The organism is Saccharopolyspora sp. NPDC003752, from assembly GCF_053605825.1.
This window is the reverse complement of the sequence record NZ_JBSGJZ010000031.1, coordinates 1-56,300: the sequence shown is the minus strand read 5'-3', so window position 1 is coordinate 56,300 and position 56,300 is coordinate 1. Positions and strand designations below refer to the sequence as shown.

At 69.6% G+C, this 56,300-nt stretch carries 55 protein-coding genes and 1 pseudogene (1 of these 56 running past the window's edge); 26 read left to right on the top strand and 30 right to left on the bottom strand.

What is annotated here, in order from left to right; all coding sequences use genetic code 11:
* The 6 genes from ACWEV3_RS31625 to ACWEV3_RS31600 all read right to left on the bottom strand — a co-directional run.
* On the bottom strand, positions 1-372 hold the start of the coding sequence (locus ACWEV3_RS31625) for an enoyl-CoA hydratase (RefSeq protein ID WP_452617377.1). 411 nt of this gene lie to the left of the window's left edge; 372 of the gene's 783 nt are visible here — the first part of the coding sequence; it begins with the start codon at positions 370-372; its stop codon lies off the left edge, out of view.
* Between the two features lie 94 nt (positions 373-466).
* The gene (locus ACWEV3_RS31620; RefSeq protein ID WP_452617376.1) at positions 467-1,693 is read right to left on the bottom strand and encodes a CaiB/BaiF CoA transferase family protein; all 1,227 of its coding nucleotides are present in this window, start codon (positions 1,691-1,693) and stop codon (positions 467-469) included.
* Positions 1,694-1,773: 80 nt separating this feature from the next.
* Positions 1,774-1,938 carry a hypothetical protein gene (locus ACWEV3_RS31615; protein WP_452617419.1) on the bottom strand — a complete coding sequence of 55 codons (165 nt, stop codon included), beginning with the start codon at positions 1,936-1,938 and terminating at the stop codon, positions 1,774-1,776.
* Positions 1,862-2,086, bottom strand: a complete 225-nt coding sequence (locus ACWEV3_RS31610) for a hypothetical protein (protein ID WP_452617416.1) — start codon at positions 2,084-2,086, stop codon at positions 1,862-1,864. Before ACWEV3_RS31610 ends, ACWEV3_RS31615 begins: the two co-directional genes overlap by 77 nt.
* Before the next feature lie 304 nt (positions 2,087-2,390).
* Complete coding sequence (locus ACWEV3_RS31605) at positions 2,391-2,711, bottom strand: GYD domain-containing protein (RefSeq protein WP_452617375.1); 321 nt, start codon at positions 2,709-2,711, stop codon at positions 2,391-2,393.
* A gap of 163 nt (positions 2,712-2,874) precedes the next feature.
* Positions 2,875-2,985, bottom strand: a complete 111-nt coding sequence (locus tag ACWEV3_RS31600; RefSeq protein WP_452617374.1) for a transposase — start codon at positions 2,983-2,985, stop codon at positions 2,875-2,877.
* Between the two features lie 303 nt (positions 2,986-3,288).
* Here ACWEV3_RS31600 and ACWEV3_RS31595 point away from each other — a divergent pair, with 303 nt between their 5' ends.
* The 4 genes from ACWEV3_RS31595 to ACWEV3_RS31580 are packed head-to-tail and all read left to right on the top strand — an operon-like array spanning position 3,289 to position 7,552.
* Positions 3,289-3,582, top strand: coding sequence for a hypothetical protein (locus tag ACWEV3_RS31595; RefSeq protein ID WP_452617373.1), 294 nt, complete (start codon positions 3,289-3,291; stop codon positions 3,580-3,582).
* Positions 3,563-4,180, top strand: a complete 618-nt coding sequence (locus ACWEV3_RS31590; RefSeq protein ID WP_452617372.1) for a DUF6879 family protein — start codon at positions 3,563-3,565, stop codon at positions 4,178-4,180. Before ACWEV3_RS31595 ends, ACWEV3_RS31590 begins: the two co-directional genes overlap by 20 nt.
* A 46-nt stretch (positions 4,181-4,226) precedes the next feature.
* Complete coding sequence (locus ACWEV3_RS31585) at positions 4,227-6,644, top strand: ATP-binding protein (protein ID WP_452617371.1); 2,418 nt, start codon at positions 4,227-4,229, stop codon at positions 6,642-6,644.
* Positions 6,641-7,552 carry a methionyl-tRNA formyltransferase gene (locus tag ACWEV3_RS31580; RefSeq protein WP_452617370.1) on the top strand — a complete coding sequence of 304 codons (912 nt, stop codon included), beginning with the start codon at positions 6,641-6,643 and terminating at the stop codon, positions 7,550-7,552. The genes ACWEV3_RS31585 and ACWEV3_RS31580 overlap by 4 nt, the downstream gene beginning before the upstream one ends.
* A 209-nt stretch (positions 7,553-7,761) precedes the next feature.
* Here the strand turns inward: ACWEV3_RS31580 and ACWEV3_RS31575 are convergent, their stop codons facing one another.
* From ACWEV3_RS31575 to ACWEV3_RS31565, 3 genes are read right to left on the bottom strand one after another with little or no spacing between them, the layout of a single operon-like run.
* Positions 7,762-8,820: a 2Fe-2S iron-sulfur cluster-binding protein gene (locus ACWEV3_RS31575; RefSeq protein ID WP_452617369.1), complete on the bottom strand. Its 1,059-nt coding sequence runs from the start codon at positions 8,818-8,820 to the stop codon at positions 7,762-7,764.
* Positions 8,817-10,064: an aromatic ring-hydroxylating oxygenase subunit alpha gene (locus ACWEV3_RS31570; protein WP_452617368.1), complete on the bottom strand. Its 1,248-nt coding sequence runs from the start codon at positions 10,062-10,064 to the stop codon at positions 8,817-8,819. Before ACWEV3_RS31570 ends, ACWEV3_RS31575 begins: the two co-directional genes overlap by 4 nt.
* Positions 10,065-10,081: 17 nt before the next feature.
* On the bottom strand, positions 10,082-12,115 hold the full coding sequence (locus tag ACWEV3_RS31565; RefSeq protein WP_452617367.1) for an oxidoreductase: 2,034 nt from the start codon (positions 12,113-12,115) through the stop codon (positions 10,082-10,084).
* A 112-nt stretch (positions 12,116-12,227) separates the two neighbouring features.
* Here ACWEV3_RS31565 and ACWEV3_RS31560 point away from each other — a divergent pair, with 112 nt between their 5' ends.
* On the top strand, positions 12,228-13,148 hold the full coding sequence (locus ACWEV3_RS31560; protein WP_452617366.1) for a LysR family transcriptional regulator: 921 nt from the start codon (positions 12,228-12,230) through the stop codon (positions 13,146-13,148).
* Positions 13,149-13,536: 388 nt separating this feature from the next.
* Here ACWEV3_RS31560 and ACWEV3_RS31555 read toward each other — a convergent pair whose 3' ends face one another.
* Complete coding sequence (locus ACWEV3_RS31555) at positions 13,537-14,454, bottom strand: LysR family transcriptional regulator (protein ID WP_452617365.1); 918 nt, start codon at positions 14,452-14,454, stop codon at positions 13,537-13,539.
* Between the two features lie 70 nt (positions 14,455-14,524).
* Here ACWEV3_RS31555 and ACWEV3_RS31550 point away from each other — a divergent pair, with 70 nt between their 5' ends.
* Positions 14,525-15,124, top strand: a complete 600-nt coding sequence (locus ACWEV3_RS31550) for a short chain dehydrogenase (protein ID WP_452617364.1) — start codon at positions 14,525-14,527, stop codon at positions 15,122-15,124.
* A 251-nt stretch (positions 15,125-15,375) separates the two neighbouring features.
* The gene (locus ACWEV3_RS31545; RefSeq protein ID WP_452617363.1) at positions 15,376-17,067 is read left to right on the top strand and encodes a BCCT family transporter; all 1,692 of its coding nucleotides are present in this window, start codon (positions 15,376-15,378) and stop codon (positions 17,065-17,067) included.
* Positions 17,068-17,108: 41 nt separating this feature from the next.
* Here ACWEV3_RS31545 and ACWEV3_RS31540 read toward each other — a convergent pair whose 3' ends face one another.
* The 9 genes from ACWEV3_RS31540 to ACWEV3_RS31500 form a co-directional block, all read right to left on the bottom strand.
* Positions 17,109-17,690: a hypothetical protein gene (locus tag ACWEV3_RS31540; protein WP_452617362.1), complete on the bottom strand. Its 582-nt coding sequence runs from the start codon at positions 17,688-17,690 to the stop codon at positions 17,109-17,111.
* Positions 17,691-17,776: 86 nt separating this feature from the next.
* Positions 17,777-18,268 (bottom strand): hypothetical protein, encoded by a 492-nt coding sequence (locus ACWEV3_RS31535; protein ID WP_452617361.1) that lies wholly within the window; start codon positions 18,266-18,268, stop codon positions 17,777-17,779.
* Positions 18,269-18,520: 252 nt separating this feature from the next.
* Positions 18,521-19,495, bottom strand: coding sequence for an NADPH:quinone oxidoreductase family protein (locus tag ACWEV3_RS31530; RefSeq protein WP_452617360.1), 975 nt, complete (start codon positions 19,493-19,495; stop codon positions 18,521-18,523).
* 73 nt (positions 19,496-19,568) lie between these two features.
* On the bottom strand, positions 19,569-20,477 hold the full coding sequence (locus tag ACWEV3_RS31525) for a LysR family transcriptional regulator (protein WP_452617359.1): 909 nt from the start codon (positions 20,475-20,477) through the stop codon (positions 19,569-19,571).
* Positions 20,478-20,569: 92 nt separating this feature from the next.
* Positions 20,570-21,382, bottom strand: a complete 813-nt coding sequence (locus ACWEV3_RS31520; RefSeq protein WP_452617358.1) for an SDR family NAD(P)-dependent oxidoreductase — start codon at positions 21,380-21,382, stop codon at positions 20,570-20,572.
* Between the two features lie 4 nt (positions 21,383-21,386).
* Positions 21,387-22,214, bottom strand: coding sequence for an alpha/beta fold hydrolase (locus ACWEV3_RS31515; protein ID WP_452617357.1), 828 nt, complete (start codon positions 22,212-22,214; stop codon positions 21,387-21,389).
* Positions 22,215-22,244: 30 nt separating this feature from the next.
* Complete coding sequence (locus tag ACWEV3_RS31510) at positions 22,245-24,143, bottom strand: flavin-containing monooxygenase (RefSeq protein ID WP_452617356.1); 1,899 nt, start codon at positions 24,141-24,143, stop codon at positions 22,245-22,247.
* Positions 24,136-24,966, bottom strand: a complete 831-nt coding sequence (locus ACWEV3_RS31505; RefSeq protein WP_452617355.1) for an alpha/beta fold hydrolase — start codon at positions 24,964-24,966, stop codon at positions 24,136-24,138. Before ACWEV3_RS31505 ends, ACWEV3_RS31510 begins: the two co-directional genes overlap by 8 nt.
* Positions 24,963-25,853: an ABC transporter ATP-binding protein gene (locus ACWEV3_RS31500; RefSeq protein ID WP_452617354.1), complete on the bottom strand. Its 891-nt coding sequence runs from the start codon at positions 25,851-25,853 to the stop codon at positions 24,963-24,965. Before ACWEV3_RS31500 ends, ACWEV3_RS31505 begins: the two co-directional genes overlap by 4 nt.
* A 283-nt stretch (positions 25,854-26,136) precedes the next feature.
* On the opposite strand from ACWEV3_RS31500, the gene ACWEV3_RS31495 reads away from it, so the two are divergent.
* Genes ACWEV3_RS31495 through ACWEV3_RS31485 form a run of 3 tightly spaced genes read left to right on the top strand, consistent with a single transcriptional unit; the run spans position 26,137 to position 28,572 of the window.
* Entirely contained in the window at positions 26,137-26,970 is an 834-nt protein-coding gene (locus ACWEV3_RS31495) for an SDR family NAD(P)-dependent oxidoreductase (protein ID WP_452617353.1), read from the top strand.
* 37 nt (positions 26,971-27,007) lie between these two features.
* Complete coding sequence (locus ACWEV3_RS31490) at positions 27,008-27,883, top strand: ABC transporter permease (protein ID WP_452617352.1); 876 nt, start codon at positions 27,008-27,010, stop codon at positions 27,881-27,883.
* Entirely contained in the window at positions 27,880-28,572 is a 693-nt protein-coding gene (locus tag ACWEV3_RS31485; RefSeq protein WP_452617351.1) for an SDR family NAD(P)-dependent oxidoreductase, read from the top strand. Before ACWEV3_RS31490 ends, ACWEV3_RS31485 begins: the two co-directional genes overlap by 4 nt.
* A gap of 58 nt (positions 28,573-28,630) precedes the next feature.
* Here ACWEV3_RS31485 and ACWEV3_RS31480 read toward each other — a convergent pair whose 3' ends face one another.
* Positions 28,631-29,887 (bottom strand): cytochrome P450, encoded by a 1,257-nt coding sequence (locus ACWEV3_RS31480; protein WP_452617350.1) that lies wholly within the window; start codon positions 29,885-29,887, stop codon positions 28,631-28,633.
* Between the two features lie 310 nt (positions 29,888-30,197).
* Between ACWEV3_RS31480 and ACWEV3_RS31475 the strand changes: the two genes are divergently transcribed.
* From ACWEV3_RS31475 to otsB, 8 genes are all read left to right on the top strand, one after another.
* Positions 30,198-32,405 carry an acetate--CoA ligase family protein gene (locus ACWEV3_RS31475; protein ID WP_452617349.1) on the top strand — a complete coding sequence of 736 codons (2,208 nt, stop codon included), beginning with the start codon at positions 30,198-30,200 and terminating at the stop codon, positions 32,403-32,405.
* Positions 32,406-32,431: 26 nt separating this feature from the next.
* Positions 32,432-33,961 carry an acyl-CoA carboxylase subunit beta gene (locus ACWEV3_RS31470; protein WP_452617348.1) on the top strand — a complete coding sequence of 510 codons (1,530 nt, stop codon included), beginning with the start codon at positions 32,432-32,434 and terminating at the stop codon, positions 33,959-33,961.
* Between the two features lie 94 nt (positions 33,962-34,055).
* Positions 34,056-35,429 carry an acetyl-CoA carboxylase biotin carboxylase subunit gene (locus ACWEV3_RS31465; RefSeq protein ID WP_452617347.1) on the top strand — a complete coding sequence of 458 codons (1,374 nt, stop codon included), beginning with the start codon at positions 34,056-34,058 and terminating at the stop codon, positions 35,427-35,429.
* 4 nt (positions 35,430-35,433) lie between these two features.
* A complete protein-coding gene (locus tag ACWEV3_RS31460; protein WP_452617346.1) occupies positions 35,434-35,655 on the top strand; it encodes a biotin/lipoyl-binding carrier protein in 222 nt (73 codons plus the stop codon).
* A gap of 45 nt (positions 35,656-35,700) precedes the next feature.
* Positions 35,701-35,895, top strand: a complete 195-nt coding sequence (locus ACWEV3_RS31455; RefSeq protein ID WP_358573799.1) for a ferredoxin — start codon at positions 35,701-35,703, stop codon at positions 35,893-35,895.
* 32 nt (positions 35,896-35,927) lie between these two features.
* Positions 35,928-37,097: an NAD(P)/FAD-dependent oxidoreductase gene (locus ACWEV3_RS31450; protein WP_452617345.1), complete on the top strand. Its 1,170-nt coding sequence runs from the start codon at positions 35,928-35,930 to the stop codon at positions 37,095-37,097.
* A gap of 118 nt (positions 37,098-37,215) precedes the next feature.
* Entirely contained in the window at positions 37,216-38,313 is a 1,098-nt protein-coding gene (locus tag ACWEV3_RS31445) for an ABC transporter substrate-binding protein (protein ID WP_452617344.1), read from the top strand.
* 104 nt (positions 38,314-38,417) lie between these two features.
* Positions 38,418-40,001 carry a trehalose-phosphatase gene (gene otsB, locus ACWEV3_RS31440; protein ID WP_452617343.1) on the top strand — a complete coding sequence of 528 codons (1,584 nt, stop codon included), beginning with the start codon at positions 38,418-38,420 and terminating at the stop codon, positions 39,999-40,001.
* Between the two features lie 85 nt (positions 40,002-40,086).
* Here the strand turns inward: otsB and ppk2 are convergent, their stop codons facing one another.
* On the bottom strand, positions 40,087-40,908 hold the full coding sequence (gene ppk2, locus ACWEV3_RS31435) for a polyphosphate kinase 2 (RefSeq protein WP_452617342.1): 822 nt from the start codon (positions 40,906-40,908) through the stop codon (positions 40,087-40,089).
* 463 nt (positions 40,909-41,371) lie between these two features.
* On the opposite strand from ppk2, the gene ACWEV3_RS31430 reads away from it, so the two are divergent.
* From ACWEV3_RS31430 to ACWEV3_RS31420, 3 genes are all read left to right on the top strand, one after another.
* Positions 41,372-43,807, top strand: a complete 2,436-nt coding sequence (locus ACWEV3_RS31430) for a glycoside hydrolase family 65 protein (protein ID WP_452617341.1) — start codon at positions 41,372-41,374, stop codon at positions 43,805-43,807.
* A 185-nt stretch (positions 43,808-43,992) separates the two neighbouring features.
* Positions 43,993-44,181, top strand: a complete 189-nt coding sequence (locus tag ACWEV3_RS31425; protein ID WP_452617340.1) for a ubiquitin-like protein Pup — start codon at positions 43,993-43,995, stop codon at positions 44,179-44,181.
* A 119-nt stretch (positions 44,182-44,300) separates the two neighbouring features.
* Positions 44,301-45,131 carry a universal stress protein gene (locus tag ACWEV3_RS31420; protein ID WP_452617339.1) on the top strand — a complete coding sequence of 277 codons (831 nt, stop codon included), beginning with the start codon at positions 44,301-44,303 and terminating at the stop codon, positions 45,129-45,131.
* Between the two features lie 6 nt (positions 45,132-45,137).
* On the opposite strand, the gene ACWEV3_RS31415 is transcribed toward ACWEV3_RS31420, so the two are convergent.
* The 6 genes from ACWEV3_RS31415 to ACWEV3_RS31390 form a co-directional block, all read right to left on the bottom strand.
* The gene (locus ACWEV3_RS31415; RefSeq protein ID WP_452617338.1) at positions 45,138-46,025 is read right to left on the bottom strand and encodes a universal stress protein; all 888 of its coding nucleotides are present in this window, start codon (positions 46,023-46,025) and stop codon (positions 45,138-45,140) included.
* An 18-nt stretch (positions 46,026-46,043) separates the two neighbouring features.
* The gene (locus ACWEV3_RS31410; protein WP_452617337.1) at positions 46,044-46,550 is read right to left on the bottom strand and encodes a universal stress protein; all 507 of its coding nucleotides are present in this window, start codon (positions 46,548-46,550) and stop codon (positions 46,044-46,046) included.
* A 101-nt stretch (positions 46,551-46,651) separates the two neighbouring features.
* Complete coding sequence (locus ACWEV3_RS31405; RefSeq protein ID WP_452617336.1) at positions 46,652-47,290, bottom strand: hypothetical protein; 639 nt, start codon at positions 47,288-47,290, stop codon at positions 46,652-46,654.
* A gap of 59 nt (positions 47,291-47,349) precedes the next feature.
* Positions 47,350-47,598, bottom strand: coding sequence for an SHOCT domain-containing protein (locus ACWEV3_RS31400; RefSeq protein ID WP_397529563.1), 249 nt, complete (start codon positions 47,596-47,598; stop codon positions 47,350-47,352).
* Positions 47,599-47,620: 22 nt separating this feature from the next.
* Entirely contained in the window at positions 47,621-48,505 is an 885-nt protein-coding gene (locus ACWEV3_RS31395; protein ID WP_452617335.1) for a universal stress protein, read from the bottom strand.
* Positions 48,502-48,660 (bottom strand): hypothetical protein, encoded by a 159-nt coding sequence (locus ACWEV3_RS31390; RefSeq protein WP_452617334.1) that lies wholly within the window; start codon positions 48,658-48,660, stop codon positions 48,502-48,504. Before ACWEV3_RS31390 ends, ACWEV3_RS31395 begins: the two co-directional genes overlap by 4 nt.
* Before the next feature lie 149 nt (positions 48,661-48,809).
* On the opposite strand from ACWEV3_RS31390, the gene ACWEV3_RS31385 reads away from it, so the two are divergent.
* From ACWEV3_RS31385 to ACWEV3_RS31370, 4 genes are all read left to right on the top strand, one after another.
* Positions 48,810-49,139, top strand: coding sequence for a universal stress protein (locus tag ACWEV3_RS31385; RefSeq protein ID WP_452617415.1), 330 nt, complete (start codon positions 48,810-48,812; stop codon positions 49,137-49,139).
* A 25-nt stretch (positions 49,140-49,164) separates the two neighbouring features.
* On the top strand, positions 49,165-50,841 hold the full coding sequence (locus ACWEV3_RS31380; protein WP_452617333.1) for an NADH-ubiquinone oxidoreductase-F iron-sulfur binding region domain-containing protein: 1,677 nt from the start codon (positions 49,165-49,167) through the stop codon (positions 50,839-50,841).
* Complete coding sequence (gene fdhF, locus ACWEV3_RS31375) at positions 50,841-53,543, top strand: formate dehydrogenase subunit alpha (protein WP_452617332.1); 2,703 nt, start codon at positions 50,841-50,843, stop codon at positions 53,541-53,543. The genes ACWEV3_RS31380 and fdhF overlap by 1 nt, the downstream gene beginning before the upstream one ends.
* Positions 53,544-53,711: 168 nt before the next feature.
* Complete coding sequence (locus ACWEV3_RS31370) at positions 53,712-54,158, top strand: universal stress protein (RefSeq protein ID WP_452617331.1); 447 nt, start codon at positions 53,712-53,714, stop codon at positions 54,156-54,158.
* An 18-nt stretch (positions 54,159-54,176) separates the two neighbouring features.
* Here the strand turns inward: ACWEV3_RS31370 and ACWEV3_RS31365 are convergent, their stop codons facing one another.
* Positions 54,177-55,130, bottom strand: coding sequence for an alcohol dehydrogenase catalytic domain-containing protein (locus ACWEV3_RS31365; protein WP_452617330.1), 954 nt, complete (start codon positions 55,128-55,130; stop codon positions 54,177-54,179).
* A 246-nt stretch (positions 55,131-55,376) separates the two neighbouring features.
* Here ACWEV3_RS31365 and ACWEV3_RS31360 point away from each other — a divergent pair, with 246 nt between their 5' ends.
* Complete coding sequence (locus ACWEV3_RS31360) at positions 55,377-55,523, top strand: hypothetical protein (RefSeq protein WP_452617329.1); 147 nt, start codon at positions 55,377-55,379, stop codon at positions 55,521-55,523.
* Here the strand turns inward: ACWEV3_RS31360 and ACWEV3_RS31355 are convergent.
* Positions 55,507-55,800, bottom strand: coding sequence for a hypothetical protein (locus ACWEV3_RS31355; RefSeq protein ID WP_452617328.1), 294 nt, complete (start codon positions 55,798-55,800; stop codon positions 55,507-55,509). The genes ACWEV3_RS31360 and ACWEV3_RS31355 overlap by 17 nt on opposite strands.
* Positions 55,801-55,872: 72 nt before the next feature.
* Positions 55,873-56,009 (bottom strand): annotated as a pseudogene (locus ACWEV3_RS31350) (IS5/IS1182 family transposase); the annotation flags it as partial.
* Between the last annotated feature and the right edge of the window lie 291 nt (positions 56,010-56,300).

The window sequence follows — 56,300 nt, the reverse complement described above, 5'->3', positions numbered from 1 at the left end:
GCAGGCGGCCGCCACTTCGAGGCCGCCACCCAGGGCGTAGCCGGCGAGCCGGGCGATCACCGGCGTCGGGAAGTCGCGCACCGCATCGCACATGCCCTTGAGACCCGTGATGAACTCGGCGGCGCTGCTCCGGTTCAGCGTGACCATCTCGCCGATGTCGGCACCGCCGATGAACGCCCGGTCACCGGTGCCGCGCAGCACCAGCGCCCGGACGTCGTCGCGGGCTGCGAGCGCCTCGATCGCCGCCGTGACGTCCTTGATGACCGCGCTGTTCAGGATGTTCAGCACCTTCGCATCGGTGATCGTGACCGTTGCGATGCCGTCGCCGTCCAGCGTGGTCGTGGTGTGTTCGGAAATCTTGCTGTCCGCCAAAGCTGCTCCCAAGTCCGGGGTTCGTTTCTGCCTGTGACCGGCACGCCACAGCGGGTCGTGCGGGATTGGTGGTGTCGCGACGAAGAACCCGCCATCAACCGGAGTGGACGACGCCCTTGCGCACCAGAGCCGCGATCTCGTCGCCTCCGAGGCCGAGTCCGCTGAGGACCTCCACCGAATGCTCACCCTTCGCCGGCGGCGGTCGGTGTTCGGCTTCCTGGTCCCCGGCCAGCAATGGGTTGCGCACCATCGGCACGACGCCCAGCGTGGGGTGCTCGGCCTCGATCCGCATGCCCCGGTGCACCACCTGGGCATCGCGGAAGACGTCGTCCAGCGTGTTGATCGCGCCCCAGGGGACCCCGGCCTCGTCGAGCACGCGGCACCACTCCTGGCGGCTGCGGGACGCCATCGCGGCGGCCACGACCGGACGCAGCTCGGCCAGGTTGTCGATGCGGGCGGCATTCGTCGCGTACCGCTCATCGGCCGCGAGCTCAGCCAGCCCGGCCGCGGCGCAGAACCGCCGGAACTGCGCATCGTTGCCGATCGCGAGGATCAGGTGACCATCGGCGCAGGCGAACACGTCATACGGCGCGCAGTTCGGGTGGGCGTTGCCGATGCGCTGCGGGATCTTGTCCGACACCAGGTAGTTCGACGCCTGGTTCGCGTTCATCGCCACCGCGACGTCGAGCAGCGCGATGTCGATCGACTGCCCCGCACCGGTCGTCGTGCGCTGCAGGAGAGCGGCCAGGATCGCGCTGGTCGCATACATCCCGGACATCAGGTCGACCACCGCCACCCCGGTCCTGCACGGCCCGGCTCCGGGTGTGCCGTCGGCCGGCCCGGTGTAGCTCATCAGCCCGCCCATGCCCTGGAAGACGTAGTCGTAACCGGGCTTTCCAGCCATCGGCCCGCCGGCGCCGAAGCCGGTGATGGCCAGGTGGATCAGCTCCGGGTTGATCTCCCGCAGCGCGGCATACCCCAGGCCGTACCGGTCGAGGGTTCCGGGCTTGTAGTTCTCGACGACGACATCGGCCTCGGCGGCCAACTCGCGAACGAGCGCCGCACCAGCCGGGTCGGCGAAGTTGATCGCGATCGACCGCTTGCCCCGGTTGCAGCAGATGTAGTAGCCGGAGAACCCGTCCGCAGTCGTGGTGTCCGGCAAGTACGGCGGCCCCCAGCCCCGGGTGTCGTCGCCTCCGTCCGGGTTTTCGATCTTGATCACCTCGGCGCCGAGATCGGCCAGGTTCTGGGTGCACCACGGGCCGGCCAGGATTCGGGACAGGTCCAAGACCTTGATTCCCGCGAGAGCTCCGCTCAGCATGCCCATTCCATCGTTTGTCGCACGACGTCACCCTAGATCGCCCATTCCGCGAGAACCATTGGAAAATATCGAACCCGGTCTCAGCATTTTTCGAAGACGCCCGGACCAATCGCGAACATGAAGGGTCCGGCCACGGCCCGGATCGCGCGCGAGTTCGACGGCCGGGAATTAATCGAAGAGGCGTTCGAATAGTTCGGCGCCATCGAGCATCGCCTGGCGCCTTCGGCGAAGACGAACCCCAGCATCTGATCGACCTGTTCCCCCGCACCGAACAGCCGGACGGGACAGTCGAACGCGCCGTCCGGCTTTGGGAGGACAGGTCGCCGAAGTCGACAACACCCGCCAGCGCCCGCCCGCGACGACGACGTTCGCGGGATGCAGGTCACCGTGCACCCACACCGGCGGACCCTCCCAAGCCGGGGCCGCGACGGCGTCACCCCGGACGGCCCGGACGCCGGCGGCGTCGTTGGAGGCTGGGATTCCAGCTGCTCCCGATCACCCCATGAGACCGTGGCGAGCGTTCTTCGGATCGCTCACCACGGCCGTTCGTCAAGAGAATCGCATGTCCTTCACGAGCTCGGCGCCTGCAGCGATGTCCTCGAACACCGGAATTTTGCCCGGCAGGTGTCCAAAGACGGCCCACGTGCCACACCGGACCGACAGCGGGTCACGGGACCGCCGCCGGCATCAGCCGCGCTCAGGCGCCGGGGGCGCGGTAGTCGACAGTCTTCCGCGCAGCCTCGTCGACGTCCTCGGGGCGAAGGAGCGGCACCACCTTGGACGTCACGGCCCCAGCGGCCCGCACCGCCATAGCCATGGCAGCCATGGAGACGTCGTCGGGCATTTCGACAACGATGAAGACATCGTCGGCTCCGAACGCGAAGTAAATCGATTCAAGCGTTCCGCCGCACGACCCGACAACCCTTTCAACAGCCTCTCGCCGCCCGGTTCCGCCCTCGACGAGCACCCCCTTCGTCCCCTCGGCGGTGTAGCTGCCCTGCACCAAGTACTTCGGCATGTCGCTCCCCCCACTTCACCCTGCAGACGCCCGCAGCCGCGGGTTCCGCTCCCACCATCGGGCACCAGAGCAAGCCCTGCCAACCGAAGCGCGGCTCGACGACCGACACCATCCCGTCCCTGGAGACTGGCCCGAAAACGCCCCAGGACCCACGCGCACGTGGTCACATCCCACCAGGGCAACAGGATTGCGCACGCACCCAGTTCCACAACGTCTCATGACTCAAGCCCAGCTCGCGGGCGAACTGGTTGATCGGGCGACCGGCGGAGAGCACTTCCCAGCTCTTCTTCTTGCTCCGATGAATGGATGACCCCCTATTGTCGTAACTCTGTTTACGATGGTCGGCACATCGCGACTGCGCCGCCAGGCCCCAACGCAAACCTATGAGTCCGAGAACCTTCCGCGAGCAGGAGACCGCGCGCAGGCGGTGCGTGACATGTGCCGCTCGTGTTCCATATCGGCAGGAACAAAGCTCGAATGTAGGGAGTTCCCCCGATAGCACCTCGTACTTCCGCAGTCACTTGACGTAACATGACATTGCTGGTAATCGTTATGCGTTTTAGGCTCGATTGATTGGATGCGGTTCCTGATGCAAAGAAAATGGGAAGCCGACGCTACGGCGCCTTTTTCGCGACGTTTGGGCAAATCAGCGCTGGAGCTGTCGATGACAGACGAAAATCCGAGCTGTCCGGATATCTGGGAACTGGAAAACGGAGATGTGGCGGTCATCGGACGAGATCTCACCGAGAGCTACCTACGGCGATTGCCTTCGGGTGTGAGCATCGGCCACGACGAGCGGCTTGTCGTCATTCCCGGGAAGATGTTGAGGTCAGCAAAGGGGGATATCGCCGATGAAGAATCCTCCGCGTGAACTGCTGGGCGAGCGCCTGTCCCCCGAGGAATACCTCCGTGACTTCGATCCTCGTTTCTGGCGGATCACAGAAAACGATTTCTGGAAGTTCGAACGACGACAGTCGTTTCAGGAGCAGGGCAACCCGAGCTGGGATGCATTCGCGCGTGGTGACTGGCACGAGTCGCTGAAGCTGCTCGAGGACAGAACGGAAAACCTGAAGTCCTACTTTCGACGAGTTACTGAGCAGGGATTCACGACCTACCGAGTACGTGTGGTCGAAGAGCCTCTCACTCCGTACGTGCAGTGGCTCATACATTCCCAGCGTCAACGCAGCGAATACGGCGGGCATGTGCGGATCGTCGGAGTCGACGAGGTCGCCCCGTTTGAGTCTGATGGGCCCCTTCCCGAGATCGTGACGGTCGGCGGTGAGGCCATCTATCAGGTCCTGTACGACGCCGACGGCGTCCTAGCGGGGGCGATTCGATCGGATGCTCCGGAGGATCTCGCCAGCTGGCGAGATTTCATGATGCGGCTGTACGCGACAGGCGAGGACATCGCCGACTACTTCGAGCGCGTCGTGGAGACATTGCCCCCACCCGATCCCGGCGAGGAATGACCCAGACATCGACAAGTTCCTCGTTCAGGACAGAAAAGGCCGATCCGTGCACACAACGCCAGAGCCGGATGAGCACGACCCGCACAAGCATGCCGCGACGCACTCGGAACTGTCCGGTCGCGCCGCTGACGTCGTCCAGGCCCGCGACGTCAGCGGAGGCGTCCACTTCCATCACCCGGCAGCAGCCGAGCACCGGGCGGATGTGCCCGTGCCGCGTCAACTGCCGCCCGACGTCTGGGATTTCGTCAACCGGGACGCCGAGTTGCAGCGCCTCGACCTCAAACTCCTGAGGCACGAGAGTTCCGCCCGTGTCTCGGCACTGTGCGTGATCGTCGGTACCGCTGGGGTCGGCAAGACCGCCTTCGCCCTGCACTGGGCTCACAAGGTCCAGCACGAATTTCCCGATGGGCAGCTGTACGTCAACCTGCGCGGCTACGACCCCGGCTCTCCCGTCACCCCCCATCAGGCCCTCGAACGCTTCCTGCGTGCCCTAGACGTGCCGGCCTCGGCAATTCCGCGTGAGCTGGAGGATCGGGCGACGTTGTTCCGCTCCCGGCTGGCCGGGCGCCGGATGCTCGTGGTGCTCGACAACGCCTCCGGCCCCGGCCAGGTCCGCCCCTTGCTGCCGGGCACATCGGACTGCCTGGTGCTGGTTACCAGCCGCAGCCGTTTGTCCGGGCTGGTCGCCCGAGACGGCGCCTACCGCCTCACGCTGAACCTCCTCGACGAGGCCGAGGCCACCACACTTCTCCGCAAAGCCTCCGCCGACTACCGGAGCACCGACAGCGTGACCGATCTCGCCGAGCTATCCCGACTGTGCGCACGCCTTCCCTTGGCCTTGCGGATTGCAGCCGAACGGGCCGCGAGCCAGCCGACGATACCGCTGCGCGAACTGATCGCCAGACTCCGGGACGAGTCCGAACTTTGGGACGCGCTCACGGCCAGCCACGATGACGAATCCGATGCGGTCCGCTCGGTGTTCGCCTGGTCGTATCGTGGCCTGACCGCCGGCGCTCACCGTCTGTTCCGGCTCCTTGGCCTGCATCCCGGCCCCGAATTCAGCACGCATGCGGCCGCAGCGCTGGTCGAAGCCACCGTGGGTGAGGCCCGACGCCTGCTCGACGAGCTCGTCGGTACGCATCTGCTCGAACAGATCGCACGGGATCGCTACCAGTTCCACGATCTGCTGCGCGCCTACGCTCTCGACGAGGCACGGCATGAGGAGCCAGATACTGCCGGTGCGGCACTGCGGCGGCTCTTGCTGTGGTACCTGCGCACCGCAGATGCGTGCATGGCCATCGCGGTGCCGGGAGCGTTCCGCACCTCACTGGCCGAGCAAGCCGAAGGCCCCCCGCCAATGAGCTTCGACGACCAGACCGAGGCGATCACATGGTTCGACCAGGAGCGGTCGAACCTCCTCGCCGCCGCTCAGGCCGCTCACAGCGCGGGCATGCCGGATCTCGCTTGGCAGATTCCCGCCGCGATCCAACGGATGTACGCCCGGCACAACCACTTCGACGACTGGCGCACCGCCTGTGCGATCGCACTGCCCGCCGTGCGCGAGGTCGGCGACCGCAGTGGCGAAGCCGTGATCATCGAGAGCCTGGCGAAACTGCACACGCAGAGCTTCGAACTCGATCAAGGGATCGAGTTCCACAAAGCAGCCCTCGCCCTTCGGCAGGAGGTCGGTGACAGGATCGGGCAGGTTTCCTCGCTGAATGGAATCGCACTGGCCGCACTGCGGGGCCACCGACTCGACCAAGCACACGACTACTTCGAGCGGGCTCATTCCATGGCGATGGAACTCGACGATCATGCGTGGCAGGCCATCACCGCCAACGGGCTCGCGCACGTACACCTCGAAGCCGAGGACTACAGGCAGGCGCACGAGCTCAACAGGATCGCGCTCACGCTGTACCGCGAGGTCGGCAACGAGGCCGGGGAGGGAGACGCGCTGCGCTGTGCCAGCGAAATCCAACGCAGAACAGGACACCTCGAGCAGGCCCACGAGAGCATTGACCGGGCCCTCGGCATCGCCGAGGAAGCCCGCAACCCCGTTTGGGAAGGATGGTGGCTGCTCGATCTCGGCCGGCTGCAGGTCGCACTCGGCCAGGCCGAGGACGCGCTGGAGACCTACCACCGAGCGGCGGCCCTGCAGCGCCGCATCGGCGACCGATCCAGAGAGGGGATCGTGTGGGGCGCTATCGGCCAGGCCTATGCGGCACTCGACCGCTATCGCGAGGCTACTGAGTTCCACCGCACTGCCGCGGAGCGGCACCGCCAGCTCGGCGACCGCTGGAACCTGGCCCTGACACTGACCCACCTCGCCCATGCCCTGACCGCAATCGGTGCGCGGGCCGAGGCCTCCACTCACGCGAACGAGGCGCAACAGACCCTCGCCGAGTTCACCGACCCGGCCGCCAGACGACTCCACACCCAGGTGAACGCTCTGTCAGCCGAGTGAGCTGTTCACCGGACGAGCACCGCACACATGACTGTGAAAGTGAGACCACTATGCCCCGGGTCGCTCTGGTGTCCTTCCGATCCGACCTCTTCGCCGCGCTTCACGCGGGCAGCAGACTCGGAGGGCACGATCCGGTCCTGTACATCTCCGGACGTTCCGCCCGCCCCAAGGGAGACAGCTATCCGAACATGGGCGAGAAAGTGGACAACATTCTCGAAGGGATCCCGCCCGAAGTCGACCTCCTGCTGCCCGGTGACGTTGACGGACTGGCCAACGCACTCCGCGGCTACCGCATCGATGTCGCCGTCGTCTTCGGCCTGTCGTGGAAACTGCCCCCTGCTGTCCTCAACGTCCCCAGGCTCGGCATCGTCAACGTGCACCCCTCAGCACTGCCCAAGTACCGAGGCCCCGCATCGGTGCAGTGGGCGATCCGCAACGGCGACACCCACCTCGGCTTGACCGTCCACCGGATGGACAACAAGATTGACACCGGAAACGTCATCGCCCAACACGACGGCATCCACCTTCCTGAATTCATCACCTACGACCAACTCTGGGACCAGATCGCCCCGAGCGTCGAGATCACCCTCGGCAAAGCCCTGGACCTCGTCGCCGACGGATTCCCAGGTATGCCCCAGGACGAGAACGCAGCGACGAGGGCCCCCTTGATGGAACCGGACTTCAGCTACATCGACTGGTCCCAGCCTGCACACGTCATCCACAACCAAGTACGAACCTTCTACTACGGAGCCGGCATCCCCGGACCATTCGCCGAAATCGACGGGAGCTGGATGCGCATCATCCGCACCCGGCTCGAACCCGGTGACGGCACTCGCGTGGAATGTTCCGACAGGCCGATCTGGATCGTCGAAGCGGAAGCCGCGCAACCACCGACGGATTGTTCGTAGCCGAGCGCACCGTTGGTTCCTCGCTGCGCTCTTCAGCCACATAGCAGGCGTTGCACCGGATTCATCTTGCTCTGGGGTAACTCCGGCTGAACCACCCCGCCCCGCCTGAACACAACCGGTTCGCTCTCGCCTAGCCACCCCCGGACGGCGGGACAACAAGACGCCGGATGCCCTCGGAAGCCCCGGAAGCGCACTCGGCCGGAAGGGGCTCAGGCGTCGATCACCAGGTCTTCCAGTGGCTTCGCGCAGCACAGGAGGATCTTGTTCTCCGCTCGGTCCCGGGGGCGGATGCCGCCGTTGTGCCGCATGTCCACCGAGCCCTTCAGCAGCGTTGCTTTGCACGTGCCGCACATTCCTTGGCCGCAGGACGACGGCAGGGTGATGCCGGAGCTTGCCGCGGCGTCGAGGACCGACGTGTCCGCGTCGCACTCGACGGTCCGGCCGCTGCGGGCGAGCCGCACCTCGAATCTCCTTTCGCCACCGGATGTTCCGGAGACCGGGGCGTCGGTGGTGAAGCTCTCCTCGTGGTAGTGGTCCATGGCGAAACCGGCTTCCGCGAGCATCAATCGCACTGCGGCCATGTACCCGGCCGGGCCGCAGGTGAACACCTCGCGGTCCAGGAAGTCCGGGGCGATGCTCCGCAGCGTGTCGATGTCCAGCCGACCGCGCCGGCCTGCCCAGCGCTCGTGCATCCCGTCGTCCTCGCAGACGTGCGTCACCCGGATGCGCTCCGACGTGGCTTCGATGAAGTCCAGCTCTCGCCGGAAGATTATGTCGTCCGGGGTTCGGGCGCTGTGCACGAAGACCACGTCCGCCGGGCTGGCCAGGTCGTGGAGCGTCCTGGCCATCGACATCAGCGGCGTCACGCCACTCCCCGCGGAGAGGAACAGGTACTTCGACGCCGGGCGCCGGTGCATCGAGAACTCGCCGAACGGGCCTCGTGCGTGGAGGACCGCACCGGGCACCAGGTGGTCGTGCAGCCAGTTGGAGACCTGCCCGCCCGGCACGCGCTTCACGGTGATCGCCGCGAGGTGCGGGCGGGAGGGCGGTGAGGACAGCGTGTAGCACCTGTCGACCTCCAGCCCGTCGACCGGCACCGTGATGGTGAGGTACTGGCCCGGGTCGTGGTGGAACAGCCCTGGCTCGACGGGCTCGAAGACGAACGTCTTCACGTCGGCGGTCAGCTGCTGGACCTGCTTGCAGACCAGCCGCTGGTCCGCCGCGTCCGCCCAGTCGCGCCTGGCCCGGAGGGTTCGCACGCCCGTCATCGCAGGTGCTCGCGGAGGCGGTTGATGTACCAGTTGCAGAAGGCCTCGACCTGGTATTCGGTCGGGGCGTACGGGCCGGGCTCGTAGGCCGGGCTGCTGATCCCCTGCTGGGCGCGGGCGACCAGCTGCGCATCCTGCTCGTTGGTGGCCGTCCAGACCTTGAGCAGCGTCTCCAGGTCGTAGTCCACGCCCTCCACAGCATCCGGGGCCACCAGCCAGGTGGTGCGCACCAGCGTCCGGTCCGGGGCGATCGGCAGCGCCGAGAAGGTGACGGCGTGGTCGCTGACGACGTGGAACCAGGAGTTGGGTTGCAGGTGCAGCGACAGGTGCCCGAGCCGGGGTGTCGGCACGTCGCCGAGCAGGCGCCGGCACGCGGCTTTGCCGTCGGTGGTGAAGGATTCCCCGGCGAGGTCGAGCGCATCGCGCTGGATCCGGAACCCGGTCGCGCGGGTGTCCAGCTCCTCGATGAGCTGGTAGGGCAGGCCGAGGTCCTGGTAGGTCTGCCGCAGTTCGGCATCGACTCGCAGGTAGCGCTCGTGCGCCGGGAGCAGCCGCGCCGGCAGATCCTCTTCGGCGTAGCCGTAGGTGGGGAAGAACGTGCGCAGCAGCTCGGGGTGGCCGTCGCAGTGGTAGCACTCCCGGTTGTTCTCCATCACCAGCTTCCAGTTGCCCCGCTCCACCAGGTCGACCTGCGCCGCGACCTTGGCTTCGTGCAGGCGATGCGGCGCCAGGTACGGTTCGATGCGCGAGGCCACGTCGGCGAAGTCGCTCGGCGGCTCGTCGGCGAGGCAGACGAAGACGAGACCGGCGACGCTGCGGGCGTGGATGGGCTTGAGCCCGAAGCAGGTGGGGTCGAAGCCGGACGGTTGGGACGGCGCGTGCCGCAGCGCGCCGTCGGTGCCGTAGGTCCACTTGTGGTAGCCGCAGACGATGTTCCCGACTGACCCGCTCGGCCGGTCCAGGATGCGGGCGCCGCGGTGGCGGCAGACGTTGTGGAACGACTGGATGTTCTCGTCATCATCGCGCAACACGATGATCGAGTAGGCGCCGAGCGTCGTGGTGAGGTAGTCGCCCGGCTCGGGCAGCTCGGCCTCGGTGGCCACGAAGATCCAGTGCTTCGCGAAGATCGCCGCGATGTCGAGGTCGAAGAATTCCCGGCCGGCGTAGAACGCTGCTTCCAGGCTGTGGCCGACCGCTCGCCGGGCGACGAGTCCGGACGCTTCGATGGTTCCCAGTGCAGTCACTTCCGCGCTCCTCGTGTTCACATGGGCAGGCATAGCCGCAGCGCGTCGAAGACGGCCGCGTGGATGTTGCGGCTGGTCACGGCATCGCCGATCCTGAACAGCCGGTAGTGCCCCGCCTGGTTCCGGATGGCCTGCTGCGGCGCGAGCGCCAGCAGCGCACGGTGGTCCACCTCGCCGAGGTTGGTCGAATCGGCGAGCAGCTCTTGGTAGAGCTCGTCGTTGGGCAACGTCCCGTTCTCGACCACCAGGTGGTCGACGGTCCGCTCGGCCTCCACCTCGGCGTACTCGCTGCGCAGCGTCGCGGTGAGGCGCCCGTCCGGTGTGCGGCGCACCGATCGCAGCCGGTGAGCCAGCGTGACGCGCACCGCGTGCTCGGCGAAGACTTGCAGATATGCCGGCGAATTCATGCTGCCGACGTCCGGCGCGAGCATGCGTTCCGGGGTCACGTACTCGACCGAAGCCCCTCGGCGGGCCAGCACCTCGACGGCGTCCATGCCCGGGTACGCGCCGTTGTCGTCGTAGACCAGCACCCGGCCTTCGGGACGCAGAGCACCGGTGAGAACGTCCCAGGTATCGGCCGCCTCGTCGCCTTCCAGCAACGTCGCGTTCGGCGTGCCGCCGGTGGCGATGACCACGACATCGGGGTGTTCCGCGCGAACTTCCGCTGCCTCGGCCAGCACTCCGAACCGGAAGTCGACGCCGTGCAGCTTGCATTCCTCGACGCGCCAGTCGACCACGCCGATCAGGTCCCGCCGGCGGGGGTTCGCGGCCGCGATGCGGACCTGCCCGCCCGGCACGTCGTTCGCTTCGAACAGCACCACCTCGTGCCCTCGTTCACCCAGCACCCGAGCCGCCTCCAGCCCCGCAGGACCACCGCCCACGACCACCGCCTTCTTCCGCTCCGCCGCGGGCGTGATGGTGTGCGGGATCTGTTGCTCCCGGCCGGTGGCGGGGTTGTGGATGCACTTGGTGTCGCCGGAGTCGTAGATCGCGTCGAGGCAGTAGCTGGCCCCGACGCACGGCCGGATGCGATGCTCCGCTCCCGCCGCGACCTTGGCGACCAGGTGCGGATCGGCGATCTGGGCCCGGGTCATGCCGACCAGGTCGAGCAGGCCGTCCCGCACGGCGTGGCGTGCGGTCGCGACATCGGCGATGCGGGCGGCGTGCATCACCGGGACCTGGAGCCGCCGCTTGATCTCGGCGCTGAATTCCAGGAACGGCGCCGACGGCGTGCCCATGGACGGAATGGTCCGGGCCAGCGCGGCATCGCTTTCGATCGAGCCGCGGATGGTGCTGATGAGGTCGATGCCGTCGTCGAGGAAGCAGCGCGCCGCCGCCAGGGCGTCGTCGACGGTCAGCCCGCCCGGCCGGACCTCGTCCATCATCATCCGGATGCCGACGATGAAACCGGGTCCGACCGCCGCCCGCACCGCCCGGATCACCCGGCGCGGGAACGACATCCGGTTGGCCAGGCTCCCGCCGTAGGAGTCCGTGCGGTGGTTCGTCGTCGGCGACAGGAAGCTGTCCAGGAAGTGCCCGTACGCCTGGATCTCGACGCCGTCGAGGCCGCCGGCTTCGCAGCGAGCCGCCGCGTCGGCGTAGTCCCGCACGATCCGGTCCAGGTCCCACGGCTCGGCGGTTTTGGGGAACGCGCGGTGCGCGGGTTCGCGCACCGGGGACGCGGACAGCACCGGCAGCCAGTCCCCCGCGTAATTGCTCGTGCGCCGCCCCAGGTGGGTGATCTGGCACATGACCGCCGCGCCGGCGGCGTGCACGTCGTCGCCGAGCCTGCGCAGCCACGGCACCACCTCATCGCGGTAGAGCAGCAGGTTGCCGAAGGCCGGTGGGCTGTCGGGGGCGACGACCGCGGAGCCGCCGATCATGGTCAGCCCGACCCCGCCGCGCGCCTTCTCCACGTGGTACAGCCGGTAGCGGTCCTTGGGCAGGCCGTCATCGGCGAAGGCGGGTTCGTGCGAGGTGCTGACCACGCGGTTGCGCAAGGTGAGCTGCTTGATGGTGAACGGCTGGAGCAGGGGATCCGTCGGATGCATGGCGCTCCTCGCGAATTCCGGCCGAGGTGGACGTCTGTGCCCACCAGCGTGGAGCGCCGCAGCCGGTCCGGACAATCAAATGTTCATGCAGCAGATCGTGCAAACTCTTTGCATGATTGACAGTCGACTTCGGGTGCTGCAGCTCGTCGCCAAGCACGGCACCGTCACCGCCGCGGCCCAGGCGCTGCACTACACGCCGTCGGCGGTGTCCTACCAACTGCGCCAGCTGTCCGCGGAACTCGGCGTGGAACTGGTGGTTCCGCAAGGCCGCCGGATACGGCTGACCTCCGCCGCGCATGCGCTGCTGCACCACGCGGAACTGCTGCACGCCCAGTGGGAGCGCGCCAAGGCGGAAATGGCCGCGCTCGCCGACGAACCCGGTGGCCCGTTCACCCTGTGCGGCTTCTCCACCGCGGCAACGCATCTGCTGCCGCCGGCCGCCGCCGGACTGCGCGACGCCTTCCCGAACCTGAAGGTGCGGCTGATCGAGGCCGAGCCCACCCGGTGCTTCGACCTGCTGCTAGCCGGAGACGCGGACCTGGCGCTGGTGATCGTCACAGCCGACACCCCGCCGCTGTCGGACGCGCGGTTCGACCAGCAGCCGCTGCTCGACGATCCGCTCGACCTGGTCACGCCACTCGGTCACCCGCTGACCGACCGCCCGGCGGTGACACTCGCCGACGCGGCGAACGAGCCGTGGATCTTGGGCCGGCCGGACAGCACCTACCACCAGCTGGTGACAACCGCATGCATGGCAGCGGGTTTCAGCCCGAACATCGCGCACTACGCGGACGAATGGAACACCGGAACCGCACTCGTGGCCCACGGGTTCGGCGTCATCCTGGTGCCCCGGCTGGCACGCCTGCACAGCCATTGGCCGGTCGCGCGCATCCCGCTCCACGGCGAACCGGCACCCGCGCGCCGAATCCTGGCAGTCACCAGGATGGGCGCCCGGGACAACCCAACGATCGCCCACGCCCTCCAAGCGATCACCAAGACCGCGGCCGGAATCCTCCCGGCCCAACCCGACTGACCACGACGCCTTCGAGCCGAAGCCGACGGAAGGGCGACTATTCGCTCGGGCTTTTTCCAGAGCAAGGACTCACGACCCCAGCCGACTTTCGCTGAATCGACCGCAACATTCTGATTGTCGAGATCGCTGATGAAGACGTTCTCCGCAGCCAGCAGCATGCACGCCCATTCCACCGGAGCCAGCGGCACATCGTCGCTGAACGCACACCGGAGGCTGCGGCACTGTCAAACAGATCCTGCGCGTCCGCGAATCCCACACCGAGGGCGAGCGGATCGCTGCACCGGGCCGGCCCACCCCGTTCCAGAAGTGCTCGGCGCAGGAGTTCGACCGCTTCCCCGGTAAGCAGCCGGCCAGCGAGTTTCAACGGGCGGCCGGCGTGCCACTCCAGTCAGGCTCGGTCGGATGCGACGATCGAGCCTGATGGCCCTCGCTGCGACGAAGTCGCCTTCACCAGCGCGGAGACTGAGCTCTGCACGTGCGTGCAGAAGGGCAGGGTCTCCGGGTGCGTGGGGGTGCGTGGCCGGACGAGGTGGACGGTGATCGGTTCCGCATCGGAGATCGGGACGTAGCGGATCCCCGGGTACGGGTAGTTGTGCACCGTGCCTTCGGTGGTGACACCCACGGCGTCACCGGTGGCGATCACGGTGAGCCATTCGTCGGCGTTGGCGACTTCGAACGTTCGGGGACGTCGGCCTCGCGGCCACAGCTCGGCGCTGGTGGTCGCGGCGGTGGCGCAGATGGCGACCGGCCGGTCGGCGAGGTCGGCCAGCCGCACGGATTCCGCAGCGGCCAGCGCGTCGTCGCCCGCCACGGCCGCCAAGCGGCGCTCCTGGAAGAGCGGAACCGCCTGGAACTCCGAACCCGTCGGCGGCCCGGTTCGCAGAAAGGCGATGTCGAGCTCCGCTCGACGCAGCGCGGCTTCGGGGTCGTCCCTGCGATAGACCCGTACAGGCGTGCCCGGGAACTTGTCGCGCCACTCCTGCAGGAGCGGGATCGTGAGCTCGCCGAGCGTCGCCCAAGCGAAGCCGACCCGCAGCGGACGGAGTCCGGCTTTGGCCTCGGCCAGCGCATCATCCAGTTGGTTGAGCACGTGGTGGGATCGCTCCCACAGCCGACGGCCGGCTTCCGTGAGCTCGAGGCGGCGAGTCGTACGCTCGACGAGGCGAGTGCCGAGCCTGCTCTCCAACTGGTCGAGGGTGCGCGACAGCGCGGGCTGGGACACGTGGAGGACTCCGGCGGCCCCGGTGATGGTGCCCTCATCCCCGATCGCGGCCAGGGCTCGAAGATGCCGCAACTCCACATTCATAACCACAGATTATAAATCCGCCGCAAAGAGCATTTCCCCCCGCGCCAGAAGCGAACGTAGCGTCGATCGCATGCGAATCCTCCTCATCGGGGCGGCAGGCAGGCTCGGAACCGCGGTCAACGAAGCGCTGACCGACCGCGGCCACGAGGTGCTCACCGTCGGCCGCACCAGCGGCTCCCTCCGCTTCGACATCGCCGACCCCGCCCAGACCACCGCGCTGTACGAGCAGGCCGGGAACGTGGACGCAGTGGCCAGCGCAGCGGGCGATGTGCCGTACAAGCCGGTCACCGACATGACGCCCGGCGACTACGAGTCCGCGTTCCGGGGCAAGGTGCTCAGCCAGATCGAACTGGTGCGCCAAGGGGTCCCCCGGGTCGCCGAACGCGGCTCGTTCACCCTGATCACCGGTGCGCTGTCCCATGAACCGATCCCGACCGGCAGCGCCGCGGCGATGGCCAACGGGGCACTGGACGCCTTCGTGCGCGCGGCAGCGATCGAGATCGCCCCGCAGCGCATAAACGCCGTCAGCTCGACGATCTTCACCGAAAGCGTCGAGAAGTACGGCGACTTCTTCCCCGGTGTCCGACCGGTCGACGTCGCCGACGTCGCCCAGGCCTACGTCCGCTCCATCGAAGGCGCCCAAACCGGCCAGGTGTACTCGCCCAGCTAGCCACAACCGAACGGGCCGTGCCCCCAGCGCGAGCTAGGGGGCGCGCCTGGGAGTGGTCCATGCGGGACGGGATCCCTGCTGCAGAGCGGTCTGCACGCAGATCGACTTCGCAGAGATCCCGCAAAACCCCCGGTCGTGGGCGGCTTTGAGGCGACGGGAGCCGGGTTCGCGGGATCGGCCATCTAGTTGCCGACCGCGATGGGCGAGATGACCATGTGACCAGGTTGAACTCGGGAAATGCGAGGTGCGCCATGGCGGAGCAAGCGGCGAGGCCGTCGCCCGAGACCACCCGATCGCCGACCGACCGCGTCATCTTCGGCATCACTGCACTGCTGGTCCTGTTCTTCCTGGGTTGGGGTATCGCCTCGCCGGCGACCCTCGGCGCGTTCGCCGAAGCCGGGCTGCGCTGGGCGGTGGACGACATCGGGTGGGGGTTCGCGCTGGCTGCGACGGGGTTCGTGGTCTTCGTCGTTTGGCTCGCGTTGAGCCGCTACGGGGCGATCCCGCTGGGCGGTGACGACGAGCAGCCGGAATTCCACACGCTGTCGTGGATCGCGATGATGTTCATCGCAGGCATGGGCATCGGCCTCATGTTCTTCGGCGTCGCCGAACCGCTGGCGCACTACGTGCAGCCCCCGCCGGAAACGGTGCCGCCGCTGACCCAAGCCGCTGTGCGGACGTCGTTCGCGACGACGCTGTTCCACTGGACGCTGCATCCGTGGGCGATCTACGCGGTCGTCGGCTTGACGATCGCATACGGCAGCTTCCGCCGCGGTCGACGTCAGATGATCAGCTCCACGTTCGTTCCCCTGCTGGGGCGGCGGGGTGCGGTCAAGCCGCTGGGAAAAGTGATCGACATCCTCGCGCTGCTCGCGACGCTGTTCGGCTCGGCGGCCTCGCTGGGCATCGGCACGCTGCAGATCAGCAGCGGGATGCGGAGCGCAGGATGGATCGACGCCGTCAGCACCCCGGTGATGGTTCTGATCATCGGCGTCCTGACGATCTGCTTCGTCGCGTCCGCCGCCTCCGGGGTCGCCCGGGGAATCCAATGGCTGTCCGGCATCAACGTGGCCCTCGCAGCGCTGCTGGCGCTGTTCGTGCTGATCACCGGGCCGTCGGTGTTCATCCTGAGCCTGATCCCGACATCGATCGGCAATTACATCAGCGACTTCGCAGAGATGGCCGCGCGCTCCGGGGCCACCGGCAGCGAGGCCGTTGATGAATGGCTTTCATCCTGGACCATCTTCTACTGGGCGTGGTGGATCTCCTGGGCGCCGTTCGTCGGTACGTTCCTGGCCCGGATCAGCCGGGGGCGCACGATCCGGCAGTTCATCGGCGGCGTGCTCCTGGTGCCCAGCGCGGTCAGCGTGGCCTGGTTCGCGATCTTCGGCGGCACCGCGATCGACCTGCAGCGCAGCGGTGCGGTCGACGTGGCCGGCTCCGGCGGGGAGGAAGTGCAGATCTTCACCGTCATCCGAGCGCTGCCGATCCCGACGGTCATCACCGTGCTGGTCATCGTCCTGGTGGCGATCTTCTTCATCACCGGGGCGGACTCGGCTTCACTCGTGATGGGCAAGTTCTCGCAGCGGGGCACGCTCTCACCGCGGAAATGGATGATCGTGTTCTGGGGTGTGGCCACCGGATCCGTCGCGGCGATCATGCTCATGTCCGGCGGGGATCACGCCCTGGAAGGGATCCAGAACCTGACGTTCCTCGCCTCGGTGCCGTTCGCACTCGTCATGGTGCTGATGTGCGTGGCCCTGAGCAAGGACCTGCGAACCGACAGCCTGATTCACCGCCGAGAACGGGCGGAACAGATCCTCACGAAGCTCGTCGACGCCGACGAACACCAGCCGGCCCGGCGGGACGACGAGCCTGGCAACAACGATGCCGAGAACCCGCGAACGGTCCGGCGGAGCGAAGATCCCCCAGAACACGGCTGACAACGCCGCGCGCCGCAGGCCTGCGCGAGCAATACCGCTCCCTAAGACGTCGTGGATCCGGCCGGCGTCCGATGCCAAGCGCTCCAAGCGAGTTGGGCGAACGGAACGATCACCAGCAGGTCGACGACGTAGGCGACCCATTCGAGGCGAAGAACTCGGCCCAGCGGAAAGACGACAGCGGCGAGGCAGATCAGGGCGGCGACCCACGGCGGGGACATTCGGGTCCAGAAGAGGAGCACGCCGAACACCAGCAGGGCCAGCGGGAAGGTCGGGCCCGGTAGCCACAGCACCAGAAGGCTCTGCGGCGGGTAGTCGCCGAAGCGCGCCAAGGCCACCTGTTCGTGGAAGCCGAATACGCCTTCGAAGAAGCCCTGCAGCCCGAACGCGATGCTGCCGAACATCCCGATCAACAACAGCAACAACCACAGCCCGGCCGCGAAGGGGATGCGTTCGCGCAACCTTTCGTATTCCCCGATCAGCCCGTACACCCAGGGCACCATGGAAAGGGCGATCAACATCCCGCCGTTCACGCCGTAATGACCGTCGACCCAGAAGAACGGCGATGCAGCAAAGATGACCGGGCCGAGGAAGAGTGCCGCCGCCTGCAATCGTTGCACGACCATCGGCGCAGGTTAGGACCGCTGCCAACGGCCCGCAACCGAACTGCGCCCACCTCAGCCGCCTGGCGTGTCCGGCCGGGGTGGCTCCGCTACGCCTCTTCTTCCCGTAGTCGGCGCAGCCGGAATTCGAGGACTTTTCGCTGTGGGGCGTCTGGTTCCGTCAGGTCGCGTGCCTTTCCAGCACTTCCAGATCGTCGCGCCCCGCGTCGGTGTTGGCGAAACGGACTCCTCGCCGCCAGCAGCGCCAGCCCCCGCAACGACGCCAGGAGTTCGTCGCGCTCGGCACGGATCGCGGCGGATTCCGAGCGGGCAGCAGCAGTCCGACGTGGTCGTCGGGCTGCTTCGGCGTCAGCCCGGCTCAACGCCTCGTGGAGAGCGTCGAGGTCGCTGCCGAGATCGGCGGCGATCCGGTACGGCCTGGTCTTGGCCACTTCCTGGCCGAACGCGTTGCGGATGCGGTGGATCTCGCCCCGGCCCGTCGTGGGGTTGCCCCGGTGCAGGAGCAGCGCCAGCCGCTCCGCGTTCAGGCCACCCGGATGCATCGCGAGCAGCGCGAGGATCTCGGCGTGCCGCAAGCTCAACTCATGCCGAACCGTCCACTGTGGCCACCGGAACGCTTTCCAGGCTCCCGACCGGTGCACCGCAATTTCCATTGAAATCGAAGGTCCAATTTCAATGGAAATTGCGGGTTGTCCACAGTCTCCGGCGTGTCGTGGGTCCGACACACCGGAGGATGTGGACAACTTCTTCGATTTCAATGGAAATTGCGGACCCTCGGAGCGAGGTTTCAATTGAAACTGTGCAACGACGCAGGCCCAGCACAGGCGGAGCGGCTACCCCCGCAGGCGGAGGACCAGTTTGCCCAATGCCCGTCGGCTCTCGATGGCCTCCAAGGCGTCCCGGACGTCGTCGACCGCGTAGCTGCCGCCGATCGGGGGCGCGAGGGCGCCGGATTCGAGCTTCGGCAGGATCTCGGTCCACTGGCCGCGCAGGTAGCCGGGGCGCGTCTTGGCGTAGGCGCCCCAGCCGACGCCGATGACGTCCAGGTTGTTCAGCAGCAGGCGGTTGACCTTCACCTCCGGGATCGATCCGGCCGTGAACCCGATCACCAGCATCCGGCCGTCGGCGGCGAGGCAGCGCAACGAGTCGGTGAAGCGGTCACCGCCGACGGTGTCCGCGACCAGGTCGACGCCGCGCCCGCCGGTCGCTTCCCGCACCGCGTCCTTGAAACCGTCGGCCAGCACGTACTGGTCCGCCCCGGCCGCGAGCGCGACCTTCCCCTTCTCCGGCGTCGACACCACGCCGATCACCGAGCCCGCCCCGAATGCCTTCGCGACCTGGATCACCGCGCTGCCGACGCCTCCGGCGGCACCCTGCACCAGCACCGTCTCCCCGGCCGACATGCGGCCGCGCCGGCACAGCGCGAAGTGCGCCGTCAGGTAGTTGAACGGAATCGCCGCAGCCTGTTCGAAGCCCAACGCGTCCGGGATGGGGAACGTCGCGTCCACGGGGCAGGCGACCTGCTCGGCGAAGGCGCCCAGGAAGGGCAGGGCGGCGACCCGGTCACCGGCCCGCACCGGCGCTCCCGCGGGCGCGTCCACGACCACGCCGGCCACCTCGGCGCCCGGGATGAACGGAAGCTCCGGTTTGACCTGGTACAACCCCCGCGTCTGGAGCACCTCGGGAAAGGACACCCCCGCCGCGTGAACGTCGATGAGCACCTCGTCGTCCTTGCGCGAAGGCGGGTCGACGTCGACGACGGCGACGGCAGACGGGCCGTCGAGATCCTTGATGTGCACGGCTTTCATGCCCTCGGACTCTAGGGAACGGGCCGCCGCGGCAGAAGAAGCCGGCGGCTATCACCGCAGCAGCCTGTCCGCGCTACACCTGCCCGACCGAGGTCTTGGACGACCGGATCTGGCGCAGCAAGGTCTCGACGATCCGTCCGCGCACCTCCCCGAGCCGCACGATCGCGGACAGCGTCGTCTGGGCCCACGGCTTGTTGATCGGGATCAGCGTCACGCCGTTGCCGCTGGCCGTCGACGGCGCGAGCGTGTTCGCGATCGAGATCCCCACCCCGGCCCGGACCATCCGCTGCGCGGTCTCCGCGCCGTCGGTGGTGTACACGATGCGCGCGTCGATGCCGGTGACGAGTTCTTCGAACGCCTTCCGCAGGATGCTGCCCTCCCGGAAGAAGATCAGCGGTTCGCCGGCCAGGTCGTCGATGTCGAAGGTCTCGGCGCGCGCCAGCGGGTGCGAGTCGGGCACGCACAGGACCAGCCGTCCGGTCATCAGGTCGATGTGGTGCAGTCGTTCGTCGTCCGGCGGCTCGCCGGGCAGCGGGATCCGGGTGATCAGGCCGATGTCGAACTTCCCGTCCAGGACTCCGTTGCGCACGATGTAGGTGCCGCCTTCGGTGACCTCGAACCGGATGTTCGGGTGCCCTTCGTGCAGCTCGCGAACCAGGTGCGGCAGCACCCGCATGCTCCCGATCGCCACCGTGCCCAGGCTCACCTTGCCGATCTTCAGGCCGTCGATCGCGCTGGCTTCCTGGCGGAGCAGGTCCTCGGCCCGGATCGCCGACTTCACGTGCGGCAGGATCCGCTCGGCGGCATCCGTCGGGCGCACGCCGTGCGCCCCGCGCATGACCAGGACGACGCCGAGGTCTTCTTCGAGCCGCTGCACCTGGTTGGTGATGGTCGGCTGGGAGACGCCGAGCTCGTGGGCCGCTTGGCGGAAGGAGCCGGTCCGAAGTGCTGCTTCGAGGTAGCGCAACTGCTCGAATCTCACGCTCGGCCCCTACTCCCGCCGGGTCGACGGCGCCGCTGCCGCCGACCGTCCGGTCATCGTATGCCGACGATCCCGGCGGACCCGCCCTGGTCTCAGCGGGTGAGCAGGTCGAGGCCGGTCGCGTCGACCGCGCGCGCCCCGCCGTCGATCGGGATCGTGGCGCCGGTGATGTAGCCCGCGGCCGGGGTGAGCAGGAACGCGATGGTCGCGGCGACCTCGTACGGCTGGCCCAGCCGCCGGAGCATCGCCTTGCCGCTGAACTGCTCGATCATCGTGCGGGCGTGCGCTCCGGCGAGGAAGCGGGGCGACAGGAACAGCCCGGGTGCGACGGCGTTGACCCGGATCCCCTCCGGCCCGTACTCGTCGGCCAGCTGACGCACCCATCCCTCCAGCGCCGCCTTCGCCGGGCCGTACCCGGCGGCGTAGCTGCCCGCGCGCGTTCCGTTGATGCTCGAGACGTAGACGATCGACGAGTCGGGTCGCGCCAGCATCGGCGCCAGGTGCTGGGCGGCGAGGAAGGCGTGCGTCAGGTTGACCCGGAAGTCCTTCTCCCACTCGGCGAGCGTGAAGGCCGGCAGCGGTTTGCGCTGCATCTGGCCGATGACGTCTACGTATCCGTGCAGCGGCGCACCGGCGGCGTGCTCGGCCAGGGACCGCGCACCGTCCTCGGACGAGACGTCGGCGACGAACCGGTCGGCGTCGAGTTCATCGGCGAGGCGGCCCAGCGCGTCCTCGTCGACGTCGACAAGCAGCAGCCGCGCGCCGCGGGAAGCGAGCGTGCGCGCGACGTGCTCGCCGATGCCGGCCGCACCGCCCAGGACGGCGTACCGCTTGCCGTCGAGCCGGAACAGCCGGTCGTGGGGGACGTCCGCGGCGGCGACGGCGTCGTGGGGATCGTCGAACACGGTCTCACGCTCCGTTCACGAAATCGGCGATGAGGCGCCAGGTCTGCTCGGGATGGCTGATGTTCGGCGCGTGCTTGTAGGGCACGGGCGCGACGGTCACCGCCGGGCACCGGTCGGCCAGGTGCTTCACCCAGCCGCGTTCGACCAGCGGATCGCCCGCGCAGTCGAAGAGCAGGACCGGGGTCGTGACGTCCGCGAACGGCGCCGGGTACGGATCGGCCGGGCGCGCGGTCCGCAGTGGCTCGGGCGGTGTCGCGTGCGGCGCCAGCATCCCGGCGTAGTGGCCCGGCATCGCGGCCCACCGCATCCGCGCGTCGACCTGGTCCTCGATGCCCGGGTAGTCGTCGCACAGCAGCCGGACGATCCGGGCCATGTCCTCGCGGGTGCCGTCGTAGCCGGCCAGTTCGGCGCTCGTCGCGCTGCGCCAGGGGCCGCCGGTGCCGCTGATCGACGTGACCGAGGCGAGGCGCTCGCTCAACCGGTCGTCCAGCAGCGCGCGGAGCGCGATCGAGCCGCCGAAGGAGTTCCCGACCAGGTGGACCGGGCCGTCCACATCGAGCTGGTCGAGCAGCGCGTACACGTGGCGCAAGCGGAAGCCGAACGGCGACTGGTCCAGCCGCACCGCCTTGGCCGAACCGCCGAAGCCCAGCAGGTCCGGCGCGATGACGCGGTGCGTCTGCGCCGCGAGCGGCAACAGCGTCCCCCAGGTGACGTCCGAGGACGCTCCCCACGCACCGTCGTGGAGGAAGACGACGGTGCTGCCCCGGTCCTCGCCCCCGATGAGGTATCGGGTCTCGAGGTCGTTGACGACGGTGTTCTTCTCGTTGATCACGGCGAGCAAGGTCTCCTTTGGACGGTGGGGTCAGCGGAATTCGTACTGCTCGGGATCGACTGCCTGGGTGCTGCTGATGTACCGGTGCGCCGACAGCGGCCACATGATGGTGGAGCGGCCCTCCGCGTTCTGGTACCAGCTGTGCGTTTTGGACCATCCCCACACGCGCAGCGCGCTCGCCTCGGCCACTTCGTCCTTGTACTTCTCGAAGACGTCGCGGCGCAGCGACAAGGAGGACTTGCCCGACTCCAGCAACCGCTCGATCGCGCTGAGGATGTACACCGACTGGCATTCGATGAACAGCACGAGGTTTCCGTGCAGCAGGAGGTTCGTGTTGGGGCCGTACATGCAGAACAGGTTCGGGAAGCCCGGAACGGTCAGGCCCAGGTAGGCGCACGCGTCGACGCCCCACGACTCGTGCAGGTCCGCCCCGCCCTCCCCGGTGACCTGCATCGGCATCAGGAAGTCCGAGGCGTTGAAGCCGGTTCCGAAGACGATGACGTCCACCGGGACGTAATGACCGTCGGCCGTGTGGATCCCGCTCCCGTCGATGCGGGCGATGCGCTCGGTGACCAGCTCGACGTGGTCCTGCTTGAGCGTGCCGATCCAGGTCCCGTCGTCGCGGACGATCCGCTTGGCGCCGGGCGGGTAGTCCGGGACGATCTTCGCCGCGAGGTCCGGCCGGTCCTCGACCTGGCCGAGCAGGTAGTCCGTCAGCAGTTCGCGCAGCCGCTCGTTGGGTGCCGACACGGCCCGTTCAGTGGGCGGGTACGCCGGGTCGACGGTCGCGGCGGCGAGCCGTCCGATGGCCCTCGGCAGGAATATCGAGAAGCGGTAGTACGCGCGGTACAGCGGGATCTCGCGCAGGAGTGCGCGCTCGTCGTCGGGGATCTCCTGGCGGAGCTCGGGTGTCGGCTGCAGGTACGGCGCGCTGCGCTGGAAGATCGTCAGCGACGCCGCGGACCGCGCGATCGCCGGCGCCGCCTGGACTCCGGTCGCGCCGGTGCCGATGATCGCCACCCGCTTGCCGGTGAGGTCGACGTCGTGGTCCCACTGCGCGGTGTGGAACACGGGACCGTCGAAGGTGTCCAGTCCGTCGATGCGCGGGATCATCGGGCGGTTCAGCTGTCCGACCGCGGACACGACGATGGTGAATTCTTCGGTCCGGGAGCGGTCGTCCGGCCCGGTGGTGGCGACCGACCACAGGCGCCGCGAGTCGTCCCAGGTCGCCGAGACGACCTCGGTGTCGAACCGGATGTGGTCGAGCAGCCCGTTCTGCTCGGCGAACGCCCGCAGGTAGTCGAAGATCACGTTCTGCCGGCAGAAGTACGACGGCCAGTCGTGCGGGAAGGAGGAGTAGGTGTAGATGTGGCTGTGCACGTCGATCCGGCAGTCGGGATAGCTGTTCTCGTACCACGTCCCGCCGACGTCGCCGTTCTTCTCGATGATCGTGAAGTCCACGCCGGCCTGCTTCATCCGCAGCCCGGCCATCAGCCCGGACAGGCCGGCCCCGACGATGGCCACCCGCATCGGCCGGTCCGGGGCGAGCTGGTCCTTCGTCCACTTCGGAGCGCGGGGATCGGTGCCAGGTGGGACGAAGGCGACGCGCAGCAGCGCGGCGTCCTCGCCGGCGGAGCGGTCGAGCGCCCACTCCGCGATCGCTTCGAGGACCGCCGCGGACGGCTCGACCGGCCACGCATCGATGTCCTGCAGGTACGGTTCGAGCGTCGCCAGGCAGAACGCCCGTGCCTCCGCGTCCGTCTCGGCGTCGAGACCGGTCGCGGGTAGCAGGTCCGGGTTCGGGCGCCATCGCGGGCGGAGCACGGACGGGTCGTCGGTCAGGTGCGCGACGAGCATCAGCAGCGCGGGCGTTTGCGCCGCCCGCAGGTGATCGAGCAACTCCTCCGGGGACTGGGCGGAATCAGACAACGCGGGCATCCTTCGAGGTGTCGTTGTGCGGCGGGGACGGTTCGGGGGAATCGAGGAACTCCCGGAGCAACGCCGCCACGGGCGCGGGATGGGTGAACGCGGCGAGGTGACCGCCGGGCGCGAATCGCAGCCGCGAGTGCGGGATGCGCGCGTGCAGGTTCTCGATGACCGTGCGCGGGGTGCTCACATCGTCGGTGCCACCGATCACCAGCGTCGGCACCGACGGCGGCACGTCGAAGTCGCCGACTGCGGTCATCGCCTCGAGGAACGCGGCGTGGATGGCGGGATCGCCGGCGAGGAACTGGTCCCGGGCCCGGGCGATCAGCGGATCCGGCCGCTGGGGATCGCCGAACCAGCGGGTCATCGTCATGTCGGCGAGCGCGGCCAGCCCGCCTGGTGCGCGGGCCGCGTCCGCGCGCGAGCGAGATCCGGCCCGCGCGTTGTCGTCGTACGCCCCGGCCGTCGCGATGAGGACCCCGGCCTCGACGGCATCGGTGTGGCGATGCGCGAGTGCTTGGGCGACCATCCCCCCGAGCGAGATCCCCACGACCGGGAACCGGGTCAGGCCGAGCTGCTCGGTGATGAGCGCGATGTCGTCGGCGAGCACGTCCAACGAGATCGAATCCGGGGCTCCCCCGCTGGCGCCGTGGCCGCGGAGGTCGGGGATGACGCAGCTGAACGCGTCCCCGAGTTCCGCCGCGAGCGGTTCGAACCACGAGCCGTCGAGCGCGAGCGAGTGCACCAGCACCACCGGGCGCGGGCCACTGCCCACGACCCGGTACGCCAGGCTGGTGCCGTCCGGGGCAACGATGCGCTCGATCATGCGGAGGCCTCCTCGTCCGCGCGCCGGCGTTCCTCGGCTGCGGCCACCTCTTCGCGGAGGCGAGCCGAGAGCGTTTCCAGGTATTCGGCGAATTCCGGGGACGAGGTGCGCATCTCCTGCGTGCGCGGCCGTTCCAGGTCGATCCGGATGTCGGCGACGATCCGGCCCGGGCGGGCGGCCATCAGCACGACCCGGTCGCTGAGCAGGATCGCCTCTTCCAGGTCGTGGGTGACGAAGACGACCGTGGGCCGTTCCGCCTCCCAGAGCCTGATGAACTCCTGCTGCTGGTTCGCGCGGGTCTGGGCGTCCAGCGCCGCGAACGGCTCGTCCATCAGCACGACCCGGGGGCTCTGCACGAGCGTGCGCGCGATCGCGACCCGCTGGCGCATGCCTTGCGACAGGTGCAGCACGTCCGAGTCGGCGAACTCCTCCAGCCGCACGCGGCGCAACCACTCGTCGGCGCGCCGTTTGCGTTCCGCCGCCGGGACGTGGCGCACTTCCAGGCCCAGTTCGACGTTCCGGCGGACCCGCCGCCACGTCAGGAGCGCGTCGCGGGCGAACATGAAGGCGACGTCGTCGGAGGTGCCGCTGACCGGTTCGCCTTCCAGCGCAACGGTTCCGGCCCGCGGCCGCTCCAGTCCCCCGGCCATCGAGAGGGCCGTCGTCTTCCCGCATCCCGACGGGCCCACGATGCTGACGAACTCCGAGGCGCCGATGTCCAGGTTGAAGTCCTCCAGGACCAGCACCGCGCGACGGCCGTGGATGAAGTTGTGGCTGACGTGGCGGAATTCGATCGGCGCTCCGGCCGGGCGCCTGCTGGGAGGCCGGTGATCCGCCGCCTGGTCCGCGACTTCCGTCCTCGGATTCGCCGTGCTGGTCTGCCTCATTGCAACTCCGCTGGGTCGAGAGGTGGACCGTGGTGCGGCTGCGACGGCGTCTCGTGCCTCTCGGGAACGCGTTCGCCATCGAACAGTCCGCGTACGTCGAATGCGGCTGATCGACCGCTTTCCGACCGTGCCACGCCGGTTCGGTGATGCTCCGTGCCCCGACGCGCGGCTGTCAATACGGAACGGCGCCGCGCGGAACTATCGCGCCGATAGCCCGCGGGCCGTTGCCAGGAGAGCACCCGGTGGCGAGCCTGGTCCGAACCGGACCTTCGGAGGGAAGACGATGACAGCTGCGCAGCAAGCGGTTTCGCCGTTCGGCGGCGTGCGGTTCGACTTTCGCGGCCGGGTGGCGATCGTCACCGGCGCGACCGGCGGCATCGGCGGCGCGGTCGCCGACCTGTTCGCCGCGTCCGGGGCCGACCTGGTCGTCCACGGCCGGCGCGCCGACGCGCTGCAGGACGTGGTCTCGCGCGTGCGCGAGCTGGGACGCGACGCGGTGGCGGTCACCGGCAACATCCGCGACCCGCAGACCGCGGCCGACATCGCCGCCGCGGCGGAAGATCGCTTCGGCCGGGTGGACATCCTCGTCAACAACGCCGGCGGCAACTTCGGCGCGCGTCTCGAGGAGTTGTCGGTCAACGCGTGGAACGCCATGATCGAGGCCAATCTCAGCGGCGCGTTCCACCTGGCCACCGCATGCCTGCCGGGGTTCCGGCGCCGAGGCGGCGGCGCGGTGGTCAACATCGGGTCCGCCTCCGCCGGTCACGCGCACCCGCTGCGCGGGGCGTACGCCGCCGCGAAGGCCGGGCTCGCGTCGCTCACCCGGACCATGGCGTGGGAATGGTCGGACTTGAACGTGCGGGTGAACTGCTTGGAGCCCGGAGCGGTGGTCACCGCGGCGTCCCGGTTCGCGGCCGACGACGTCGAAGCCCGGGTCGCCCGGTTCGTCGCCATGAACCGGCTCGGCCGCCCGGAGGACATCGCGTCCGTGTGCCTGTTCCTGTGTTCGGCCGCGGCGACGTACCTGACCGGGCAGACCGTGATCGTCAACGGCGGGCCGCACACGGCCACCCCCGCCGACATCGACCTGGTGCGCGCTCCGGTGGCGGCGGAGTAGCGATGCTTCTCGTTCTCGCAGGAATCCGGGAGGAACAATGAGCCGATCGATCGTTTCGGACGGAGCCGCCGGCGAGGAGGCGAAGGCCGCCGGGTTGTCCGGTACCGACCTCTCCGCGATGGAACTCGCGGTCTTCGCCGAACGGCGCAAGCGCCGGACCCGGGTCCGGCTGCAGGTGTGGGCGATCCGCTGCGCGGTCGCTATCGCGTTCATCGGCGGCTGGTACTTCGCATCCCGACGAGGGCTAGTCAACCCCTTGTTCGTCTCCTCCCCCGACGCGGTCGCGCAGGGCCTCGTCAGCCAGCTCGGGCAGGCGGAGTTCTGGACCGACGTGACCGCGACGTTCGCCGGCGCGCTCGCCGGTCTCGCGGCCGGCGGCCTCCTGGGCATCGTGACCGGCGTCGTGTTCTCGCGGTCCGAGGTGCTCGAACGCGCCGCAACTCCGTTCCTGACCCTCGCCAACAGCCTGCCCCGGCCCGCGCTGGCGCCGATCTTCATCCTCTGGTTCGGTCTCGGCTTCGCGCCGAAGGCGCTCGTCGCCGGCAGCGTCGTGTACTTCGTCCTGCTGACGTCGACGCTCGCCGCGTTGCGCGGGATTGACCACGACGTCGTGCAGCTGACCAGGTCGCTGTCCATGTCGCCCGTCCAGCGCTTCGTGAAGATCGAGCTTCCGGCGGCGCTGCCGAGCATCGTCGGCGCGCTGCGCCTCGGTGCGGTGTACGCCGTGCTCGGTGCGGTCCTCTCGGAGATGGTCGGCGCGTACTACGGCCTCGGCCAGCGGCTGGTCGTGCTCACCAGCAACTTCAAGGTCGCCGATTCGTTCGCCGTCCTGCTGTTCATGGGCGTCATGTCGATGGTCCTGGACTACGCGATCAAGGGCCTGGAGCAGCTGGTCGCGAGTCGGTCCCGATGAGCGGGCCGCTCCTGATCACCGGCGGCGCGTCCGGCATCGGCGCCCGGCTGGTCGAGTCGCTCGCGGGCGAACGGCCGGTCGTCGTGCTGGACCCGGCTGCGCCCGGAGCTCCGGTGCCGGGCGTGCGGTACGTCGCGGGCGACGTGACCGATCGGGACGGACTGGTGACCGTCGTGGCGGACCTCTGCGCGGATCGTCCCCTGTCCGGTCTGGTCCACTGCGCCGGCATCTGCCGCACCGGGCCGTTCCTGGACATGCCGCGGGACGAGTGGGCCCGGGTGCTCGAGGTCAACCTGCACGGCACCCTCGCCACCGTCCAGGCGTGCGCGGCGGCGATGTCCGACGGCGGGCGGATCGTGCTGTTCTCCTCCGGCACCGCGTTCAAGGGTCCCGGCGGGATAGCCGCGTACGCGGCGTCCAAGGCGGGTGTCATCGGATTCGCCCGGTCGATGGCGGCCGAACTCGGCGACCGACGGATCACGGTGAACGTCATCGCTCCCGGGCTCGTCGTCACCGGGTTGTCGGCGGACATCGCGCACACCGAGCCGGCCAACATCGCCGGACGGGCGATCAAACGCGCGGCCACTGTGGATGATTTCGTCGCGCCGGTGCGCTTCCTGCTGTCCGAGGGCGCTTCGTTCGTGACCGGCCAGACCATCGTCGTCGACGGCGGCGCGATCAAGCACTAGTGCCACGCACGGGAAAGCTCGCTCGATTCCCTGAATCGAGCGAGCTTTCCGGCTTCGGTCAGAGCGTGACGTTGAGTTCCTTGAGGCTGAAGAACGCCCGATCGTCCCGATAGGACAGATGCGTGACCTCGGGGTCGACGAGCTTCATGTCGGGGAACCGCGCGAAGATCCTGGGCACCGCGACCATCAGCTCCATCCGGGCGAGGTTCTGCCCGACGCACTGGTGCGAGCCGAAGCTGAAGGCGAGGTGCTGCGGTTTCTCGGCGGGGATCTCGAAGTCCTCCCACGTGGTGCGGGCGTACTTGCTCTCGTCGTGGTTGGCCGACCAGATGGACGCGACAACGCCTTCGCCCTGCCGGAAGGTGTGCTCGCCGATCGTGATGTCCTCCGTGGCGGCACGGCGCGGCCCCATCCGCGCGACCGAGTGCACGCGCAGCAGCTCCTCGATCGCGACGTCCCACCGGCGTTCCCCGGAGAGCAGCAGCGCGAGCTGATCCGGACGCTTCAGCAGGGTGAAGATCGACAGCCCGATCATGCCTGCGGTCGTGTCGTGCCCGCCGATGATGAGGATCGTGATCAGCGCCGCGAGCTGATCGCGGGTGATCCCGCCGGCTTCGTACTGCTCCCGGATGATGTTGCTGAGCAGGTCGTCGGACGGATTCGCCTCTTTCAGCGCCGCGTACTCTAGCCCGAGGGCGCGGAATTCCTCGACCGTCCGGTACATGTCCTCCTGCGACAGCGACAGCGTCGTCTGCCGCTCGGTGAGGTCGAAGAACCGCGGGGCGTCCTCGATCGGGATGCCGAGCAGCCGGGTGATCACCGTGGTCGGGATCGCGAGGGCGAACCGGGAAACGAGGTCGGCCCGCCCGGGCTGCGCCGCGAGCGCGTCCAGGTGGTCGTCGACGATGGTTTCGACCTGCTCCCGGTAACCTTCGACGGCCCGCGGCGTGAAGTACTTGACCACGCATCGGCGCAGCGTCGTGTGCAGCGGCGCATCCTGCCGGATCATGCTGTCGGCGACCATGGGGTGGTTCGATCCGGGCAGCCCGCGGACCGGGAAACCCGGCGTCATCGGGTTGGCGCTGAACCTGTTGTCGGAGAGGATCGCCTTCACGTCGTCGAACCTCGTCGCCAGCCACGAGGTCTTCCCACCGCCCAGGTCGACCTGGCTGATCGGGCAGGTGGCACGCAGTTCGCTGAAATACGGTGGATCGTCCAGCGGGCGTTCCGGCGCCGGATCCAGCGACAACTGCCTCAGGTGCGGGCACTCCCCCCGCTGCTCGCTCGTGGCTTCGACGGCTGTGCGATCTTCCACGGGGACTCCTTGCTGCCTCGTTGCAGGGCCGGGCTCCTGGGATGTGGCCGGCGCGGAAACCCCTCCGCGACGCGGCTGCGGCCATCATGCGTGCCCGCCTCGGCGCGAGGAAGACCCGACCGGTTTGCGCACCGATCGGGACCGGCTATCGCTCCCGCCGGACCGGTGCGAGTGGACAGCCGCGATAGCGATCCGCCATCACCGGTACACGATTCGCGGTATTCCCCGGACATTCCGGGTCCCGCCACACTCGCCGGAGCCACGAGCCGCCTCCCGACCCGGGTGCCGGGCGCCGACGAAGGGAAGACGCTTGATCGAGAACTCCGCGCGGCTGCCGCAGCAGCTGCGAACGGCAATCGCCGCCCTCGTCGCCTCCGGGGCTCAGGTCGTGCCGGAGCCCGAGGCCAAGGAAGTCCTGCGCAGCAGCGGCATCGCGGTCCCGCCGGGCGGTGCGCACGCCGACCCCTCCGTCGCGGCGAACGGGGTCGACGGCGACCTGGTCCTGAAGGCGGTATCGCCGACGCTGGTCCACAAGTCCGATGCGGGCGGGGTTCGCGTCGGTGTCGTGCGGGAGGACCTGGCCACGGAGGCGGCGGCGATGACCGCGGCACTGGCCGCGCACGGGCATCGGATCGATCGCTTCCTCGTCGAGGCCAAGGCCGACCCCGGCCACGAAGTCATCGTCGGCGCGGTGCGCACGCCCGGTGTCGGCTGGGTCGTCATGGTCGGTCTCGGCGGGATCTTCGTCGAGCTGTTCGCCGACGTCTCGTTCGGCGTCGCCCCGCTGACCGCATCGGACGTCACCTCGATGCTGTCCGAGCTCAAGGGAACCGCGCTGCTGAGCGGGGCGCGCGGTGGGATCCGCGCCGACCTCGATGCGCTGGTGTCGCTCGTCCTGCGGCTCGGCGGCGAGGGCGGGCTGCTCTCGGCACTCCCGCCGGAGGTCGTCGAGGTCGACCTCAACCCGGTCATCGTCGACTCCGAACGAGCGGTCGCGGTCGATGCGCGGCTGGTCCTCGCCGCGGGACCCGAAGCGGAACGCGCCGCCGGGGAGCACACCGCGCACGGCGCCTTCGGACGCCTGTTCCGGCCCCGCAGGATCGCGGTGCTGGGTGCGAGCGCGAGCGGGTCGAACATCGCCAACCGGTACATCGCCGACCTCCGGCGATCGGGCTTCGCCGGGACGGTGATCCCGATCCACCCCACGGCGGAGCAGATCGAGGGGCTCCCGGCGCAGCGCTCGCTCCAGGAAGTCACCGAGCCGGTCGACTACGCCTACGTCGCGCTCCCGGCCAAGAAGGTCGCGGACGCGCTGACCGCCGATCCCGGCAAGGTCGCGTTCGCCCAGATCATCAGCAGCGGCTTCGGCGAGGTCGCCGAGGGAATCGAGCTCGAACGGGATCTCGTCCGGCGGATGACGGCGCAGGGGACGCGCGTCATCGGCCCGAACTGCCTCGGGATGCACAGCTCCGCGGCGCGGGTCAGCTTCATCCCGGACCCGCCGCTGACCGCGGGCGGCGTCGGCGTCGTGTCCCAGAGCGGCGGCCTCAGCGTCGACATCCTGCGGCTCGGTGCGGCGCGTGGAATCGCCTTCCACAGCGTCACCAGCATCGGCAATTCCTCCGATGTGGACGCCGCCGAACTCGCCGAGTTCATGCTCGACGATCCGGACGTCGGCGTCGTCGGCATGTACCTGGAGTCGATCGCGGCGGCGCGCGCGATCCTGGACCTGCTTGCGCGACGAGGCTCCGGCAAACCGGTCGTGCTCCTCGCCGGAGGGCGCACCGCCGCCGGTTCGCGCGCGGCGACGAGCCACACCGGCGCGCTCGCCGGCAACCACCGGCTCTGGCCGGCGGTGTGCCGGCAGGCCGGTATCGCGCTGACGGACTCCCTGGAGGAATTCCTCGACGTGCTGCTGGCTTTCGCCACCGTCCGGCTCGACGGGCCACCGTCGGCCACGCGCGATGCCGTCCTCTTCGGCAACGGCGGCGGTGCCAGCGTGCTGGCCACGGATGCGCTGGCACGCCACGGATTCTCCGTCCCAGCCCTGCCGCAGCCGACGATCGAGCGGATCCTGTCGCTCGGGCTGCCGCCCGGAAACGGCCTGGAGAACCCGATCGACACACCGGCGGGCACGCTCGCGGTGGGCGGCGGCACCATCGCCGGAGACCTGTTGTCCATCGTGCTGGAATCGGCGCCGCCGGCCATCCTCATCACCCACCTGAACGTCGGCATCATCCAGCGGAACCTGGCCGAGCGGCACGGCGATGTGACCGGCACGATCATCCGGAGCATCGCGGCCGCGCACGCCCGCGCCGGCGCGGCGACGCAGCAGTACCTCGTCCTCAAGGGGGACGGCCGACCGGACATGGACCAGGCGGTCGCCGATTACACCCTCCAGGCGCAGCGCCTCGGCCTGCCCGTCTTCCGCTCGGTCGACGAAGCCGGCCGGGTCGCGCGGTCCCTCATCGAATTCCAGGAGCGTCGAGCCGCGCTCGTCCGCACCGCCACCGCGTGAACGACCGGGAAGGGCGAATCCACGACATGACCACCGATCACGAAATCCGGCACGCCGAGCGGCGCGCGCACGCGCTGGCGATGGGCGGCGAGCGCAAGCTGACCGCCCGGGCCGAGAAGGGCGAGCTCAACGCCCGCGAACGAGTCGCCCGGCTCTTCGACGACGGTTCCTTCCGCGAAATGGGCCTCTTCGCGACCTCGAACGTCGATGCCGACCAGCACGTGACCCCCGCCGACGGGAAGGTCACCGGCACCGGGCGCATCGCAGGGCGCCGCGCCGGCGTCATCGCGTACGACTTCACGGTCAAGGGGGCGTCCTCCGGAGCCGTCAGCAACAAGAAGATGGGGCACCTGAAGGATCTGACCGCGCGCAGCGGGATTCCGCTGGTCTACCTGGCCGAGTCGACCGGTGTGCGGATGCCCGACGTCATGGGCGGCACCGGGCTCGGCAACGCCAACGACCGGACGCGGTTCCTGCGCCGCCGGACCAACCCGTGGGTGTCGGCGGCGTTCGGGTACTCCTTCGGTTCCGCCGCCTGGCACACCGCCGGCTCCGACTTCGCGGTCATGCGCAAGGGCGCGATCATGGCCGTCTCCAGCCCCGGACTCGTCGGGCGGGCGACCGGCCAGCAGGTCGACGGCCAGGAACTCGGCGGCTGGAAGCTGCACTCCGAGGTGACCGGATTCGCCGATGCGGTCGCCGACACCGACGAGGAGGCGGTCGACCTCCTGCGCCGGTTCCTGAGCTACCTCCCGTCGCACAACGGCGAAGCGCCGCCGATCGCACCGGTGCCGGAAGGTTCGGCCGGGCGCGGCGCGCAGTTGCACGCGATCGTGCCCCCGGAGCGCACGAAGGTGTACGACGTGCGGAAGGTCATCGAGGTCATCGCCGATCTCGGGAGCGTGTTCCCGGTCAAGGAGCGCTACGGCAAATCGCTCGTCACCGCGCTGTGCCGGATCAACGGCCAGTCGGTCGGGGTCATCGCGAACAACCCGATGTTCAAGGGCGGCGCCATCGACGCGGCCGCGTGCGCGAAGGCGACCAGCTTCATCGTGCTGTGCGACTCGTACAACATCCCGCTGGTCTTCCTCGTCGATCAGCCGGGATTCCTCATCGGACTGGACGGCGAGCGCAGCGGAATCGTCGGGAAGGTCATCAACTGGATGAACGCGCTCTCGCTGGCGACCGTGCCGAAGGTGACGGTCATGATGCGCAAGAACTACGGGCAGGGCTACGTCAACATGGGCGGCGCCTGGACGACCGACGCCATGGCCGCGTGGTGGACCGCGGAGGTCAGCTTCATGGACCCGCGCTCGGCGGTCGGGGTGGTGCACGGGATCGACGCCGCCGCGGATCCCGAGCTCTACGAGCGGCGGCTGGCCGAGATGGCGAAGGAATCGACCGGCTACGACGTCGCCCGGGTCTACGGCGTGCAGGACGTGATCGACCCCGCGGACACCCGCGAGTTCATCCTCGGCGCCCTGGAGGACAACGCGCTGAACCGCACCGGCGGGGTGGGTGAGCACCAGCTCAGCAATTGGCCCACGAGTTACTAGGAAGTGTTCGCGTTGCGGTGCGAGTTGACGGCCCAATCACCGAAAGAGCAAGCGGCTCGCGCCGCTTGTGAAAGCAGACCCTAGGCGGATGAGGATGTCGCAGCAATTCCCCCGGCGACTGCTGGTCGCCAACCGGGGCGAGATCGCCCGCAGGATCATCGCGACCGCCCGGCGCCTCGGCGTCGGCACCGTCGCGATCCACCACCGCGTCGACGCCGGCCTGCCCTACGTCGCCGAGGCGGACATCGCCCGTGAGATCACCGGCGACCAGCCCGTCGGCGCCTATCTCGACATCGACCAGATCGTCCGCATCGCGGTGGGAACCGGAGCCGACGCGGTCCACCCCGGTTACGGCTTCCTCGCCGAGAACCCCGGATTCGCCCGCGCGGTCGTGGATGCGGGCCTGACGTGGGTCGGCCCCGCCCCCGAAGCGATCTCCGCGATGGGCGACAAGGTCGAGGCGCGGAACCGCGTCGCGGCCGCCGGTGTTCCGGTCGGCGGCGGTGCCGGTGCAGCGCTGTCCGATGCCGCCGAGGCGGTCGCGGCGGCCGAGCGCATCGGCTACCCGGTCATGGTGAAGGCCGCCGGCGGCGGTGGCGGGATCGGCATGACGATCGCCCGCGACGCCGAATCGGTGCGGAAGGAATTCGACCGCACGCAAGCGATCGCGGCGCGCAGCTTCGGCTCCGACCGGGTCTTCCTGGAGCGGTTCGTCGAATCGGCGCGGCACATCGAGGTCCAGGTCCTCGGCCTGGCGGACGGGACGATCCTCGCCTTGGGCGAGCGCGACTGCTCGGTGCAGCGCCGCCACCAGAAGCTCGTCGAGGAATCACCGGCGCTCGGCCTCGCTCCGGAGGTTCGGCAACGGCTGCACGACGCGGCGGCGAACGCGGCCCGCGCGGTCGGCTACCGCAACGCCGGCACCGTGGAGTTCCTCGTCGACGCGCGGACGCAGGAATTCGTCTTCCTGGAGATGAACACCCGGATCCAGGTCGAGCACCCGGTGACCGAGCTGACGCACGGCGTCGATCTGGTGGAGCAGCAGCTGAGCATCGCCGTCACCGGTTCGGTCACCCCGGGGTTCGCGCCCCGGCCGCGCGGGCACGCGATCGAATTCCGGCTCTGCGCGGAAGATCCGGTGCGGTTCTTCCCCAGCCCCGGTCCGATCGAGCAGTGGGAGGAACCGAGCGGGGACGGGATCCGGGTCGACGCCGGGTACCGGGCGGGACTGGCGATCACGCCGCACTTCGACTCGCTGATCGCCAAGATCTGCGTGTTCGCGGAAGACCGGGACCGCGCGCTGGAACGCGCGCGGGAGGCGCTCGACGGGTTCACCGTCGGGCCGCTGCGCACCAACCTGCCGTTCCTGCGCGAACTCGTCGATCACCGCGAGTTCGCCGCCGGCGGGTACGACACGAACATCGTCGCGGCTGTCACCAGTAGCCCGACGGCATCCACGGGAAGGTAGTGCAGTGGCGGAAACGATCAATGCCGACATGGGCGCGAACGTCTGGAAGGTCCTGGTCGCCGCGGGTGACACCGTCGAACCGGACACGACGGTCGTGGTTCTCGAGTCGATGAAGATGGAGATCCCCGTCCTCGCCGAATGCACCGGTTCCGTCACGGCCGTCCACGTCGCGGAGGGGTCGACGGTGAACGGCGGCGATCCGCTGATCGACATCGACGAGCCGTAGGACACCGATGAGGAACGTGACCACCGAACGGAAGGCGGGCGTGCCATGAAGCTCAGGGTCGATGCGGGCAAGTGCTGCGGGTCGGGGCAGTGCGTCCTGGCCGCGCCGGCGGTGTTCGACCAGGACGAGGACGGAATCGTGATCCTGCTGGCCGAAGAGGTCGGCGACGAGGCGGTCGCCGACGTCAACGAGGCGGTCTTCTCCTGCCCCACGGCCGCCATCGAAATCGTCGAGCCCTGACCGCCATGGCCGGCAACCCGATGTGCCGTGTCGTGATCGTCGGAGCGGGCCAGGGCGGGGTGCACGCGGCCTCGATCCTGCGGCGGCTCGGATACGCCGGCGAGCTGACCCTCGTCAGCGCCGAAGCACGCCTGCCGTACCAGCGGCCACCCCTGTCGAAGGCGTTCCTCCTGGACGCCGACCCGGCACGCGTCGAGTTCCACGACGCGGCGCACTACGACTCGATCGGCGCGACGCTCGTGCTCGGCGACCCGGTGACCGAGGTGGATCTCGCCGCCCGCGAGATCTCGCTGGCGTCCGGCACGACGACGCCGTACGACCACCTCGTGCTGGCCACCGGCTCCCGCCCGCGCCCGATCCCCGGCCTCCACGGTCTGCGGAACGTCTTTCAGCTGCACGACCGCGACGACGCAGTCGCATTGGGCGCGCGGCTGCGCGGCGCGCGATCGATGTTGTTGGTGGGCGGTGGATTCATCGGGCTGGAGATCGCGACGGCGGCCGTCGAACTCGGTTGCTCGGTCACCGTCGTGGAGCGCATGCCCTCGATCCTGGCTCACGCGGTACCGCCGCAGGTCAGCGATTTTCTCCTGCAGCGGCACCGTGCCCGCGGCGTCCGGTTCCACCTCGGCAGGTCGGTGGTCGCCCACAACATCGAGGGCGATCGGCTCGAATCGGTCACCACGGACGACGGCGAGCGGCTCCCGGCGGACGTCGTGGTCGTCGGGATCGGCTCCGCGCCGTCGACCGACCTGGCCGAACGGGCCGGTCTGGCGGTGGACGACGGGGTCGTGGTCGACACCCGGCTGCGGACCTCCGACCCGCACGTGAGCGGGATCGGCGATTGCGTGCGGTTTCCGCTCGACGAGCGGCTGGAACGGCTCACCTCGGTCCAGCACGCCATGGACTCGGCCCTGCACGTGGCCAGGCAGATCGTCGGTCAGGACGCGCCGTACCGGCCCGTCCCGTGGTTCTGGACCGATCAGGCCGGGGTGAAGGTGCAGATGGCCGGCGCGCTGCGGGCCGAGCACGACCGCACCGAAGTCACGTCCGGCCCGGCGAGCGGGAAGTTCGCGATCCGGCGCTACCGCGGCGACCGGCTCGTCGGTGGAACGACCGTGTCGATGCCGGCCGAGCACGTGAAGATGCGCCGGGAGTTGGCGGCCGGGCTCGCGCCGTCTCCGGAGACCGCCGTCGACTCGTGAGCACGTCGGCAGCCGACCTTCCGCACCTCGAACGAAGAGCCGCGAGGCGAACGACTTCCGGGTCGCCTGAGAGAGGAAAGCCATGCACATCCGATCCGCTGAATCGACTGCCCCCCAGTTGACGCAGACCCGGACCAGCCGCCGCGCCATCCTCCGGATGGCCGGCGCATCGGTTCTCGCCGCCGGCGCGGGAACCCTGCTCGCCGCGTGCGGCGACGGTTCGCCGGGCTCGCCCGCCACCGGCACAGCCCCGGGCGCGGCACCGAAGCCGACCCCGTTCCGCGTCGCCACGGCGCCCGGCGACAACTACTTCATCGACGCGGTGAACCTCGACCAGGACCAGTACGGCAAGTACAACCTGGAGGTGCCGAAGTTCCTGCACCCCTCCAGCGGCGTGCAGGGGATGCAGCTGCAAACGGCGGGCCAGATCGACGGGCAGATGCAGGACACCCTGCTGGTGATGACGACCTTCGCCAACTCCAGGCCGGGCGAGCGGCCCGTCATCATCGGCATGCGCATCCCCGAAACGACCTACTCGATCGTCGTCAACAAGGGGAACTGGCCATCCGGCTCGGCGAGCTTCGCGGACAAGATGGCGTCCCTGAAGGGCAGGACGATCGGCGTCACCGCGATCGGCGCCGGGGCCGACAAGCAACTCCGGCTGGCCCTGCAGCAGGCGGGAATCTCCGAGGCCGACGTCACGCCGCTCGCCGTCGGGCAGACCACTCCGGCGATCGCCCAGATGAGCGCCGGGAAGATCGACGCCTACGTGGGCATCACCTTCGCCACCGCGCGCCTGATGGCCGCGCAGACCGGCGGCAAGGTGCTGATCGACTTCGCCGCCGACGGCGTCCCGGACCTGCTCAGCAAGCAGCAGGTCGACGTGCTCATCGCCCGCGAGGACTACGCGAAGTCCAATGCGGACGCGTGCAAGGCATGGCTCGCCGCGCAATGGGAGGCGAAGGACTGGATCCTGGCCAACCCGGACGCCGCCGCCGACCTGCTCAACACCGACAGCTTCGACGGACAGGGCCTGGACGTCTCGAAGCAGTACATCCAGCACTTCAGCGACGTCGTCGTACCGAAGCTGCTCCCGCAGTGGAAGGTCGCGAAGGACGCGATCGACCTGATGATCGAGGTCGCCGTGCAGACCGGCGCCGTCGAGGAAGGCCAGGTCACCTACGAATCACTGGTCGCGGACTTCGCCCGCGCGTAGGCGCACACGACCAACGCGGGGCCTGGCTAACGCGTGGGAGGCTGTGTGGAACTTCGCTGGGATCTGGGTATCCCGTGGGGACGTCGTACCCGCACGGAGCCATCATGGCCGCTACGAGCATCGATCCGCTCCGCTACCACGCGGTGCTCTTCGACCTGGACGGAGTGCTCACCGACACCGCCGCGGTGCACGCCGCCGCTTGGAAGCGCCTGTTCGACGGGTACCTGGCCGAGCGCGCGCCGGCTCCGGCGGAGGACCACCTTCCGTTCACCGGCGACGACTACCTCCGCCATGTAGACGGCAAGCCGAGGGTCGATGGCGTGCGGGACTTCCTTCGCTCCCGCGGCATCCTGTTGCCGCTGGGCAGCGCAGGCGACGCGGCCGGGCGGGAAACCTGCCACGGGCTGGGCAAGCTCAAGGACGGCTACTTCCGCGACGCCCTCGACGCCCAGGGCGTCGCGGTGTTCGACGACGCGATCGCGCTGATCGAGTCGTTGCACCGCCACGGCATCCGGACCGCCGTCATCTCCGCGAGCACGAACTGCGCCGCCGTCCTCGAACGAGCCGGGATCGCGCACCTGTTCGGCGTTCGGGTCGACGGTGTGGTGGCGGAGGAGCTCGGGTTGCCCGGCAAGCCCGATCCCGCCGTGTTCTTCGAGGCTGCCCGCCGGCTCGGCGTCCGGCCATCGAGCTGTGCAGTCGTCGAGGACTCCGAGTCGGGTGTCGAAGCCGCCAGGACCGGTGGCTTCGCCCTGGTCGTCGGCGTTGCCCGGTCCGGCTCCCCGACCAGGCTGCCGGGAGCAGGAGCGGACGTGGTCGTGTCCAGCCTCGCCGACGTCACCGTCGCCGGCTCCGGGGAACGCCGCCTGTCCGAAGTGCCCGACGCGCTCGACCGGTGGGCCGAGATCGCGGATCGCCTGCGGAGCCACCGTCCGGCGGTGCTGCTGGACTTCGACGGCACCCTCGCCCCGATCAGGGAGGATCCGACCGCGGTCGCGTTACCGGCCGGGACCGGCGAGGTGCTGCGGGGTCTCGCCCGGCACTGCCCGGTGGCGGTGATCAGCGGCCGCGACCTGCGGGACTTGCGCGAACGGGTGCGGGTCGAGGACGCGTGGTGCGCGGGCAGCCACGGCTTCGAGCTGGCCGGGCCCGATGGCACGTCGGTCGCGCAGCAGTCGGGCGAGACCGCGCTCCCCGACCTCGACGAGGCCGAACGGCTGCTGTCGGCCGAGTTGCGGCCGGTGGCCGGCGCGCTGGTCGACCGCAAGCGGTTCGCCGTCGCCGTGCACTACCGCAATGTCCGGCAGGACGAGGTCGAGCGGGTGATCTCCACCGTGCGCCGGGTCGGTGACGCACGGCCCGGGCTGCGGACGACGCACGGCCGATGCGTGGTCGAGTTGCTGCCGGACATCGACTGGAACAAGGGCAGGGCGCTGCGCTGGTTGCTGGACCGCATCGGGCTGGTCGGCCACGACGTCGTGCCGGTGTTCGCCGGCGACGACTACACCGACGAGGACGCCCTGCGCGAAGTGTACGACGACGGCATCGGCATCGTGGTGCTCAGCACCGAACACGGCGACCGCCTGACGTGGGCGCGGTACTCCGTCGATGGTCCACGCTCGCTGTGCGAGTTGCTCTCGCGCATCGCATCCCTGGTGCGGGGAGCAAATCCGAACAGGCCGGGCTGAGCGCACGAACCATGAGCGATCGTCCTGTGTGGATCGATCATTTCCCCGAACATCTACCGAACCGGCCGCCGGGGCGTCCGACGCATCAGAGCGCGGCGGCGTGGTCGGGTACGTAGGTGTAGTTCTCCTTGGGCGGCCGCTCGTAGTCGCCGGGCCGCGGTCGAGCCGGCAGGTCCACCCGAGGGCGTGGCATCTCGCGGTACGGGATGCTGGAAAGCAGGTGCGCGATCATGTTGATGCGGCCCCGCCGCTTGTCCTCGCTCTCCACCAGGTACCACGGCGCGGCCGGCGTGTCGGTCGCCGCGAGCATCTCGTCCCTGGCCTTCGAGTACTCGTCCCAGCGGGACACCGATTCCAGGTCGATGGGCGACAGCTTCCACCGGCGCATCGGATCGTCCATGCGCTTGCGCAACCGCCGTTCCTGCTCGGCCTGGCTGATCGAGAACCAGTACTTCCGCAGCAGCAGGCCGTCCTCGACGAGCAAGTTCTCCAGCACCGGGCACTGCCGCAGGAACAGGCGGCACGCCTCCTCCGTGCAGAACCCCATCACGCGTTCGACGCCCGCGCGGTTGTACCAACTGCGGTCGAACAGCACGATCTCCCCCGCCGCCGGCAGGCGCTCGACGTAACGCTGGAAGTACCACTGCGAGCGCTCCCGCTCCGACGGCGCCGGAAGCGCCACGATCCGCGCGACCCGCGGGTTGAGGTACTCGGCCACCCGCTTGATCGTGCTGCCCTTCCCGGCCGCGTCACGCCCCTCGAAGACCACCACGAGCCGGGCGCCCTCGACGCGGACCCACTCCTGCAGCTTCACCAACTCGCTCTGCAACCGGAAGAGCTCGCGCTCGTAGACGGGCCGCGGCAGCCGCTTCCCCGCTCCGCCGGCCTCGCTCTCGCCACCGGTCATCCCGATCACCTCCAGCCCGCACACGCGCGGCGCGCGGAAACGCCGGTTCGATCGTCCACAACGGTCACGTCACGGAGCCGGATCACCACCTGCGGAAGCCGCTTCCGCCCAGGCCCGGGGGAAGCTCCGCCGCCTGCGTCGTGACGGCACTCCCCGCACCACGGGTTTCCCGCCCAACGCCGCCCGGGTACCCGCGACGGGGCCGGCCGGAACGGAGTCGGTCGGCCTTGGTCCGCGCCGATCGCGCGACGGACCGTGGACACCGCTCGCCTTTCACCTGCCGCCGGGATCGTGCCCGCGTTGCGACCCCGCCGGTGGATCTCCCGGCAGTTCGGGTATCCCACGAACACATCGCGAGCGAACGCAAGGTCACCATGGCTGCCACGAGGATCGATCCGCCCCACGGCGCACGCCTGTTCGGGCGCCGCTGGCCCCACGTGCCGACGGCGGAACCTGGCGCGCCATGACCACGCCCGCGTGGCAGTTCGGCTTCCACGACTTCGTCCCGGAGGACGAAGGCCGCCGAGAGGCGTTGTGCACGTTGGGGAACGGGTACTTCGCCACGCGCGGAGCGGCACCGGAATCCCACGCCGACGGGGTGCACTACCCCGGCACCTACGTCGCGGGCTGCTACAACCGCCTCACCACGACCGTCGCCGGGCGCGAAGTGGAGAACGAGTCCCTGGTCAACATGCCGAACTGGCTGCTGCTGACCTTCCGCACCGATGACGGCCCGTGGTTCGACCTCGCGCAGGTCGAGGTGCTGGACCACGAGCAGGAGCTGGACCTCGAACGCGGCCTCCTGGTCCGGCGGCTGTGTTTCCGCGATGGACGGGCTCGCACCACCAGGATCGTCCAGCACCGCTTCGTGCATCTGGCCTCGCCCCACCTCGCCGGCCTCGCGACCACGCTCGTCGCCGAGGACTGGTCGGGGGCGTTAACGTTGCGCTGCGGGATCGACGGGGACGTGACCAACAGCGGGGTCGCCCGCTATCGCGCGCTCGGCGGCCGGCACCTCGTCGACCACCGGACCGCCGAAGTCGCCCCGGACATCGTGGTGCTGCACGCGCGGACGTCCCAGTCGGACATCCACGTCGCCGTGGCCCAACGGACCCGGGTGCACGTCGGCGGCGATCTCCTCGACGCACGCTCGCTCCTGCAGCGCGGCGAGATGATCGCCCACGATGTCACCCTCGACGTCGAACAGGGCGTCGAGGTGCGGGTGGAGAAGGTCGTCTCGCTGCACACCTCGCGGGATTTCGCCGCCACCGAGCCGGTGTCCGAGGCCGTGGACCAGGTGCGCGACGCCGCCGGCTTCGACGAGCTGCGCCGATCGCACAGCACGGCCTGGGCTCGCCTGAACGGCGAGTTCCACAGTGGACTGTCCATGAGCGACGCCGCGCAGCAGGCCGTGCACCTGCACCTGTTCCACCTGCTGCAGACGGTTTCGCCGAACACCACCGATCTCGACGCCGGACTACCGGCCCGCGGGCTGCACGGGGAGGCCTACCGCGGCCACGTCTTCTGGGACGAGCTGTTCGTCCAGCCCACCCTCGACCTGCGCATGCCGCAGTTGAGCCGGGCGCTGCTGCGCTACCGCTACCGCAGGCTGGACCGCGCCCGCAAAGCCGCTCGCGACGCCGGATTCGCGGGCGCGATGTTCCCCTGGCAGAGCGGCAGCAACGGCCGCGAGGAAACCCAGCGCCTGCACCTCAACCCCCGTTCGAACCGCTGGCTGCCCGACCACACGCACCTGCAGCGGCACATCGGGCTCGCCATCGCCCACAACGTGTGGCACTACCACCAGGCCAGCGGGGACGAGGAGTTCCTCCGCGACTTCGGCGCCGAGATGATCCTGGAGATCGCCCGCTTCTTCGCCTCGCTCACCCGGTACGACCGCGGCCGGGACCGCTACGTCATCCGCGGCGTCGTCGGCCCGGACGAGTACCACACCGCATACCCCGGGCGGGAGCGGCCGGGAATCGACGACAACGCCTACACCAACGTCATGACCGCTTGGCTGTGCCGCACCGCCGTGCACGTCCTCCGCGAGCTGCCCGACCGGCGGCGGCACGAACTGACCGACCAGCTCGACATCCGGCACCACGAGATCGACCGCTGGAAGCGCATCGCGCAACGCATGTTCGTGCCCTTCCACGGGAACGGGATCATCAGCCAGTTCGACGGTTACGACCGGCTCGCCGAACTCGACTGGGACGCCTACCGGCAGCGCTACGGCGACATCCAGCGCCTCGACCGCATCCTGGAGGCCGAGGACGACGACCCGAACCGCTACCAGGCGTCCAAGCAGGCCGACGTGCTGATGCTGTTCTACCTGCTGCCGGCCGAAGAACTCGGGGAGATCCTCGGCAGGCTGGGCTACCCCATGCCCAGCATTCCCGACAACATCGAGTACTACCTGAAGCGCACCAGCCACGGATCGACCCTCAGCGCCGTCGTCCACGCCTGGGTCCTCGCCCGCAGCCGCCGGCACCGCGCGCTGGAGTTCTTCGACCGCGTGCTGGCCAGCGACATCCACGACACCCAGCACGGCACCACCGCCGAAGGCATCCACCTGGCCGCCATGGCGGGCAGCATCGATCTCCTGCAACGCTGCTTCGCCGGCATCGAGGTCCGCGACGGCGAACTGCACCTCAACCCGCTGTGGCCGGCCGAGCTGGGGCCGCTGGAGCTGATCATCCGCTACTGGGGCCAGCCGCTCACCATCGAGGTGACCGGCCGCACCGCCACCGTGCGTACCTGGCCCGGGCGCCTCCGCCTCCCGGTCACCTGCACCTGCGGTGCCCGCACCGTCCACCTCGGCCCCGGGGAAACCGCCCGGTTCTCGCTGGAGAACTCGCTCCGAGGAGACGATCCCGCGGCCCACTCCCCGCCCTGACACCTCGTCGCGAGGCTGGCTCCGGTCCGGACCCATCCGCGGAAACCGTCGGAGTGGATCGGGACGAGGGTCTCTAGCGACCGCGATCGTGCTTCGCGACGCTTGTCGGACGGGCGCGACTCGCGACCGCTTGACGCCGGCAGCAACCGGGCGTTGGGGCACGCATCGACCGCAGGAGGTGCGGAATGCGCCAGGAGAAGGCTCGCCGACACACCCATCACGACGAAGAGCTGCCAGAACCGCGAACCAGCGGTGCGGACAGGCGTGACGAGCTCGACGATTCGACCGATTCCCTCCTGGAGGAGATCGACGACGTCCTGGAGGAGAACGCCGCCGAGTTCGTTCGCTCCTACATCCAGAAGGGCGGCGAATGAGCCACTAACGATCGAAGGGCCTCCGGCCGGCCTGCGCAGGGTGCGGGCCTGCCGGAAAGCGGTCGCGACGTCGACGCTGATCCGGGGTACTCGTGGGTCGGACGGCGGGGAGGTCTGGCATGGCATCGAGTGGGCGGGTGGTCGTCGGGGTGGACGGCTCCGAATCGTCGCTGACGGCCGCCGCGTGGGCCGCCGGAGAAGCCGACCTGAGGCACGCCGAGCTCGTGCACCTCGTGATGGTTTCCGGTGATCCGTCGCGGGACGACGAGGCATGGGAGATCGTCGGGCCCGTGGCGGAGCGGACCGCGGACCGGCATCCGGGGCTGGCGGTCTCCTCGGGCGTCGAGCCCGGCGAACCCGCGGACGTCCTGCTGCAGCTCTCGGACGCGGCCGAGCTGGTCGTGGTCGGTTCACGCGGGCGGAGCACGCTGGCCGCGACCCTGCTGGGCTCGGTCAGCGCCAAAGTCGCCGCCCACGCGCAATGTCCGGTCGTCGTGGTCCGGGACCACCGGGACAGCGGCGCGGTGGTCGTCGGCGTGGACAACTCCCCGCACGGCGGCGCCGCCCTGCGGTACGGGTTCGACGCCGCCTCCCGGTACGGATCCGAGCTGGTGGCCGTGCAGGTGTGGCAGGACATCGAGTACGCGCCGGTCGTGCCTCGCATGGAGTACGAACTGGCCGACCTGCGCGACGAAGCGCTGCGCGGAGTGGCCGAGCAACTCGCCGGGTGGACCGAGTCCTATCCGGACGTGCCCGTTCGCAAGGTGGCCCAGCGGGGGCACCCGGTGGCCGAGCTCGCCGCCGCGGCCGAAGATGCCCGGCTGCTCGTCGTCGGGCACCGGGGGCGCGGCGGATTCACCGGACTGCTGCTGGGATCGGTCGCCGCCGGCGTGCTGCACCACGCCTCCTGCCCGGTCGCCGTCGTCCGGGGCGGAGGCGGGGCGTCGTGAGCGGCGTCATCCGGCGCGCAGGACCGCGACCGGGCAGTGCGCTCGGTTGACGACCGCGTGGCTCACCGAGCCGAGCAGGCTGCGCCGGATGCGCCCCCGCCCATGACTGCCCACGACCAGCAGGCTCGCCTCCTGGGCCTCGCCCATCAAGGCCTCGGCGGGCTTTTCCGGCGTCACCACCCGCCGGACGCCGACATCTGGATGCCGTTCGCCCCGTCCCGCCAGGGAAGCGGCGAGCACTTCCTCGGCTACCTCGCGCACCTCGCTCCAGGGCAGCTCCCACTGCTGGACGCGGGCGAAGGGGTCCAGCGGCAGATCGCTCCAGGCGTGCACCGCGACGAGTTCGCCGCCGTGGCGGGAGGCGAAGTCGTAGGCGAAATCGATGGCCAGGCGGCTGGCCGCGGAGCCGTCGACGCCGACGACGACCGGTCCCGTGCCGGGCTGCTCCCGGTCACCGCGGACCACGACGACGGGAGCCCCGGTGCGCCGGGTCAGCAGTTCCGCCGACATCGAGCCCAGCACCCCGAGCTCCACCTCGATGCGCGGCCCGCCGAGCACCAGCACCTCGGCCTCCCCCGCCATGTCCGCCAGCACCTCGGCCGGATCCCCGAACGGCATGCTGCTGTGCACTTCCAGTTCCGCGTCGATCTCCTGGCAGCCGGTGACCAGTTGCGCGAGTTCGTGCCGCAGGATCTTCTGCAGCGGCTCCAGCACGTCACCTTCGCCCGGCACCTTGATCGACGTGTGCTCCTCGAACGGCCACGTGAGCACGTGCACGAGCAGCAGCGGCCGACGTCGGCTGGATGCCTCGCGCGCTGCCCACCACACAGCCCGGCGGGAGGACTCCGTCAGGTCGAACCCCGCCACCACCGCCTTGCGACTGGTCTCGGTCATCCGTTCTCCCCCTTCGGCCTAATCGAGCGCGGGATCGAAGGAGACCACGCCGGACTGCGCGTCTTCCCCGGTCTGCTCCGGCATTCCCTCGGGGACGACCAGCACCGGGCATCGGGCCTGGTGGATGCACCGCAGCGCCGTGCTGCCCAGGATCGCGTCGGCGATCCACCCACGACCACGATCGCCCAGCACCAGCATCGCGGCGTGGGCGGACCGTTCGGCCAGCACCTCGGCGGCATCGCCCTCGACGAGCTCGGCGTGCACTTCCGGCGTCGTGGTTCCGCCCATGCAGCCGCGCACCACGCTCTTCAGGTCCTCCCAGTGCTGATCCCGCACGTGGTGCGGAGCCAGCCCCGGGCTCATCAGCATCGGGCCCGGCCCGGCGAGCACGGCATGCGGCGTCCAGGCCATGACCGCGTGCACCGGCACGCACCGCCGGCGTCCCTCGGCGAGGGCCCAGCGCAGCGCCCGCGCGCTCGCATCCGACCCGTCCACTCCCACCACGAGAACCCCGTGACCGGTCACGGTTCCCACCTCGTCTCCCGCCCCAGCACGAGCGAGTCCACTTCGGTTCGACAAGAGCCCATTCCCGTTACCACGCACCCGGTTTCCACGGGGAACAACGCTCACGGACGCGCATGCTCGGCAGCGGCGCGCAGGGTGGCCCGCATGATGGACTTGACGAACGGCGACACCGTCCGCCAGTACAGCGTGAAGATCCGCCGCGTGATCGGGTCGTCGAGCGTGACGCGGATGTCGTAGGTGGCCAGGCTGCTGCGGCGGCCGTAGGGGCGCACCGAGAACGACGCCACGATCTTTCCCCGGCCGGGCTTGCCGTACTCGGCGAACTCCTCTGCGGTCACCTCCTCCATGCGCACGATCGGCGTCCAGAACCTGCCCACCGCACCGAAGACGACTTCCTGGCCCGGCCGTTCGCCGAGCAGCACCCAGTCGCCGCGCGCGCACAGGTCGTCGTAGCTCAGGCGGGTCGGAACCCGAGCCGGAACGCGGCGTTTGAGCCGCTCCGGCAGTCCCCGCACCCACATGGCCAGGTCCGCGGTTCGCGACCCGATGGTGAGCAGGTCGAGATGGCGCAGCGCGCGGTACGCCGCCTCCGGCGGCGCGTCGACGACCAGGTGCTCGACCGCGCCCGCGTCGTAGCGGGCCGCGAAGTCGTCGACGTTCACCGAGCGCTCCGTGACCTCCCACTCCGCCGAAGCGGTGTCAGGGGGCTGGATCCGCGTCCTGTCCGTCTTGTCGTTCATCGGCCCTCCTCCTCTCGTCGAAGAAAGCGTCGAAGAAAGCGGAGCACCCGATCCGGCCGTCACGTCCGGCGTCTGCGTTCGGCCAGCGCCGTCCTCCGGCGCCGGTACTCCTCCTCGTCGATCTCCCCGCGGGCGAAGCGCTCCGCCAGCAGTTCTTCGGCCGTGGCGGTGTCGCGGTCGCCCTGCCCGGTGCGCTGCAGGTAGCGGACCAGCGCGATGATCGCCGCGATGACGAGCGCCCAGAACAGGACCATGCTCACCGTCATCATCGTCAGGCCCCACATGCCCCAGCCGTAGCCGTAAGGCATCACGCTCGCCTCCTCTGCTCGTTCAGCGCGCCACGATGAGCGGGCACGGCGCGTGCTGCACCAACTGCTGGCTCGTCGAGCCCAGCACCAAGCCGGTGAACGCCCCGCGCCCGCGTGCTCCCACGACCACCACCTGCGCGTGCTGCGCGTGTTCGAGCAGGACACGGGCCGGTTTGCCGTTCGCCACGATGCGCCGGACTTCGACCTGGGGATACTCCTCGTGCCAGCTCGCGAGGCGCTCCGCGAGGATGCGCTCCTCCTCCTGCTGGACCGCTGCTGCGCGGCCCTCGGCGTGGAAGCTGTACCAGGCTTGCTCGGTGCCGGCGGCGTGCCAGGCGTGCACGGCTTCGAGAGCGGCACCGCGCATCGCGGCTTCCTCGAATGCCGTCTTCAGCACGGTTTCCCCGGCTGGTGTGCCGTCCACGCCGACGACGACGGGCGCGTCGGGGGCTTCCACGCGCGACCGCCGCACCACTGCGACCGAAGAGTGGCCGTGCGCGCACAGGCCGATCGCGACCGACCCGACGAGGAGTTCGGCGAAGCCGCCGAGTCCGCTGCTGCCGACGACGGCGAGCTGCGCGTGCCGCGACTCGGCTACGAGCACGGGTATGGCGCCGCCGGCGACCACGAAGGTCTCCACCTCCAGCCCCGGGGCCGCTTCGGTCGCTTCTCCCTTGGCCCGGTGCAGCCATTGCTGGGCTTGCCTCGCCATGGCGCTCGCGTACGTTTCGGGCACCGGTGTCGTCGGCAGGTCCGGCAGGTACGTCTGGGCGAGGACGTCCGCGAAGACCACCCGCAGCCAGGTGCCTCGGCGGTGGGCCTCGGCGGCTGCCCAGCGCACGGCGTCCAGCGCCGCCGCGGACCCGTCGATGCCCACGACGACCGATCTTTCCTGTGCCGCGGTCATCGTTGCCCGACCTCCGGTTCCGCGGGAAGCCCGAATCGCATCAGCACCTGCGGCACCGCGGTGATCTCGTGCAGCGCGCTCATCGCGTCCAGCTCGGGCCGGACGGCGACCACGGGAGTGCTGGCGAGATCGAGTGCGCTTGCCTGAACGGTCATGTTCCACTCCGGAAGGCCCTAACCCGGCTCGACCGTCGCGCAGCCCGCCGCGGTCCGGCAAGGGGAGATGGTCACTGGAGTTCACCGCCGTCAGACGCGGAGCTCGCGGATGACGGGATCCTCGGGTTCGCCCGGGTCCAAGCGGATGCATCGTCGGGTTCCACCGGGCTGCGCAGGAAGTAGCGTTCCTCGGGCCCTGCGCCGACACCGGCCGCGCCTCCCACGCGATCCCCGCACTCACGGGACGACCACCCCACCTCGCCGGCGGCGATAGAGCCCATCGGCCCTATCAGCGCGGCGGTCGCGGTTGGCAACGTGAGCGGGGTTGCGGTCCGAGCATCGCGAGGGGGCGCGAGCATGCGCAGCTGCTGGTGGTCGGCCACCGTGGACTCGGGGGATTTCCCGGTCTGCTGGTGGGTTCCGTGACCAGGGGCGTGTTGCACCACCCACCGTGCCCGGTCGCGGTGGTCCCGGACTGACGGCTCCATCACCGAGGGGGCATTCGTGCGGCGGGACGCGTTCGTCGAATGGGAACAGCGGTTCGGGCGGGGTGGGACCGGAGTCCTCGGGCGATTGCGCGCCGTGGCGGCGCTGCGGGGGCGGATCGGCGCGAACGACCTGCACGACGTCGCCGAGGAGGTCCGGCGGCCGGTGGCCGCGCTCGCCGGGGCAGCGGGCTACTACGCCGATTTCGCCGGTGCACAAGGCATCCGCCACGTCCGCGTATGCGTGGGGACCTCGTGCTTCGTCTCGGCCGGCGACCACACCGTGCCGCTGGCCGAAGCGGCGCTCGGCGTCGAACCCGGACGCGCCAGCGCCGATGGTTCGGTGTCGTTGGCCGGCGCGTACTGCCTGGGCTTCTGCTACGCCGCACCGGCCGCCCTCGACGGGCACACGCCCATCACCGGTCCCGAGCTCGGCGATCGACTGCTCACCGCAGACCACCCGGTCGCCCCGGCGATCCCCTACCGGGTCATCAGCCGCCGGGCCGTGACACTCGCCGGGCTGACCGGAGCCGAGGGCTCCTGGCAGGTGTGGCCGCAGGTCGTCGAGGACGGGTCACCGGCCGCGGTCCGCGCCGAGGTCTCGGTCGCCGGCCTGCGCGGCCGCGGCGGCGCCGAGTTCCCGGTGGCGCAGAAGTGGGAGGCGGCGCGCGGCGCGGCGCCGAGGTTCGTGGTGGCCAACGGTGACGAAGGCGATCCCGGCTCGTTCTGCGACCGGCTGCTGATGGAGGGCGACCCGCACCGGGTGCTGGAGGGACTGGCCCTCGCCGGATTCGCCGTCGGCGCGAACCGGGGCGTGGTTTTCGTGCGTTCGGAATATCCCGCAGCGGTGGGAAGAATGCGGGCCGCGGTGGCGGAGGCGCGGGCCGCGGGGCACCTCGGGTCCGGTGTGCACGGCTCGTCCTTCGACTTCGACGTCGAGGTCGTGGAAGGCGCGGGGTCCTACGTCGCCGGGGAGGAAACCGCGCTCCTGCATGCCTTGCAAGGATTTCGCGGCAGCGTCCGGCCCCGGCCGCCGTACCCGACCGAGTACGGCCTGGCCGGACGGCCCACCGCGGTGAACAACGTCGAAACGCTCGCGGCGGTGCCGTGGGTGTTGCGGCACGGCGGCGCCGCTTACGCGCAGCTCGGCGACCGGGTCGAGACCGGCACCAAGCTCGTGTGCCTGAGCCAGCGGTTCCGGCATCCCGGCGTCTACGAGGTCGAGTTCGGCGTGCCGCTGCGCTACATCGCCGAAACCCTCGGCGGCGGCCTCAAACCCGGCTACGCGCTGCGGGCCCTGCAGGTCGGAGGCCCGCTCGGCGGCTTCCTCTCGCCCGACGACCTGGACATCCCGCTGCTCGCCGAAGCGCTCGCCGACGCCGGGGTGGCACTCGGGCACGGCAGCCTCGTCGCCATCGACGACCGCATCACCGCGCGGGAGCTGCTCCGGCACGTGTGGAGCTTCGCCGCCGCCGAGAGCTGCGGCGCCTGCATCCCGTGCCGCGTCGGCACGCAGCGCGGAGTGGAGCTGGCGACGCGCTTCCCGACCGGGTCGGAGCAAGTCCTTTCACAGCAGGACGAACTCCTCGACGTGATGAGGACCGGCAGCCTGTGCGCCTTCGGCCGGGGCGTGCCGGGAGCGGTGCGAAGTCTGCTGCGCGTCTACCGCGACGAGCTCCTGCCAGGAGAGCGCTGATGCGCGTGACCATCGGGCGCACCGCGGTGGACGTCGCGGACGACGCGACGGTTCTCGATGCCGTCCGCGCCGGTGGCACAGACCTTCCGGCGCTCTGCCACGACGACCGGTTGTCCCCGCGCGGTTCTTGCCGCGCCTGCCTGGTTCGCGCGGCAGGTCGGGTCGTCGCCGCCTGCACCACCCCCGCAACGGACGGCATGCACGTCGACCTCGACGACCCCGCTGCTCGGCAGGCGGCCAGAGGGGCGGTCGAGCTGATCGTCTCCGAACTTCCCGAACGGGCGCTGGACATTCCCGCCGAGCGCAGCGAGCTCGTCCGGGCATGCGCGCATTTCGGCATCACCACCAGCGGTTTCGCCGGCGCCGGGCACGATCGCGGGACCGATCGTTCGCACCCCTACGTCAAGCTCGACCGCGACCTGTGCATCGCCTGCGGACGGTGCGTGGCCATGTGCGCCGAGGTCCAGGGCACCTTCGCCCTCGAACTCACCGGCCGCGGCTTCGACACCGTCGTCACGCCGGGTGATGGCGGGCCGTGGGTCTCCTCGCCCTGCGTCGGATGCGGCGGATGCGTCGACAGCTGTCCCACCGGCGCGTTGTCCGAGCCCGGCCTGCTGGACCTCCGGCCCACCACCGCGACGACCACGACCACGTGCGGCTACTGCGGGGTCGGCTGCACCCTCGACGTCCACGTCCGCGACGACACCATCGCCGCGATCACCCCGACGCACGGCGCGCCGGTCAACCGCGGCCACGCCTGCATCAAAGGCCGCTTCGCGCATTCCTTCGCCCGCGCCGACGACCGCCTCACCACACCGCTGCTGCGACGCGACGGCCAACTGGTCGAATCGACCTGGCCCGAAGCCCTCGCGACGGTCGCCCGACGGCTCGCGGACATCCGCGACCGGCACGGCCCGGACGCGATCGCCATGATCTCCTCCGCCCGCGCCACCAACGAGGAGAACTACCTCGCCCAGAAGTTCATCCGCACCACCATCGGCACCAACAACATCGACAACTGCTCCCGCCTGTGCCACGCGCCCTCCGCCGCCGGGCTCACCGCCTCCCTCGGCCTCGCCGGCGGCACCAACCCCCTCGACGACCTCGACCACGCGGACTGCATCCTGCTCGCCGGCGCCAACCCCACCGAGGCCCACCCGGTCGTCGGAGCCCGCATCAAGCAACGAGTCCTAGCCGGAGCCGGCCTCGTCGTCGTCGACCCCCGGCGCACCGAACTCGCCGCGCTCGCCGACATCCACCTGCAGAACCGGCCGGGCTCCAACGTCGCCGTCTTCAACGGCCTCGCGCACCAGCTGATCATCGAGGACCTCGTCGCCCACGACTTCCTCGAACAGCGGACGACGGGGTTCGACGAGCTCGCGACGCTGGTCCGCGACTGCGAACCCGACACCGTCGCCGGTATCGCCGAGGTGCCACCGGCGGATCTGATCGCGGCAGCGCGGCTCTTCGGGCGATCGCAGCACCCGATCATCATCTACGGGCTCGGCATCACCGAGCATGCTCACGGCACCGACGGCGTGCGCACCCTGACCAACCTCGCCATCCTGCGCGGCTCGGTCGGCACACCCGGCTGCTGCGGAATTCTCCCGCTACGCGGCCAGAACAACGTCCAAGGCGCATCCGACATGGGCGCGCTGCCGGACGTCCTGCCCGGCTACCAGCCCATCAGCGACGCGGGAGTCCGCGACCGCTTCGCAGCCGCCTGGGGCCGCCCGGTTCCCGGACGGCCCGGCCTGCGCATCCCGCAGATGTTCGACGCCGCCATCGCCGGAGACGTGCGGGCGCTGTACGTCATCGGCGAGGACATTGCCCAGAGCGACCCGACCAGCGGCCACGTCCGCGACGCCCTGCGGGCGTGCGACCTGGTGGTCTGCCACGACCTCTTCCTGTCGCGCACGGCCGAGCACGCCGACGTCGTCCTGCCCGCCGCGTCCTTCCTGGAGAAGGATGGGACCTTCGTCAACTTCGACCGCCGCTTCCAACGCGTGCGCCCCGCCCTGATCCCACCAGGACGAGCGGACACCGACTTCGGCATCCTGCACCGCCTCGCCCGCGCGCTGGGCTCCGACCTCGGGTGCCGCACACCCGCCGAAGCGCTCGCCGAATGCGCCGCCCTCACACCGGTCTTCGCCGGGATCTCGCACCGCAGGCTCGACGCCGAAGGGCCGCTGCACTGGCCCTGCCGAGCACCCGGCCACCCCGGCGAAGCCGTGCTCCACCTAGAGAGGTTCTCCACTCCGGACGGCCGAGCGGCACTGGCCGCCCTCCCCTACCTCCCACCTGGCGAACAACCGGACGCAGAGTTCCCCTTCCTGCTGGTCACCGGTCGGCGGCTGGTGCACTACAACACCGGATCCATGACCCGCCGCACCCCCAACACCGAACTCCGGCCCGCCGAGACCCTCGAACTCCATCCCGCCGACGCCGCCCACCTCGGCGTGCGGGAAGGCGCCGAGGTGACCGTGACCAGCCGCTGGGGCCGAGCCACCCTGACCGCCCACCCCAGCCGCGACATCGCGCCGGGCCAGGCGTTCGCCGCCTTCCACTTCCCCGGCGCGACCGTCAACGACCTCACCTCGCCGCACACCGACGCGATCACCGGCTGCCCCGAGTACAAGGTCACCGCGGTGCGCATCGCGCCAGCGCAACGCGACTCCGACCGAGCCGGTGGAAAGCCGTGAGCCCGCCACGCGTCTCCGAACGAACTGCCCGATTCGAGGCCGATCGGCCCTCCCGCGCAGCCGCGGTTCCCGCCACGGTGGCCTCGCGGAGAGGAAGCCGGGGAGCGCTGACGTGGTTCAGAGCGACCCTCTGGCCGATGACGCATCCGTCCGTTGTGGAGTGCTTCCGTGAGCGAGCAGAGCAGTTACGCGATCGTCGTCGGCATCGACGGCTCGCCATCCTCGAAAGAAGCCCTGCGGTGGGCCGTTCACCAAGCACGTCGTGCAGGTGGACGAATCAACGCGGTGATGGTCTGGGACGCGCCCGCGCTCTACGACTGGCCCATGCGAACCGCCGAACAGCTCGACCGCGCCACGAACGAGGCGCTCCGCGAGATCGTCCGCGAAACCGTCGACGAAGCCGACCTCGCCAGGATCAGCACGCACGTCGCCCGCGGCCATCCGGCCAAGGCCCTGCTGGACGCCGCCGAAACAGCCGACCTCCTCGTAGTGGGCCAGCGTGGCCAAGGCACCTTCACCCACGCCCTGCTCGGCTCGATCAGCCAGTACTGCGTCAGCCACGCACCGTGCCCGGTGGTCGTCGTGCGCGACGACCACCGGGTACCGGCGCGGTGAAGGTCAAGACCGGCCGGTTCAGGGAATGAGGACTACTTTCCCGAATTTCCCGGGTCCGGACAGGCGGGCGTACGCCTCGTCGTAGGCCTGGAGGGCGCAGGTCGTCTCGATCGGTACCTGAATTCGTTCCTGTGCCAGGAGCGGGACGACATGGGTGCGGATGCCGTGTGCCAGCAGTGCCTTCTCCGCGGGGCTGCGCCCGCGGATGGTCGTTCCGATGAGGCGGGCGCGTTTGAGCATGAGGTCGAACATCTTCAAGGGCGCGGTCATTCCGCCCTGAACGCCGACGACGAGCAAACGCCCACCGGTCCGCAGCAACCCGACGCGGTCCAGGCAGCTGTCGCCACCGACCAGTTCGACGATGATGTCGAACGGTCCGTGGTCGATTTCGCCTTCGGGCGTGACGACGTCGAGGCGACCGCCCGCAGCCGGCAGCGCGGCGACTTTGCCGTGGAGTTCGGTGCGGCGCACGCTCGCAACCACATCGGCGCCGGAGACCGCAGCGATCTGCACCATCGCCGTGCCGATCCCGCCGGCGGCGCCGGTGACCAGAACCCGGTCTCCGGCCGCGATACCGGCCTGGGTGACGAGCGCATCCCACGCGGTGCTGAAGGCTTCCGGGAACCCGCCGGCCTGCTCCCATGGGATGTTGCCCGGAACCGGGAGGAGCAGATCTGCGGGAACGGCGATGCGTTCTGCGTGTCCACCCCCACCGACCAGCGCCATCACGCGGTCTCCGACGCGGACGTCGCGCACCGCCGAACCCAGTTCGAGGACTTCGCCGGAGACTTCCAAGCCGGGGATGTGGGCCGGCCAGCCGGCGGGTGCCGGGTAGTCTCCGCGTGCTTGCTGCAGGTCTGCGGCGTTGAGCCCGGCTCCGCGGATGCCGATGAGGACCTGATCCGGTCGGAGAACGGGCTCCGGGCACTCCCGAAGCTCGAACCGGCCGTCGACGATCGTGACTGCGCGCATGACGAGATACTAGGGCGGAAGAAATGCGACATCGCTCCTCCCAGGTGCACGGTCGCTGCTGACCGCCGACGCGGAGGTCGTAGTAGACCTCGCGGACGATGAACGCATGTCCTTCTTCGACAGCCCCTTCAGAGTGAGGCTAAGCGCATGAGTCTCGCCGAGCCGAGTATTCGGGAGACGCGAACGAACCGAGTTCATGACGTCTCTTGGTCGGCTGCCGGCCGGTCGGAGGAGATCACACCTCGAATGTTGGTCGACCGCGGTCTTCGAGGCGCGTTGCTGGGGCAGTTCGCCACCGTCGAGCTCACCTCGTCGCCCGGTCCCGACCGGCTCGTCCAGGCGATGCGACGGCTCGGCCTGGGCACTGTCCGGCGGATCAGGCTTCGGGGTTGAAGGGCCTGAGGTCGTAGAGGTAGGAGCGGCCATTCTTGAAGCTGCGCCAGACGTTGGCCGGGGGTTCGGGCTCATCGGTGTGGCTGTTGAGGGGATGGGCGGTCACGAGGCCGTCAGCGATCTTGCAGTGCCAGCCGTCGGTCGGCGACCAGACACACCACACGTTCCCGTCCGTGCGGCGGTAGGCCGGGCGGCCGTAGTGCTCGCCGTCGCGTTCGAAGTAGTAGCGGAGCCCGTCGATGTGGCGGACGAAAGCGAAGGATGCAAGTGCCGTCATACCTTCGGCACTGTAAGCGACGACGCTGCTGCGGCTGCGGAGTTCTGGACGCAACCAGGTGCAGTGCGCATCTCATGGGTGGAGCCAGAGCCGGATTGCGGCGGAGGTGACGGTGCCGTGGAAGACATGAGCTCTCTGTCGTAGCGGGTGGCGACTGCCCGGGAGTTCTTGAGCCGGTTGATCGTGCGCTCGACCTCGTTGCGGCGTTTGCAGCGGTATGCCCGTCGGAACCCGGAACAAGACTCCATTGATCACCTCGCGGTGCTCGTTCCACCGCCCGCCACGCTGTCCCGGCGCCGGCAAATGCGGCTCCACCGGACCACTCGGCATTCGTCAGATCACCCTGCCCCATGCCGGGCACAACGAACCAGCAGTCCGACAGTCACATGATCCGCCGGACAGTGCCTAGTGTTCTGAGTCGTTAATGGTTTTATTGATTCTGGTGCAGTAGTGGGCGAGGCTGGCGAGGATCTCGTCAGCGGTTTTGGTCCACACGAAGG

What these genes read in the sequence shown, in the direction of transcription:
- ACWEV3_RS31405 (WP_452617336.1), bottom strand. Translation starts at nt 47,290, where the DNA reads ATGAACGACAAGACGGACAGGACGCGGATCCAGCCCCCTGACACCGCT.
- ACWEV3_RS31495 (WP_452617353.1), top strand. Translation starts at nt 26,137, where the DNA reads ATGACAGCTGCGCAGCAAGCGGTTTCGCCGTTCGGCGGCGTGCGGTTC.
- ACWEV3_RS31595 (WP_452617373.1), top strand. Translation starts at nt 3,289, where the DNA reads ATGCGGTTCCTGATGCAAAGAAAATGGGAAGCCGACGCTACGGCGCCT.
- ACWEV3_RS31395 (WP_452617335.1), bottom strand. Translation starts at nt 48,505, where the DNA reads ATGACCGCGGCACAGGAAAGATCGGTCGTCGTGGGCATCGACGGGTCC.
- ACWEV3_RS31605 (WP_452617375.1), bottom strand. Translation starts at nt 2,711, where the DNA reads ATGCCGAAGTACTTGGTGCAGGGCAGCTACACCGCCGAGGGGACGAAG.
- ACWEV3_RS31555 (WP_452617365.1), bottom strand. Translation starts at nt 14,454, where the DNA reads ATGAATGTGGAGTTGCGGCATCTTCGAGCCCTGGCCGCGATCGGGGAT.
- ACWEV3_RS31615 (WP_452617419.1), bottom strand. Translation starts at nt 1,938, where the DNA reads ATGCTGGGGTTCGTCTTCGCCGAAGGCGCCAGGCGATGCTCGATGGCG.
- ACWEV3_RS31455 (WP_358573799.1), top strand. Translation starts at nt 35,701, where the DNA reads ATGAAGCTCAGGGTCGATGCGGGCAAGTGCTGCGGGTCGGGGCAGTGC.
- ACWEV3_RS31490 (WP_452617352.1), top strand. Translation starts at nt 27,008, where the DNA reads ATGAGCCGATCGATCGTTTCGGACGGAGCCGCCGGCGAGGAGGCGAAG.
- ACWEV3_RS31415 (WP_452617338.1), bottom strand. Translation starts at nt 46,025, where the DNA reads ATGACCGAGACCAGTCGCAAGGCGGTGGTGGCGGGGTTCGACCTGACG.
- ACWEV3_RS31545 (WP_452617363.1), top strand. Translation starts at nt 15,376, where the DNA reads ATGGCGGAGCAAGCGGCGAGGCCGTCGCCCGAGACCACCCGATCGCCG.
- fdhF (WP_452617332.1), top strand. Translation starts at nt 50,841, where the DNA reads ATGCGCGTGACCATCGGGCGCACCGCGGTGGACGTCGCGGACGACGCG.
- ACWEV3_RS31430 (WP_452617341.1), top strand. Translation starts at nt 41,372, where the DNA reads ATGACCACGCCCGCGTGGCAGTTCGGCTTCCACGACTTCGTCCCGGAG.
- ACWEV3_RS31390 (WP_452617334.1), bottom strand. Translation starts at nt 48,660, where the DNA reads ATGACCGTTCAGGCAAGCGCACTCGATCTCGCCAGCACTCCCGTGGTC.
- ACWEV3_RS31575 (WP_452617369.1), bottom strand. Translation starts at nt 8,820, where the DNA reads ATGACGGGCGTGCGAACCCTCCGGGCCAGGCGCGACTGGGCGGACGCG.
- ACWEV3_RS31620 (WP_452617376.1), bottom strand. Translation starts at nt 1,693, where the DNA reads ATGCTGAGCGGAGCTCTCGCGGGAATCAAGGTCTTGGACCTGTCCCGA.
- otsB (WP_452617343.1), top strand. Translation starts at nt 38,418, where the DNA reads ATGGCCGCTACGAGCATCGATCCGCTCCGCTACCACGCGGTGCTCTTC.
- ACWEV3_RS31360 (WP_452617329.1), top strand. Translation starts at nt 55,377, where the DNA reads ATGTTGGTCGACCGCGGTCTTCGAGGCGCGTTGCTGGGGCAGTTCGCC.
- ACWEV3_RS31540 (WP_452617362.1), bottom strand. Translation starts at nt 17,690, where the DNA reads ATGGTCGTGCAACGATTGCAGGCGGCGGCACTCTTCCTCGGCCCGGTC.
- ACWEV3_RS31500 (WP_452617354.1), bottom strand. Translation starts at nt 25,853, where the DNA reads ATGAGGCAGACCAGCACGGCGAATCCGAGGACGGAAGTCGCGGACCAG.
- ACWEV3_RS31560 (WP_452617366.1), top strand. Translation starts at nt 12,228, where the DNA reads ATGATTGACAGTCGACTTCGGGTGCTGCAGCTCGTCGCCAAGCACGGC.
- ACWEV3_RS31365 (WP_452617330.1), bottom strand. Translation starts at nt 55,130, where the DNA reads ATGCGCGCAGTCACGATCGTCGACGGCCGGTTCGAGCTTCGGGAGTGC.
- ACWEV3_RS31420 (WP_452617339.1), top strand. Translation starts at nt 44,301, where the DNA reads ATGGCATCGAGTGGGCGGGTGGTCGTCGGGGTGGACGGCTCCGAATCG.
- ppk2 (WP_452617342.1), bottom strand. Translation starts at nt 40,908, where the DNA reads ATGACCGGTGGCGAGAGCGAGGCCGGCGGAGCGGGGAAGCGGCTGCCG.
- ACWEV3_RS31565 (WP_452617367.1), bottom strand. Translation starts at nt 12,115, where the DNA reads ATGCATCCGACGGATCCCCTGCTCCAGCCGTTCACCATCAAGCAGCTC.
- ACWEV3_RS31590 (WP_452617372.1), top strand. Translation starts at nt 3,563, where the DNA reads ATGAAGAATCCTCCGCGTGAACTGCTGGGCGAGCGCCTGTCCCCCGAG.
- ACWEV3_RS31470 (WP_452617348.1), top strand. Translation starts at nt 32,432, where the DNA reads ATGACCACCGATCACGAAATCCGGCACGCCGAGCGGCGCGCGCACGCG.
- ACWEV3_RS31485 (WP_452617351.1), top strand. Translation starts at nt 27,880, where the DNA reads ATGAGCGGGCCGCTCCTGATCACCGGCGGCGCGTCCGGCATCGGCGCC.
- ACWEV3_RS31425 (WP_452617340.1), top strand. Translation starts at nt 43,993, where the DNA reads ATGCGCCAGGAGAAGGCTCGCCGACACACCCATCACGACGAAGAGCTG.
- ACWEV3_RS31355 (WP_452617328.1), bottom strand. Translation starts at nt 55,800, where the DNA reads ATGACGGCACTTGCATCCTTCGCTTTCGTCCGCCACATCGACGGGCTC.
- ACWEV3_RS31550 (WP_452617364.1), top strand. Translation starts at nt 14,525, where the DNA reads ATGCGAATCCTCCTCATCGGGGCGGCAGGCAGGCTCGGAACCGCGGTC.
- ACWEV3_RS31505 (WP_452617355.1), bottom strand. Translation starts at nt 24,966, where the DNA reads ATGATCGAGCGCATCGTTGCCCCGGACGGCACCAGCCTGGCGTACCGG.
- ACWEV3_RS31530 (WP_452617360.1), bottom strand. Translation starts at nt 19,495, where the DNA reads ATGAAAGCCGTGCACATCAAGGATCTCGACGGCCCGTCTGCCGTCGCC.
- ACWEV3_RS31465 (WP_452617347.1), top strand. Translation starts at nt 34,056, where the DNA reads ATGTCGCAGCAATTCCCCCGGCGACTGCTGGTCGCCAACCGGGGCGAG.
- ACWEV3_RS31400 (WP_397529563.1), bottom strand. Translation starts at nt 47,598, where the DNA reads ATGCCTTACGGCTACGGCTGGGGCATGTGGGGCCTGACGATGATGACG.